The organism is Mucilaginibacter paludis DSM 18603 (assembly GCF_000166195.2).
Classification (GTDB): domain Bacteria; phylum Bacteroidota; class Bacteroidia; order Sphingobacteriales; family Sphingobacteriaceae; genus Mucilaginibacter; species Mucilaginibacter paludis.
In genome coordinates this window covers 8027727-8085397 of sequence record NZ_CM001403.1, presented here as the reverse complement: position 1 = coordinate 8085397, position 57671 = coordinate 8027727, and the positions used below count along the sequence as shown (strand labels likewise).

54 protein-coding genes (1 of these 54 only partly in view) are annotated in these 57671 nt (G+C 43.3%); 33 read left to right on the top strand and 21 right to left on the bottom strand.

All coding sequences use genetic code 11. From position 1 onward, the window contains the following. Positions 1 to 69 precede the first annotated feature (69 nt). From MUCPA_RS34180 to MUCPA_RS34165, 4 genes are all read left to right on the top strand, one after another. The gene (locus MUCPA_RS34180; RefSeq protein ID WP_008513037.1) at positions 70 to 1026 is read left to right on the top strand and encodes a helix-turn-helix transcriptional regulator; all 957 of its coding nucleotides are present in this window, start codon (positions 70 to 72) and stop codon (positions 1024 to 1026) included. A 194-nt stretch (positions 1027 to 1220) separates the two neighbouring features. Beyond that, positions 1221 to 2729: a serine/threonine protein kinase gene (locus MUCPA_RS34175; RefSeq protein WP_008513036.1), complete on the top strand. Its 1509-nt coding sequence runs from the start codon at positions 1221 to 1223 to the stop codon at positions 2727 to 2729. Next, a complete protein-coding gene (locus tag MUCPA_RS36610; RefSeq protein WP_008513034.1) occupies positions 2722 to 3180 on the top strand; it encodes a MauE/DoxX family redox-associated membrane protein in 459 nt (152 codons plus the stop codon). Before MUCPA_RS34175 ends, MUCPA_RS36610 begins: the two co-directional genes overlap by 8 nt. A 79-nt stretch (positions 3181 to 3259) precedes the next feature. Next, positions 3260 to 3559 (top strand): hypothetical protein, encoded by a 300-nt coding sequence (locus MUCPA_RS34165; protein WP_008513032.1) that lies wholly within the window; start codon positions 3260 to 3262, stop codon positions 3557 to 3559. Positions 3560 to 3664: 105 nt separating this feature from the next. Here the strand turns inward: MUCPA_RS34165 and MUCPA_RS36605 are convergent, their stop codons facing one another. From MUCPA_RS36605 to MUCPA_RS34140, 5 genes are all read right to left on the bottom strand, one after another. Continuing rightward, positions 3665 to 5182 (bottom strand): TlpA family protein disulfide reductase, encoded by a 1518-nt coding sequence (locus MUCPA_RS36605; RefSeq protein WP_008513030.1) that lies wholly within the window; start codon positions 5180 to 5182, stop codon positions 3665 to 3667. Positions 5183 to 5184: 2 nt separating this feature from the next. Then, positions 5185 to 6603 (bottom strand): RagB/SusD family nutrient uptake outer membrane protein, encoded by a 1419-nt coding sequence (locus MUCPA_RS34155; RefSeq protein ID WP_008513027.1) that lies wholly within the window; start codon positions 6601 to 6603, stop codon positions 5185 to 5187. 10 nt (positions 6604 to 6613) lie between these two features. Continuing rightward, complete coding sequence (locus tag MUCPA_RS34150) at positions 6614 to 9886, bottom strand: SusC/RagA family TonB-linked outer membrane protein (RefSeq protein WP_157544039.1); 3273 nt, start codon at positions 9884 to 9886, stop codon at positions 6614 to 6616. Continuing rightward, entirely contained in the window at positions 9883 to 10194 is a 312-nt protein-coding gene (locus MUCPA_RS34145; protein WP_040626817.1) for a hypothetical protein, read from the bottom strand. The genes MUCPA_RS34150 and MUCPA_RS34145 overlap by 4 nt, the downstream gene beginning before the upstream one ends. Positions 10195 to 10419: 225 nt before the next feature. Next, complete coding sequence (locus MUCPA_RS34140; protein WP_008513019.1) at positions 10420 to 11520, bottom strand: FecR family protein; 1101 nt, start codon at positions 11518 to 11520, stop codon at positions 10420 to 10422. Between the two features lie 178 nt (positions 11521 to 11698). Here MUCPA_RS34140 and MUCPA_RS34135 point away from each other — a divergent pair, with 178 nt between their 5' ends. Then, the gene (locus tag MUCPA_RS34135; protein WP_008513018.1) at positions 11699 to 12571 is read left to right on the top strand and encodes an RpnC/YadD family protein; all 873 of its coding nucleotides are present in this window, start codon (positions 11699 to 11701) and stop codon (positions 12569 to 12571) included. Positions 12572 to 12640: 69 nt separating this feature from the next. Here the strand turns inward: MUCPA_RS34135 and MUCPA_RS34130 are convergent, their stop codons facing one another. The 3 genes from MUCPA_RS34130 to MUCPA_RS34120 all read right to left on the bottom strand — a co-directional run bounded on the left by MUCPA_RS34130 (position 12641) and on the right by MUCPA_RS34120 (position 13939). Then, on the bottom strand, positions 12641 to 13045 hold the full coding sequence (locus MUCPA_RS34130; RefSeq protein ID WP_040626813.1) for a hypothetical protein: 405 nt from the start codon (positions 13043 to 13045) through the stop codon (positions 12641 to 12643). Between the two features lie 110 nt (positions 13046 to 13155). Next, complete coding sequence (locus MUCPA_RS34125) at positions 13156 to 13524, bottom strand: hypothetical protein (protein WP_008513016.1); 369 nt, start codon at positions 13522 to 13524, stop codon at positions 13156 to 13158. A 1-nt stretch (position 13525) separates the two neighbouring features. Beyond that, positions 13526 to 13939: a helix-turn-helix domain-containing protein gene (locus tag MUCPA_RS34120; protein ID WP_008513015.1), complete on the bottom strand. Its 414-nt coding sequence runs from the start codon at positions 13937 to 13939 to the stop codon at positions 13526 to 13528. Positions 13940 to 14399: 460 nt separating this feature from the next. Between MUCPA_RS34120 and MUCPA_RS34115 the strand changes: the two genes are divergently transcribed. After that, positions 14400 to 14981 (top strand): RNA polymerase sigma factor, encoded by a 582-nt coding sequence (locus tag MUCPA_RS34115; RefSeq protein WP_008513014.1) that lies wholly within the window; start codon positions 14400 to 14402, stop codon positions 14979 to 14981. A 6-nt stretch (positions 14982 to 14987) separates the two neighbouring features. After that, positions 14988 to 15623, top strand: a complete 636-nt coding sequence (locus MUCPA_RS34110; RefSeq protein ID WP_008513013.1) for a helix-turn-helix domain-containing protein — start codon at positions 14988 to 14990, stop codon at positions 15621 to 15623. Between the two features lie 171 nt (positions 15624 to 15794). Here MUCPA_RS34110 and MUCPA_RS34105 read toward each other — a convergent pair whose 3' ends face one another. After that, positions 15795 to 17309 (bottom strand): serine hydrolase domain-containing protein, encoded by a 1515-nt coding sequence (locus MUCPA_RS34105; protein WP_008513012.1) that lies wholly within the window; start codon positions 17307 to 17309, stop codon positions 15795 to 15797. A gap of 350 nt (positions 17310 to 17659) precedes the next feature. Here MUCPA_RS34105 and MUCPA_RS34100 point away from each other — a divergent pair, with 350 nt between their 5' ends. The 3 genes from MUCPA_RS34100 to MUCPA_RS34090 all read left to right on the top strand — a co-directional run bounded on the left by MUCPA_RS34100 (position 17660) and on the right by MUCPA_RS34090 (position 21680). Beyond that, positions 17660 to 20011, top strand: coding sequence for a TonB-dependent receptor (locus MUCPA_RS34100; protein ID WP_008513011.1), 2352 nt, complete (start codon positions 17660 to 17662; stop codon positions 20009 to 20011). After that, a complete protein-coding gene (locus MUCPA_RS34095) occupies positions 20011 to 21168 on the top strand; it encodes a PepSY-associated TM helix domain-containing protein (protein WP_008513010.1) in 1158 nt (385 codons plus the stop codon). The genes MUCPA_RS34100 and MUCPA_RS34095 overlap by 1 nt, the downstream gene beginning before the upstream one ends. 278 nt (positions 21169 to 21446) lie before the next feature. Beyond that, positions 21447 to 21680 (top strand): helix-turn-helix domain-containing protein, encoded by a 234-nt coding sequence (locus MUCPA_RS34090; protein WP_008513009.1) that lies wholly within the window; start codon positions 21447 to 21449, stop codon positions 21678 to 21680. 440 nt (positions 21681 to 22120) lie between these two features. On the opposite strand, the gene MUCPA_RS34085 is transcribed toward MUCPA_RS34090, so the two are convergent. Beyond that, complete coding sequence (locus MUCPA_RS34085) at positions 22121 to 22753, bottom strand: TetR/AcrR family transcriptional regulator (protein ID WP_008513008.1); 633 nt, start codon at positions 22751 to 22753, stop codon at positions 22121 to 22123. Between the two features lie 105 nt (positions 22754 to 22858). Further along, the gene (locus MUCPA_RS34080; protein WP_008513007.1) at positions 22859 to 24139 is read right to left on the bottom strand and encodes an aminotransferase class I/II-fold pyridoxal phosphate-dependent enzyme; all 1281 of its coding nucleotides are present in this window, start codon (positions 24137 to 24139) and stop codon (positions 22859 to 22861) included. 134 nt (positions 24140 to 24273) lie between these two features. Between MUCPA_RS34080 and MUCPA_RS38030 the strand changes: the two genes are divergently transcribed. After that, the gene (locus MUCPA_RS38030; RefSeq protein WP_008513006.1) at positions 24274 to 24507 is read left to right on the top strand and encodes a hypothetical protein; all 234 of its coding nucleotides are present in this window, start codon (positions 24274 to 24276) and stop codon (positions 24505 to 24507) included. A 464-nt stretch (positions 24508 to 24971) separates the two neighbouring features. Here MUCPA_RS38030 and MUCPA_RS34075 read toward each other — a convergent pair whose 3' ends face one another. The 10 genes from MUCPA_RS34075 to MUCPA_RS34030 all read right to left on the bottom strand — a co-directional run bounded on the left by MUCPA_RS34075 (position 24972) and on the right by MUCPA_RS34030 (position 36844). Then, the gene (locus tag MUCPA_RS34075) at positions 24972 to 26198 is read right to left on the bottom strand and encodes a lipoprotein N-acyltransferase Lnb domain-containing protein (RefSeq protein WP_083839403.1); all 1227 of its coding nucleotides are present in this window, start codon (positions 26196 to 26198) and stop codon (positions 24972 to 24974) included. After that, a complete protein-coding gene (locus MUCPA_RS34070; RefSeq protein WP_008513004.1) occupies positions 26179 to 27138 on the bottom strand; it encodes a diacylglycerol/lipid kinase family protein in 960 nt (319 codons plus the stop codon). The genes MUCPA_RS34075 and MUCPA_RS34070 overlap by 20 nt, the downstream gene beginning before the upstream one ends. Before the next feature lie 5 nt (positions 27139 to 27143). Next, a complete protein-coding gene (locus tag MUCPA_RS34065) occupies positions 27144 to 28151 on the bottom strand; it encodes a UbiA family prenyltransferase (RefSeq protein ID WP_008513003.1) in 1008 nt (335 codons plus the stop codon). Between the two features lie 3 nt (positions 28152 to 28154). Continuing rightward, the gene (locus MUCPA_RS34060) at positions 28155 to 29918 is read right to left on the bottom strand and encodes a carbamoyltransferase family protein (protein ID WP_008513002.1); all 1764 of its coding nucleotides are present in this window, start codon (positions 29916 to 29918) and stop codon (positions 28155 to 28157) included. Then, positions 29915 to 30919: a DUF3089 domain-containing protein gene (locus MUCPA_RS34055; RefSeq protein WP_008513001.1), complete on the bottom strand. Its 1005-nt coding sequence runs from the start codon at positions 30917 to 30919 to the stop codon at positions 29915 to 29917. The genes MUCPA_RS34060 and MUCPA_RS34055 overlap by 4 nt, the downstream gene beginning before the upstream one ends. 10 nt (positions 30920 to 30929) lie before the next feature. Continuing rightward, the gene (locus MUCPA_RS34050; RefSeq protein ID WP_008513000.1) at positions 30930 to 32219 is read right to left on the bottom strand and encodes an aminotransferase class I/II-fold pyridoxal phosphate-dependent enzyme; all 1290 of its coding nucleotides are present in this window, start codon (positions 32217 to 32219) and stop codon (positions 30930 to 30932) included. A gap of 25 nt (positions 32220 to 32244) precedes the next feature. After that, positions 32245 to 33285: a thiamine-phosphate kinase gene (locus MUCPA_RS34045; RefSeq protein WP_008512998.1), complete on the bottom strand. Its 1041-nt coding sequence runs from the start codon at positions 33283 to 33285 to the stop codon at positions 32245 to 32247. Positions 33286 to 33862: 577 nt separating this feature from the next. Next, positions 33863 to 34537, bottom strand: coding sequence for a hypothetical protein (locus MUCPA_RS34040; RefSeq protein WP_008512995.1), 675 nt, complete (start codon positions 34535 to 34537; stop codon positions 33863 to 33865). Between the two features lie 82 nt (positions 34538 to 34619). Beyond that, on the bottom strand, positions 34620 to 35180 hold the full coding sequence (locus MUCPA_RS34035) for a hypothetical protein (RefSeq protein WP_008512993.1): 561 nt from the start codon (positions 35178 to 35180) through the stop codon (positions 34620 to 34622). A 38-nt stretch (positions 35181 to 35218) separates the two neighbouring features. Then, the gene (locus MUCPA_RS34030) at positions 35219 to 36844 is read right to left on the bottom strand and encodes a hypothetical protein (protein WP_008512992.1); all 1626 of its coding nucleotides are present in this window, start codon (positions 36842 to 36844) and stop codon (positions 35219 to 35221) included. Between the two features lie 229 nt (positions 36845 to 37073). Between MUCPA_RS34030 and MUCPA_RS34025 the strand changes: the two genes are divergently transcribed. From MUCPA_RS34025 to MUCPA_RS33915, 22 genes are all read left to right on the top strand, one after another. Continuing rightward, entirely contained in the window at positions 37074 to 37391 is a 318-nt protein-coding gene (locus tag MUCPA_RS34025) for a hypothetical protein (protein ID WP_040626806.1), read from the top strand. Positions 37392 to 37868: 477 nt separating this feature from the next. After that, positions 37869 to 38828, top strand: a complete 960-nt coding sequence (locus MUCPA_RS34015) for a hypothetical protein (protein ID WP_008512986.1) — start codon at positions 37869 to 37871, stop codon at positions 38826 to 38828. 175 nt (positions 38829 to 39003) lie between these two features. Continuing rightward, a complete protein-coding gene (locus tag MUCPA_RS34010) occupies positions 39004 to 39408 on the top strand; it encodes a plasmid mobilization protein (protein WP_040626805.1) in 405 nt (134 codons plus the stop codon). Positions 39409 to 39787: 379 nt separating this feature from the next. Further along, positions 39788 to 40900 carry a relaxase/mobilization nuclease domain-containing protein gene (locus MUCPA_RS34005; RefSeq protein ID WP_008512983.1) on the top strand — a complete coding sequence of 371 codons (1113 nt, stop codon included), beginning with the start codon at positions 39788 to 39790 and terminating at the stop codon, positions 40898 to 40900. A 19-nt stretch (positions 40901 to 40919) separates the two neighbouring features. Further along, positions 40920 to 41564: a ParA family protein gene (locus MUCPA_RS34000; RefSeq protein ID WP_008512981.1), complete on the top strand. Its 645-nt coding sequence runs from the start codon at positions 40920 to 40922 to the stop codon at positions 41562 to 41564. A 4-nt stretch (positions 41565 to 41568) separates the two neighbouring features. Then, positions 41569 to 41904: a hypothetical protein gene (locus tag MUCPA_RS33995; RefSeq protein WP_157544038.1), complete on the top strand. Its 336-nt coding sequence runs from the start codon at positions 41569 to 41571 to the stop codon at positions 41902 to 41904. After that, the gene (locus MUCPA_RS33990) at positions 41901 to 42209 is read left to right on the top strand and encodes a hypothetical protein (protein WP_008512977.1); all 309 of its coding nucleotides are present in this window, start codon (positions 41901 to 41903) and stop codon (positions 42207 to 42209) included. The genes MUCPA_RS33995 and MUCPA_RS33990 overlap by 4 nt, the downstream gene beginning before the upstream one ends. Next, positions 42210 to 42497 carry a DUF4134 domain-containing protein gene (locus MUCPA_RS33985; protein WP_008512976.1) on the top strand — a complete coding sequence of 96 codons (288 nt, stop codon included), beginning with the start codon at positions 42210 to 42212 and terminating at the stop codon, positions 42495 to 42497. It abuts the gene before it with no gap. 73 nt (positions 42498 to 42570) lie between these two features. Then, on the top strand, positions 42571 to 42879 hold the full coding sequence (locus MUCPA_RS33980) for a DUF4134 domain-containing protein (RefSeq protein ID WP_008512974.1): 309 nt from the start codon (positions 42571 to 42573) through the stop codon (positions 42877 to 42879). After that, the gene (locus MUCPA_RS33975; RefSeq protein WP_008512973.1) at positions 42876 to 43169 is read left to right on the top strand and encodes a hypothetical protein; all 294 of its coding nucleotides are present in this window, start codon (positions 42876 to 42878) and stop codon (positions 43167 to 43169) included. Before MUCPA_RS33980 ends, MUCPA_RS33975 begins: the two co-directional genes overlap by 4 nt. Further along, positions 43150 to 45597: a TraG family conjugative transposon ATPase gene (locus MUCPA_RS33970; protein ID WP_008512970.1), complete on the top strand. Its 2448-nt coding sequence runs from the start codon at positions 43150 to 43152 to the stop codon at positions 45595 to 45597. Before MUCPA_RS33975 ends, MUCPA_RS33970 begins: the two co-directional genes overlap by 20 nt. Before the next feature lies 1 nt (position 45598). After that, on the top strand, positions 45599 to 46264 hold the full coding sequence (locus MUCPA_RS33965; RefSeq protein ID WP_008512968.1) for a hypothetical protein: 666 nt from the start codon (positions 45599 to 45601) through the stop codon (positions 46262 to 46264). Between the two features lie 58 nt (positions 46265 to 46322). Next, positions 46323 to 46994 (top strand): hypothetical protein, encoded by a 672-nt coding sequence (locus tag MUCPA_RS33960; protein ID WP_008512966.1) that lies wholly within the window; start codon positions 46323 to 46325, stop codon positions 46992 to 46994. Then, complete coding sequence (locus MUCPA_RS33955) at positions 46991 to 47656, top strand: hypothetical protein (protein ID WP_008512964.1); 666 nt, start codon at positions 46991 to 46993, stop codon at positions 47654 to 47656. Before MUCPA_RS33960 ends, MUCPA_RS33955 begins: the two co-directional genes overlap by 4 nt. After that, a complete protein-coding gene (locus MUCPA_RS33950) occupies positions 47653 to 48432 on the top strand; it encodes a hypothetical protein (RefSeq protein ID WP_008512962.1) in 780 nt (259 codons plus the stop codon). The genes MUCPA_RS33955 and MUCPA_RS33950 overlap by 4 nt, the downstream gene beginning before the upstream one ends. Further along, the gene (locus tag MUCPA_RS33945) at positions 48432 to 49577 is read left to right on the top strand and encodes a hypothetical protein (protein WP_008512960.1); all 1146 of its coding nucleotides are present in this window, start codon (positions 48432 to 48434) and stop codon (positions 49575 to 49577) included. Before MUCPA_RS33950 ends, MUCPA_RS33945 begins: the two co-directional genes overlap by 1 nt. 15 nt (positions 49578 to 49592) lie before the next feature. Beyond that, the gene (gene traK / locus MUCPA_RS33940; protein WP_008512958.1) at positions 49593 to 50207 is read left to right on the top strand and encodes a conjugative transposon protein TraK; all 615 of its coding nucleotides are present in this window, start codon (positions 49593 to 49595) and stop codon (positions 50205 to 50207) included. Next, positions 50185 to 50631: a hypothetical protein gene (locus MUCPA_RS33935; RefSeq protein WP_008512955.1), complete on the top strand. Its 447-nt coding sequence runs from the start codon at positions 50185 to 50187 to the stop codon at positions 50629 to 50631. Before traK ends, MUCPA_RS33935 begins: the two co-directional genes overlap by 23 nt. Positions 50632 to 50633: 2 nt before the next feature. Next, positions 50634 to 51803 (top strand): conjugative transposon protein TraM, encoded by a 1170-nt coding sequence (gene traM, locus MUCPA_RS33930; protein WP_008512954.1) that lies wholly within the window; start codon positions 50634 to 50636, stop codon positions 51801 to 51803. A 1-nt stretch (position 51804) separates the two neighbouring features. Continuing rightward, positions 51805 to 52626 (top strand): DUF4138 domain-containing protein, encoded by an 822-nt coding sequence (locus MUCPA_RS33925; RefSeq protein WP_040626803.1) that lies wholly within the window; start codon positions 51805 to 51807, stop codon positions 52624 to 52626. 26 nt (positions 52627 to 52652) lie between these two features. After that, positions 52653 to 53027 (top strand): hypothetical protein, encoded by a 375-nt coding sequence (locus MUCPA_RS33920; protein WP_008512949.1) that lies wholly within the window; start codon positions 52653 to 52655, stop codon positions 53025 to 53027. Then, positions 53017 to 57671, top strand: the 5' portion of a protein-coding gene (locus MUCPA_RS33915) for a DNA methylase (protein ID WP_008512947.1). The gene runs 868 nt beyond the window's last position; the window shows 4655 of its 5523 coding nt (coding positions 1–4655); its start codon is at positions 53017 to 53019; the stop codon falls past the right edge of the window. Before MUCPA_RS33920 ends, MUCPA_RS33915 begins: the two co-directional genes overlap by 11 nt.

Here is a 57671-nt window from a genome sequence, read left to right as displayed (position 1 = left end):
GTCAGATTTAGAGCGATTCGTTGTAAAATCTGATCAAAAGGCGATTGCGATGGCACAAAAGGTTGGAAGATGGAAACATTGGTCAAATACATTTTTCCTAACGGAATGCTTTCGGCTAAAGACGTTACCGGGAACCTGCCAAAAGGTTGCCGCTTACCGGTCAGTTATGCCAGGGCCTCCTTGTGCCAATTGCCGGAAGGAGGAATGCTCATCCAGCACTATACCCATTTACTTTTCAATATAGAGGTACTGGAATTTAACTTAGACCGTGATCTGAAAGCCGAATATGAATTGAACTTTCCCAGCGTGTTCCTGTTCTGTATGTTACAGGGCGCTATCAAATTTTATACGATAGAAGGAAAACCTATATATGAAGCTATAGGAGATATATGCTATGGCACTTTCAACCAGGTGGCCAGATACCGCTATGCCCTTGGCCCCGGTATACATCGTGTGTTTTTCATGATCCCGAACACCGAACTCATTCATAGTCACCCCGACGAATATCCTGAACTACTGGAATTACTAAACAATATGAAAAAGGGGTTTGACAGATATGGGCACATGCCCGAATGCCCTTTAACGGGGAGAATCTTCCAGCTGATGCTGAGTTTACTGACTTATCGACCCCAAGCCGGTGAAGACATAGAAATTAAATTGCTTGAAAAAGGCAAAGCCCTGCTGTTGGAATATCATCGAATGGTGAGCCTAATGCAAAGCCAACCGGCGTACCGTGTCAAATATTATTTAGATAGGAATTACAGGGATAGTAAGCTTTCTAATGACAGCATCGCAAGAGAGTTTAAGATTTCTAAAAGAAGCTTAACTCGGTTATTTAAAGCAACATTCAGGATAGGTCCATATGCTTATCTGATTGATACCCGATTAGAAGCAGCAAAGCGACTATTAAGTGAACAAAAACTGCCTGTAAATCAGGTTTACAAAGCAGTAGGTTACAAAGATTTACGGAGCTTTCGTGGCCAGTTTAAAGAAAAATTCGGCATTTCCCCCTCGCAATGTTATTAAGTCTTCAGGCTATTTTCACGGATTTGGCCAAAAGCGGAAGAAAAGGGCCAAAAATACATGCCAATTCCCCAATATCGTGTCCTTTTTCTTCTCACTACCCACTTTGTTTTTTACCGAGCTTTATGTCATTAATTAACAGGAATAAGGATTTAAGGTGCTACGTCGGTTTTCAATTGGGCTTAATTCAAATTATCATGAAAAATGTCTTCTCAGGTCAGCTAAGTATTGCACAACAAAACAATTCAGGTAGTGATACCGTCGCAACTGCATCATTAATCCGTCCGGCTACCTCTGTAAATTTTACAGGAAAGCCCGTTGTAAAAAATGGATCAGGCATGGAAAAAGCATTCTACGTACACTTAGAAACTTATGCGCCTATCTTAAAAAGTGAACGGATCGCATACCGTGAAAATGAAAAAAGCTTAATGGTGGGAAAAGATCAACTCCGGGCAGGCTGGGTTATTTTTCTTTCCTGCAAGACCCTTGATACCATTGCTCTTTTAAAACAGGTTCTTCCACTGCTTAAAAGTAAAAACCTGTCGTTTTGCCTGGTCAAAAATCAAATCACCCAATACCGCCTTAACGCAGGGGCATTCGGGGAAAATGAAGTCGGAAAAGTTATTTCGATTTTCCCGCCATCAGAAGAAGCTGCAAAACAACTTGTTGCAGAACTAAACAGCCTGACTGAAAGCTATAAAGGCCCCGTTATTCCGGGAGCCCTTCGTTTGGGCAACCTGGTTTATGTACAATTAGCAACTGATGGCAAGGAACCGGGACAGATACAATTATCATTGCCTAACATTAAAAAAGTACCATTTGCTATCCAGGAAAAATTCAGGATAAGAAACAGGAGGAAACCTATACTCGGCAAGTATTATGTACCTGTACAATTGCTCAGGGCTTCTGCAAAAGGCGATATCTTTAAGGCGATCAACCTCAAAAAGTTTGCCTTCAACTGGTGTTTGATCAAACAAGGCAAACCAGTTGCACTGGATGACCATTTTGACCGCGACATGCGTGACCGCCTACTTTGGCAAAAAGAGGTGCTGGAAACTATTGGACCAGATATTCCGACACCGATGATACTTGACTATTTTGAAGAGGGCGATTCCACTTACCTCGTTTTAAGCTTCGCTGAAGGGGAATCATTAGGTAAAGTGGCCCGCGGTATTCTGAATGGCAAGACATGGAATGAGCTCGAAGCTTTGCCCCAGATTCAGCTGCTGGACTGGTTTTTAAAGGCAATAATCATCGTTCATCAGATTCACGAGAGAGGCTTTGTCCACCGGGATATCACCGATAGTAATTTCCTGGTACTGGAGAATCGGGAACTTTGTATCATTGATTTTGAGTTGGCCTACTCCATAGCTCAGCAAAAACCTAATCCGCCATTCTTATTAGGAACGTTTGGTTACGCGGCCCCCGAACAAATAGCACATGCAGTCGCTCATCCGAAGGAGGATATTTATTCGCTTGGTGCCTTACTGTGTTTTTTAGTTACCGGCTCACCTCCATTTGAGTTTATTAACAGCAATCCGAATATGACGAGGGTCAAACTAACGCGCCTGACCGGAAACAATGCATTAACCAACCTGATCATGCAATGCCTGAGTTTAGAACGGCGATCCAGGCCGGAAATAGCTGACCTTGAACAACGGATATCAACTTATATAAACACCATTAAAACATCATGCCATGCGTAAACAACAATGGATATACGAGATATTTGCTTATTTGCTGGCCCTGCTTTTTTTATTCACTGCGGCGAGTAAACTATTTGATTTACGTCACTTCGTGAGGGAAATCAATAACCAGCCCTTCGATGACCGTTTCACTCCGGCCCTTGTTTACGGGTTACCGGCGATTGAACTGATCGCTGTTGCCTTGCTGGTCTGGCCAAAAATGAGGTTAAAGGGATTTTATTTGTCTGCGGTACTCATGTTTGTTTTCACAGTCTACGTCGCTTTGGTCACCTTTCATTTTTATAACCGGGTTCCCTGTGCTTGTGCCACCGCTTTTAAGCACCTATCCTGGCCTGAGCACCTGGCAATGAATGTTGTCTTTTTAACCCTATCAATAACAGGCATTATCCTTCACCATAAAGAACATCATATAAAAATCAAACAGCCATATCCCATCAGGGCTATGGTATAAAATATTCATGCGCAACGAATCAGGGGAAAGCTGAAAACCTGTGAATAGAGTAAGCTTATCTACATCAAATCAATTTTTTATGTTAAACAACAAGAAAAATCTCTTAAAAAGAGTTCGTATTGCGATGGTAGCCATCGTTACGATTATTGGTATTGGCGGTGCTTACGCCATGACCCCGCCTTCAAACCAGGCGAATCATACCTATGGGGTATTAAGTACTGGAACTAACTTTTATCATGTCACCACGAGTTCAGATGGCATGTGCCTATCCAACCCAAGCAGTACTTGCAAAATAGTAAGTGCGGCGACCCCTGATGCTAACGGAAACATTCTCAAATCGGCCGTGATTTCGTCAACGCCGGGAGATTACCCTCAGTAAGGGCCACTTAGTCGTTCTAAAATAACTTATTTCAGGACGGCGAGGTGCAAAAGAATAAAAGGAAAGGCATGCGTTTTTCCTTTTATTCTTTTTATTTTTCTTGCTCTATAATAGCCTGTTGATTTGATCAATCATGTTAGTAGCGGTCGATATTTCCATATTTCCAAACTGAACTATTCTTTGCTGCCTATCTAAGATTATGGGTTGCGGATAGGCTAAAATCTTGTAATTTTCAATAATTGGGTTCTTGATACCTATTCCATCAGTATAAAGATTGATAACAGATTTTGATGTATAATGGCCACTATTTATACTTTGCAGCCAATTTTCTCTTCTGGTATCAATGCATACCGATATAAATACAACATCTTTGTTATTTTTAAATTCGCTTTCAACCTTTGAAAGATTATCGCCGTAAAATTTACGACATCCGGGACAACCTGTAAACCAGAAGTCCATTACAATTACTTTACCATTAAAATTTTTTAAAGAAATTCTGTTGCCTGAAGTGTCCGGAAGATTGAAGTTGTACGCTGATGCCCCGATAATTCTTGAACTATAGCCATTTAGGTCATTAAAATAAGCAGAGCCTTTTAAACGTATTAAAGCGTCTCTCAATATGTTGCTGTAATTTTTTATTCTAAAACTATTTAAACTGAAATAAAGGCAGATAGCACGGTCCAAAAGAACACCCGTGTAACTCGACCTAATCCTGAAATATAAAGTATCAATATTGATAACTCCTTTAGCTAAGACTTCTTTCAATTTACATTCATTTACCTGATATTGAGTATACTCATTAGAGATGCTTGAAGGGGGTAAAGAATGAGGATTTATGCCAAGTTCTTGAAATGACTTGAATACGGAAATAAAGTTATCCCTTTTGGATTTGTCAGATTTTTTGAAATTCCCTATTAAAGTTTCACATTCCGCGTTTTTAACACTATAAAGAAAGTCTGTTTCAAGTAGATCCACCGTAGATCGCTTCATCAGCCGCTTTCTTTTTTCCAGTTGGATTAAACCTGTTTTAATGATTGCTTTTTGAATATCGGTCTGCCTGTAATGTCCGTCCGGTTGCAGACCTGTGGCTCCATCGTAATTATTATAAAATATGGAGTCCAGTTTGAATTTTGCTTCGTATTTGATTGCCCCGGCACCAGAAAACGAGATATTTAATCTATGGTAGTCAAATGAGTTATCATTCAACTTTGCTGGTTTAATCTTGATTTTTAGGCTATCTTGTTTTTCGACAAAATAATACGGCATTAAAACCGCATCAAACTGATCTTTACCTTCAATTTTTGCTGCTTTTCTTATTCCCAATAAAATATATGCTTTACTATCGTCAATTGGAAATGAAAAGTCGAAGCTTTTGCTTGCATTTATGCCTGCACTGTATTCTTTATAATTATTGAATGAATGTTCACCTAAGAAATGATGAAATACCCGTATGACTAACGAGTCATTTTTTTTCGCTCCAACAAGCTGAATTGAAATCTTCACATTGTCTTTTTCTTTAGTAGCTATTTTTCGGGTATTTAATTCTAGGTTGGCGTAAATCTGTAAAGTGCTAAAACATATTGCTGCACCAATAAGGAAAATTATTTTTACTTGCTTTTTCATGGTTATCTTGGGTTTTGTTGCAACCCGCCTAATTGAATTTCATCATCTGGAAGCGGTAATGTATAATCATTGTCATTAGGCAAGAGTGTATAGGTTGTGCCAAGATATGTCCGTGTTAAGGTTGTGGCATATTGGGTGTCCAGATTAAATCGCCTTAAATCTTCCCATCTCATGTTGCCAGTGTAGGGCATTTCTTTTCTACGTTCCAAAATGATACGAGTCATTAATGATACAGGATCGCTAATCGTCAATGGTTGGAAGGAGCCTGTTGCATAGCGGCTTTTGAGAAGTAAATTTAGATCAGCTAACGCACTGGAAAGATTCCCATTCCTTAAAGAGCATTCGGCCCGGATCAGGTAAAGTTCATCAGTGGCAATGCCACAAAAGTTATAACCGGCTGCTGAGTAAGTACCTTTAAATTTATAGGTGCCTGTTGTTCCGTCAGGGTAATAGAAAGCACTTTTTCGGAGGTCCCTGGCATCGTAAGCTGAATACAAAGTTGGTACAACCCGCGCTTTTACACTTGATGAACTCCATATTGCCTGAAGGCCAAAAGTCATTGCATAAAAAATTACCTCGGGGTTTCCCTTGTTAAATTTCGGAAACGGATTTGCTGAACTGGTTGATAGGGCTAAAGTATTATAATCCAATAAGGTGGGATAGCTTTTTATTGCTTTGTCAGCATAGGTGAACGCATTATTATAATCTTGCATGCTGAGGTAAACCTTCGCAAGAAGACCATTTGCTGCAACTGAACTTGGCCTGGTTCTATATAAAGGGATTTCTGGTAACAAACTAACCGCTTCCTGTAAATCTTGAATGATCTGGTTATATGTTTGTTGTACCGTAACTCTTCGCGGTTTCTCGTTGACATCCGAGTTCAATCTTAAAGGCAGCCCTGGGTCTGCGTTGGACGAACTCTGATATGGTTTACAAAATAATTGTGCTATTTGATAATAATTGAATGCACGAAAAAATAAAGCCGAACCTTTTACATTGTTATAGTCAGTATTCGGTGACGCGGCTGATTTTATCTTTACTAAACCGTCCAATACGATATTAGAATACTCAATAGCCTGGTAACAGTACAGCCAATCGCTCGAAATTCCACCTGCCCAAATATCTTTATTCCATAAATATGCATTGCGGGATTGTGCAGGCAACGCACTAACATTTACATCGCTTATTACAATATTGTCAGTCCCAAGCAGCCCCGTTATTGAATTAAAACTATTCATATCCTGGCTATCATCCATTAATGCCAGGAAATCCGAAAGTGTGGTCGGTGCTACATCGTTCTTGTTAGCTTTAATATTTAAAAAGTCATCTTGCTTTTTACAGGATAAAAGGCTGGAGATTATAAACCATCCTATAAAAAGTGTCACTTTTAAAATTGACCGGTAATTTTTATAATTTTTCATATCAATACATTTAAAAATTAGCGTTGAATCCGAATGAGATAGTAAACGGGTTGGGATAACCGTGAGAAAGTACTGATGGAACATCAGGATCAATTCCAAATTTGTTTGCTCTCCATAAGATGCCGAGATTGCTCGCATAGCTATAGATTTGCAGGCTTTTGAACGGCATTGCCCTCCATTGTGACTTTGTTAAGCTATAGCTGAGTCTTATGTCCTGCAAACGAATATTGTCGGCATTGTCAACCAGGATGGAAGAATATTGATAAAAAGTATTTCTGTATTGATCCGAAGGGTATACTACTGAAGGAACGCTGGTATGTGCTTCGTCTCCGGGCTTTTGCCAACGCTGGCTAAAATCAACGCTCTGGCTGTAACTTGAAGAAATAATATCCGCATAATTAACGCTGGTAGAAGCACGCCGGAATACATATCCCAACTCATAGGTTATATTCACTGAAAATGTGAAGTTTTGATACGAAAAATCATTTCTAAATGAACCATAGATGGTAGGTCTTGCAGAACCGTTGTAAACAAGACTGTCAGGCTTATAATTTGATATGATACCGGAGTAATCTTTACTTACTTTACCGTTAAGGTATCCTTGCGGATCACCGTTAGCGGGATCAAGGCCCGCCCATTTGTAACTATAAATTCCATACAAAGCTTTACCTGGGTTTGGTAGCCCACCTCCACCGGATTGCTGGAGCGTTGTGCTTGTAAAAGAGGCATTATAATTAGTTACTTTATCATGAAGTGTACTTAATAACAAAGCAGTACCCCACTTGAACTTTCCTTCGATGTTTTTACTATTCAGCGAAATATCAACCCCTTTTGTCGATGTGCCTGCTGCATTGCCATAAAAGGAAAGAAAACCTGATGAAGTATATAAAGGTATCTTCTCTATCAGGTCTTGTCCATCTTTTCTATAATACTCAATTGTTCCTGAGAGCCGGTTATTTTTAGTGGCGAAGTCAATACCTGCGTTTGTATTTTTTACTTTTTCCCAACTTAATTCAGGATTGGGTGCCGTAAGGTTTAAGATAGCCGGGGCGCCTGTTAATGAAGAAGTTGTATATTTTCCAGTTGCATAAGCACTTCCATTATAAACATTTCCATTAAAGCCATAGGAAAACCTTGCTCGTAAATAAGGGAGCCAATCCCATTTATAAAAACTTTCCTTGTTAATATTCCATCCAAATCCCATTGACCACAGGGGAGTAATTTTGTCATTGGTTTTAACACCAAAAATATTGGCCCCGTCTTTACGTCCGCTCAAAGTAAAGGTATAGCGCCCGTCATAGGTATAGGCGGTGTTGGCGTAGTAAGAAATATACCTGTTCAATGTGCCGCTTACAGTGCCATCCGGTGTAGGAATTTGAGCATATCCGGTTGGGTTGATCATTAAATAATCTGCATAGTCAATTGCACCAACAGCTGTTCCGAATCGGTCATCATACCCCAAAGAATTGCGGATATATCCTGCACTGGACAATTGCCTTATTTCACCACCCGCGATTGCTGTTATATTATTCTTCCCACTAAATGTTTGATCATAGTTGATTTGTGCGCGGTAATTATTGGAATTAAGGTCATAGTTGCCTAAGTTTAATAGACCTCCCACAGGAACCTGATAGGTTGGTGCCGCGCCTGGGTTAATTATTGTAAATTTATTAATCAAATTTCTGGCAGCATACGTTTGCACACTTTGATATTGGTGGCTTTCTACAACCTGTCTTTCATTCTGATATTGTATTTCTGCATTCAGAAAGGAGGCAAATCTGTATTTGACGCCTGCTTTTAGTATCAAATCATTGACTTTAGTGTAATTATCAGCCAGATTCAATTCGTCTAATGGCCGATAATTCCAATCTAAAAAGCCATTCGCTGTTGCGCTATTAGCGTAAGCAGCCCTGTAATCCTTGACAATAGATAGGGGATTACCATTAGTATCTGCAAACTGAGCGTAAGGGTAAATTCCCGCTACCGGCCCTCCAACGGAAATGCCACTACCGTAGTAAAGCTGGTTGTTTTGATAAGTCGTATTTTGGCTGTAATTAATACCTGTAGTAATTTCCAAATTTCTGATTGGTGTATAAGTATTGATGGCATTAACTGTGATCCTGTCGTAGCCGTTTCGAACCATATTATCCTGGTTGTTATCATAGCCGGCAGAAAATGCGTAAGCATTTTGCGAGGTTCCACCTCTTAAGCCAATAGAATATTGTTGCTTTATGGCCTTTCTATACACATATTTTTCATAGTCTCTTCGGACATCGTTATTTCTTAAGGCGTTAATTTGAGCGGTTGCATCCGAGGAAGACAATGTGGCATCTCGCACCTTTGATAAAATGTCGGTGACAGGAGAAACCGGGGACTGGCCCTGTGTATCGTTAAGGTAAGAATCAAAGTAACCTTGTTTAAACAAGTAGGATTCCACATCAATATAATTCGACGCATTTAAATAATTCCGGTCATAATATAAATTGGGCTTATTTTGTATGGTAACGTTACTATTTAGTTCAACACTTAACGGTTGATTTTTCCTGCCCTTTTTTGTTGTGATGACAATAACGCCATTTCCCGACCTTGAGCCCCAAATACTTGCAGCAGCGGCATCTTTTAATACGGTTACACTTTCAATATCGTTAGGGTTTATGTTGCTGATGTTTCCTTCATAAGGAAAATTATCAATGATAATTAATGGATCAGTACTGACGTTCCCTGAAAGTGTACTTTCCCCGCGTATATTAAGTCCAAGCACTCTGTTCGATGGATTAGTAGAAATTGTTGTAGTTGTAAATCCGTTAAACCTTAATCCACTGGTTACACCATTCAAACGGTCAAGTATATTTACCCCGGTACTTCTATTGAGTAACGTATTATCAATCTGAACGAATGAACCGGTCGCTCGTTCTTTGGGCAAAGTTTGATAACCCGTACTCACAACTACCTCATTCAGCTTATTGTAACTTGCATGTAATACAATATTCTGAAAGGGTGTATCATCCCTAACAGTAAAACTGTAGGGAATAAAACCAATAAAAGATACAGTTACCTCGTCCCCCGCCTGTGCAGTAACCGAGAATGTACCGTCACTACTGGTTAATACTGCATTAGCCTGCCCTTTGATCTTGATCGTTGCGCCGGGTAATGGGGTGCCGGTGGTGTCTGTTACCTTACCGGTAATTGGAACAGCTGTTTTGAATACCGCTTTGATCTTTTCTATGGTGGTTATTTCTTTTTTGGATACCACCACCATTTTTTCCTGTATCTGGAATTTCAAAGGCTGATATTGAATAATTTTTCCAGAACTTCTTCGAGGTCTTCATCCTTAACTGTGATGCTGACCGGTTTGGCCGCTTTTAAATTTTCCGTTGACACCAGGAAGTCATAGCCGCTTTGTTGACTGATCTGGTCGAAGACCTTCATCAGCGGGGCGTTTTTTAGAGACAGGGTGATTTTTTGTGCCATGGAATTAGCGCTTACCTGTAAGATGACCATCAGTAGAAGAAACGAGGTGAGATTAAGACGGATGATGATTTTTCTATTGTCGGTAATCCGGCTGAAAACCAAAAGGATAACCGATAGCATTTTTAGGATGCCGCCGGGAGGGCGCACCAAATTTTTTGAGGAAACTTTGTACATTTGCGAGAGCGTGTCGTATGCGTTACACCTTTTTCATGTCGAGTGGGCCAGGTGTGCCGCGGTGCATTAATAGTTTAATAATTATTATTGTAGGTCAGCTTATTAAGCCAGGCTTCCGATGTCTGTCGGTTCCTGGCTTTTTAATTAACTGTTTAACTTGATCTTATTGATTTACTTCATTACGGTAATTCTCCTTCCTGTAATTTTAAAATGAACAACTTGGGTTGATTCCAGCGCTTTCAATACCGCGCTGATGTTTTTATAACGGGATACCTTGCCGTTTAAGCCGCCCGTAGGAACATCTCCCTGGTATTGCACTTCGATATTATACCAGCGGGAAAGCTTGCGCATAATGCTCGTGATACTTTCATCATTGAAACGGAAGTAGCCGTTTTTCCAGGCCATAGCTTCTTCAAGATCCGCCTTACCGACCGTTAAGTTGTCACCAGACAGAGATGCCTGTTGGCCGGGTTTCAGGATTTGGCTTGCCTTCGTATTTGCAATTGAAACTTTGACGCTTCCCTCTAACAGGGTTGTGGTAGTCGCTTGTTCGTCCGCATAGCTATTGATATTAAAGTGAGTGCCTAAAACTTCAACTTGCTGCTTACCGCTCTGGACGATAAAGGGATGATTTTTATCTTTAGCTACTTCAAAGTAGGCTTCACCGCTCAATTCTACTTTTCGAGTTTTGAGGCTAACAAATGAAGTGGGGTAAGTCAGCGACGATGCAGCATTGAGCCACGCTTTGGTGCCATCCGGCAACATGATCTGGTACTGGCCACCATTAGGTGTACTGATCGTTTGGATACCTGTGTTGTTACCTGTTATTGTAGAACCATCATTATAGGTCAGCTTATTTTCGGAAATAACAATTCCCGTCTTTGTATTACTTAGACTGATCTTTTTGCCATTCGCCAGTGTTAGTATCGCTTTGTTTATCCCCGGCGCTATGTCATTACTATATAAAGGCGCTGAGGCAGTATCTTTATTTTGGCGATACGTAAATACGCCAAGCACGATGAACATTACAGCAGCTATTGCGCCTAAAATCGTCCAAAGCTTGAGTGCTTTAGCTTTTGCGTTATGATGGCCTGGCAGTTTGCTATATACATCGGCAAGCAGACTTTCAATTTTCTCAGGAGACATCCCAATGTCGTTTTTATCTTCATTAAGCTGTAAATACCATTGTTCTAATAAAGCTTTTTCGGCTTCTGTGCAATTACCTTGCTGATATTTTAAAAGGAGTTTCTTAGCTGCCTCGTTTTCCATCATATCTTATGATTTTAACTATTTTTGAGATCAACACAAAGAGGTGTAGAAAAATGGGACTAAATAATTCCCGATTGTTGTAGTTTCTTTAAAACTGTCGTCACAAGCAAATATTTTCTCAATCTTTAACTATATAAGTTGCGCCGTTACATAATAGATTAAAGTTTCTAATATTTGCATTATGAGAAGAAAAGACGATATTCTCTGGAAAGGAATACTCGAAGATGTATTCGATGATTTTTTAATGTTTTTTGATCCAGAAGCGGAGCAATTTTATGACTTTAATAAAAAATTTGAATTTTTAGACAAAGAGTTGGAGCAGGTTTTTCCACCGGAAAACGATGAATATTCTCCAAAGATCATTGATAAACTGGTCAAGGTATTTACCCGTGATGGTAAAGAGGAGTGGGTCTTGGTGCATGTGGAAGTGCAAGGGCAATACCAGCAGGATTTTGCCCAGCGCATGTTCACTTACTTTTATAGGATACTGGACAAATATCAGAAGCCGATCACAGCTTACGCGATCTTTACAGAGGCTATTTACAAAGAAAGGCCCAACAGTTTTCAAATTGAGTTTAGGGGTACGAGCCTATTGTATACATTTAATACCTATAAGATCAGCAGACAAGATGAAGCAGAGCTGCGGGCGAGTAACAATCCCTTTGCTATGGTGATATTGACTGCAAAAGCAGCCATAGCTGGAAAAGATTATTTTGATGAGAAGGAACGTGATGCCTTGTTATTACAATTGAAATTAGAATTAGTCAGGCAGTTACTCACAAAACAGATAGCCAAAGAAAAAATCCGGGTACTGATGAATTTTTTAAGGTATTATGTCCGTTTTGAAAACTCGGACATAAATACTAAATTTGAACAAGAGGTAGAAATATTAACAGGAAGGAGTAATACAATGGGCTTAGAAGAACTTTTGATCGATAGAGCTAAACATGAAGAAGCCGTATCCATTGCGCGTGAAATGAAAAAAGATGGTATATCTATTGAGCAGATTGCGAAATTTACCAAATTGACTATTACGGAAATCGAGAAACTATAATTGATTCGAATAGCTCCCTTAATTAAAAATATACGAGCCTTAGCAAAATTGCCAAGGCTTTTTTTATGGTTATGCCGGGTAGATTTTATATTTAACAAAAATCGATTCTGCTGTATCAATCACTTGATCAAGGTGATCCTTAGTTAATTCTTTAGGTTCGACAAATAAATGCTCAAAAATCTGTTTCTGGTCTGACGTAAATTGATGGCCAAATTTTTCATACCCGGCCTTTAGGGCTTTGGCGATAATAAGCCAAATATGTTTACAACCGACGCGGTACTCGGTTTCCAGTTGCGTTATACTGCGGTTATCTATCCTGGGCAGGCCCTTCGCAATGTTTCCTTGTTCTAAAGTGTATAGTCTTTCTGCATGTTCGAAACTGCGGTAGACATCGGCATCCACATCTTTTTTGCCATATCTGCCAACCTGATATATTCGTCTCAGCAGGTACTCGTAACTCATTGCATCGGCCATCTTGATAAGTTTAGATTTGTGTTTGGGGTTTTGTAAGCTTATTTGCTTGTTTATATTGCTGCACCTTGGAGAAAGTGGCACATGAACCTTTGCGCAACAACTCATTGTTTTTATTTAGAACCATTTTCTTTTTTAACCAAATCACGAACAATCTCATAGATCTTGGCAATACTTTCAATCGAATTTTGATTGATGCAATGATTGTAGTTTATAATCGTATTGTTTTCTGAAAGTATATTAGGTTGAAAAGGCAAATCATATTTGAAATTTCTAATTACTGCAACCGGTATATTCAGAAACACAGCAACCGCGGTTATGATTGCATCATCAATTTCCGTACTCGTTATCAATTCTACGACTTCAGCTCTTTTAAGGTTTAAGCCTTTTCCCAAGTCGTCAATAGACACATTGAGTAAGTCCATAACACTTTTTAACTGAAGACCTTGATGGGTTTGCATGTGTATTTTTGTCGTATCCATTTTATTTTCTATTGTTGCTATTGTCCTTTAAATCAGCAATGTCTTTCAAAAGCTGATTTTTCTCAATTTCACTTTTTAACAATCTCTCATAAAGTTCGGTGATTTTTTCGATGGACTGATAATGGTTGGTTACATCGCAGCGTTGATTAATCACTTCATTAGTATTTATAAAATTGTTAAAAGAAGCATCATCATCAAAGTTAACGATTGCCTCCATAGATACTCCTAATATTTCAGCGATTTTTCCAAGTGTTTCTTCATTGACTATTTCGCTTTGTTCGATTTTAGACACCGCTTGTTGTGTAATCTGTAATTCTGATGCAAATGCTTTTTGACTAATTCCTTTTATCTGCCTTAGACGTCTGATCTTTGGACCGATATGGATTTTGCCAACGCCTTTTTTTTCTTTCAACATAACTACCTCCTGTTTGTAAATTACAACCAATATTACTAATAATACAATTAAAATACAAACTTTTACAACCTGAAAAATTTTCCGAACATCAAATTATCGCTTATCTTTAACGATTATTTAATAGAATTTTCAAAGAATTAAATAGAGAACAATAGTTATAGGAGATAACTATTGGAATTGATAAATTTGCAGTACTTACATTATAGAGCACTGTAAAAACGAGCTTCGCAGCTAAATCTGGTAAATTTTCCGAAGCGGAGTAAGTTAGGCATCTGTTCCCTATACGAGCGATAGGGTACGGTGCTTGCTTATTCCTATACTTCGGGGCCGCTTCGTAAGGAGCGGTCGGCCCACCAGAGCCAGGCTGTAGAGGATAGCAAGCTACCGTGCCCTATTGTTTTTGGCATGGTAGAGCTGGCCTCAAAGAAGTTCATATTATTCACTGATAATATGCTCATTGATGGCCGACTACAGCATTCTTTCTGATAATGAATTGATCGATCTGTTAAAAGAATCGGATCACGTTGCCTTTACCGAAATATATCGTAGATACGCTTACCTGCTATTGGTTCATGCTTATAAAAAGCTACAATATGAAGAGCAGGCTAAAGATGTCATACAAGACTTATTTACTTCCCTTTGGCTAAAAAGAGACATTGTAATCGCGGATGGTAATCTTGCAGGTTATTTGTATATATCCATGAGAAATAAGATATTAAATCTTTTGGCTCGTCAGAAGGTCGAATCAAAGTATATACACTCTTTAAATAATTATATAGTTACAAACAGTAATTCTTCAACCGATCACCTTGTACGGGAAAAAGAGCTGAAAGCCTATATCCATAAAGAAATTCAGGCGCTACCTCGTAAAATGAGAGTCGTATTTGAGTTAAGCAGAAACGAACAACTCAATAATAGGGAAATTGCATTACGATTAGATACCACAGAAAATAATGTATCCAAGCAGGTTAACAGAGCCCTTCGAATTTTAAAAGCCAAATTAGGCGTTATCATTTTTATTTATCTGCTCATCAGGCCCTAAACAATCATGCAAAAAGAGCATAGCACCATCGCATTTTATGTGGATATGATTTACAGGTTGCAAATGAAACGTATTGCCGCTGGTTATACACAAGAAGAGCTATCCTTTTTATTGGGTTACCCACCTGATCAGGTCAGCAGAATCGAGGCTTTCGATACCGATGCGCTTGTCCTTTTGACCGACCTAAGCCGCTTGGCCCTTATTTTCGATTGTACACTGCTCTCATTAACTCCAGGCTATCCAATATCACAACAAAAAATAGAAATCCTGACAGATTATGACCAGGATTCTTTTAGAAATTATTATACAGTTTACAGGGTCAATGCAGGAAAGCCAAATGAACTGCTTTATAAGATTATGGAGGATAAAATAGATTATACCAGGCAAAACGAAAATGTAGATGCCATTACAGTTAGACTTCAGGCATTGATGGAAAAGCTTATTGGAGATGGTTATTTTACCAAAGGCGCTGAAGCCTGGGATATTTATATGGATAGCCAGGAGCAAATTAAACAGCGGTACCCACCACGATTATTGCAGCGGGTGATACAATCTTATGTTCTCGGTGACTTGCTCCGGTTAAATTCAAGGCAAGAAGAAAACCGTATCACTTATTACAATAAAAATGGATCCGGACGCTGAATTAAAATATCTATTATTTCAATAAAAAGACATTTATATGTTGAGTTTTTCCCCTACAAATATTGTATTTCATCATATTAAGTAAGCAACCCTGCTTACTTGTGATAAGGTTCCTCTAAAAATACTATAGAAGGGGTAATTTAAGTATTGACCTTGTGAGTTGCGAATTTATTAATTACCGTCAAAGTGAACTCGCACCGTATCATTTATAGCCTGAGTTCCTTCTTTAATTGTTACTTGAATCGCTTTGTCTTTTAACTTGAAATTAATTTTATTGTCATTGATTTTGGTTAATGTATTAAAATCTATCACGAAGTCATCTTGCGATTTCCAATAACCTCTGATTGCATAGACATGGTTCGAAGGAGTATCCTTAAAATAACGATATTTTGTTCCTATGCCTAATGGATAATTGACAACCTTTCCTGATGAGTTGGTAATTCTGAATATAGTATCAGCATAACCGGAGGTGATGATTCGGGCCGTCGAAATATTCATGCTGTTTTTTCCAAAAATCAACGTACGGTTGAATAAAAGATCCTTACGAGCGTTTGCAAAACTTTCTACAGGCAGAATGCGGCTCATTTTTGAGGCATTGGCTATAGCTACATTCAGACTATCAGAGGCAGGTTGATTTTTATTTAAAGCGGCCAGTTGAACGGAATGTCCAATAAGTTCATCTAATCCTCCTTTTTCATCCCAGTCATAACCACCGCCGGTAGCGACGACGATGGCATTATATAACCTATCAACGTGAATTCTTTGGCCGCCCCGGCCTACTGCCTGGAAAGAATGGTCATTATCGACCCAAAATCCATAACCATATCCTTTGCCGCCACTAAAAGGAATTTGTATATTAGTTGCTTTCCTGATATAATCCGCTGAAATAAGCTGGGCACCATTCCATTTACCATTATTCAATAATAAACGTCCTATTTTAGCCATATCATATGGCTTGAGGGCCAGATCTCCCCATCCATAATTAACACCTTTATTATTTTTCGTCCAGTAGAAATTCTTAATCCCCATTGGTTTAAACAGGTATTTATCCGCAAATTTTTCGGGAGATAACTTTGTAGTACGGTATAGAATCTCGGCAAGCAGATAGAAATTACAACTGCAATAAGAGAATTGCTTCCCAGGTGTGTTTGTGCTTGGAATGTTAAAAATATACGCCGACCAGTCGGATGCTTTAAAAAGCCCGGAAAATAAGGTTTCTTCATTATCACCCCCGCAATCCAAACCTGAGGTCATGGTAAGTAAGTCTTTTATAGTTAATGTTTGGAAGTTTTTACTGTAAGACTTAATTTTCGGAAAATAATTTTTAACTAATTCATTTTCATCACGGATAAATCCTTTATCTATGGCTATACCTATCAATAAAGAGGTAATTGATTTTGTACAGGATGCGATATCATGTTGCAAACCATTAGCATAAGGATAAAAATAGGCATCAAAGATGATTTTATCATTCCTTATAATCATAAGGCTGTGGACATTTACCTGTTGATTCCGGACATAGGGGAAGATAGCGCTTAATTTCGAGGAGGAAAAGCCTTCTTCTTCAGGTTCCCCAATTTGAAAAGCAGAAAATTCATCATTTTTTCTGATATTTTTTGACTGTGAAAAAACATGTTCCGCGCAAACGAAAATTAAGATAAGGTATAGTAAAAGCTTCTTTGTCATTGTCGTTTTGTGATCGTTAAATGTAATTTAAATTCTGCACACCTATTAATAAACAAGTTTCCTCTGCGTTCTCATGGAACAAGCCTGGGTGCTATCTACAGTTTTTGGCAGCTTAGGTTGTAGATTTTTTATTCTATTCCCGGAATTATGAGTAATAGGGCCCAATAGGCGGAAGTCTTTTGTTTTTATTTGGAATTATTCTAAATAAGCATTTACTTTGCGACCGCACAATTTTAGTAAACGCCTATGCAATCAAAATAGTCCATAAAAAACCCGGTGATCCATCGCCAAACTTCACACCGGGCCAGTGTTAACAGATCCTTCAACCCATTAATCATTTGAACAAAACTATGAATTCTTCACTATGGAGTAAGAACATTTACTTTACTTTTCTTTTGGTGCTCGCTTCGGTCACCGCTTTCGCCCAAACCGGAACGATTAAAGGCACCATCAAAACTTCTGATGGTCAACCCGCCGCCGCTATTACCATCGGTTTATTGGGCACTACCAGAGGCACAATTACTGATGAACAAGGACATTACCAGTTAACGAAGATCAAGGCCGGAACCTATACCCTGAAATTAAGTGCAATCGGCTTGATCGGCTATGAACAGCCGGTCAAAGTTGTAGGCGGTCAAACGTTGGTTGTTAATCTTAGCCTGAAACAGGATGCAAGGCAGTTAGCGGATGTAGTGATCAGTGCTAACCACCGGCTAAAATTCGGTGATAAGACATCCGACATGGTGGCACGTATGCCGCTGGCCAACCTGGAAAATCCGCAAGTATATTCGGTGATCTCCAGCGAACTGCTGCGTGAACAAAACATCGTTGATTATAAAACCGCGATGCGAAATGCTTCAGGTACCTCTACTATTGCGCAAGCTGGAAACGGACGCTCCTATACGATGATGCGCGGTTTCATCACAGGTAACTGGATGCGCAACGGTTTAGCCGCTTATCAATTTTCGGCGATTGATCCCGCCAATATCGACCGAATTGAAGTGATCAAAGGCCCTTCGGGTACCTTATTCAGTTCTTCAGTAATCTCTTATGGTGGTTTGATCAACCGTGTCACCAAGAAACCTTTAGACACCGCATTTACCGAACTGTCTTACACGGGCGGTAGCTTTGGTTTAAACCGCGTCACCGCTGATGTGAACACGCCGTTAAGCAGCGATAAAAAGGTATTATTCCGCCTGAATGCGGCTGCCGATCATAGCGGCAATTTTCAGGATGCCGGCTTTGAGCATAATTACTTTATAGCACCGAGCCTCACCTATAAAGCCAGCAATAAACTGACTTTTAACTTTGAAGCGGAACTGTATCAGCGCCATACCGGCTCCATCAATGGTTTCAACCTGGCCGATAATACTTACTGGGCCGGAAAAAGCTATAAGGATATTCCGCTGGATTATAACCGCAGCTACCAGGGCAATGATATCGACACCAAGCTAACCAATTATAATATTTATCTACAGGCTAACTACCAGTTCAGTAAACAATGGAAATCCCAGACTCTTTTCACCTTGAACGGGGTTTACGCGCCTCATCAGATGTTTCTGGATAAATATATTTTAGATGATCACCAGATGATTCGCCAGGTTGGCTTGTTATCGGACAAGTACCACCAGACCGAAATCCAGCAAAATTTTACCGGAGACGTGCAGCTCGGCGGCATGCGTCACCGTTTGTTGTTAGGATTTGATTATACCGCTTACCGCCAGGACCCATATTACTACGTGTCAACTAATTTCGATGTGATCAACTATACACAGCCAGGCAACTTCTTTGTAAGCCGTTCGGCTTTTGATAAAGCGATAGACACGCTAAAGAGATCTCCATCGGATCAGAACACCTTTAATTCCGCCGTTTATTTCGCGGATGTGATCAATATTACCGACCGCCTGAATGTTTTGGCTTCGGTTCGGATCGATCATTACGATGATCACGGTTCTCATGACATTAATACAGACACTTATACCGGCGCTTTTAGCCAAACCAAGGCGTCACCTAAATTCGGTGCCGTTTACCAACTGATCAAAGGTACCTTATCTGCGTTTGCTAACTACCAGAACGGATTCAGCTATACCAATGCCAAAGCTGAGGATGGTAAGTTATTTAAGCCTGAACAAGCCTTTCAATATGAAGGCGGCTTCAAAATGGAGAGCGCGAATAATAAATGGTCGGCTACACTAAGCTACTATGACATCCTGGTGAAAGATAAATTACGTACCGATCCGGCTAACACGAACTTTTATTTACAGGATGCAACGCAAAGCAGCAAGGGACTGGAGGCGGAACTAGTAGCTAACCCGGTAAATGGCCTGAACATCCTGCTGGGCTATGGTTACAATATCAGTGAATTTACCAAGGCTGACGCCGACATCCAGGGCAAAAGGCCCTATGGCACTCCTAAGCATTTGATCAACGGCTGGGCCAGCTACGCGCTCCGTAGGGGGGCTTTAAAAGGCTTTGGCCTAGGTTTTGGCGGTAATTACTCGAGCAGTTCGTATGGCGATGATACGGATCTGGTGACCGTACCATCATACGTATTATTGAGCTCGACCGCTTTTTATGACCGCGGGAAATACCGTATCGGCTTAAAAGTGGATAATTTAACAAACGTGCAATATTGGGGGCCGTTCATGCAGCCGCAGCCTACCCGTTCTTATTCGTTAAACTTAAGCTATAAATTCTATTAATGGTTAAAAAGATAGCCGGCAAATTACACCTCTGGCTCGGCCTCGCGTCCGGGCTGGTGGTTTTTATTAGTTTATTTGGCGCAGCTGTATTTGTCTGGCAGACGGAATTGACGAACTGGCTGCACCGCGATCTGGTCTATGTATCGGCAATCGGACGGCAGGAGCTGCCCGTGGATATTTTGATCAGGAGTGCTAAACGGGTAGAACCTGGCCGGGACATTACCTACGTAGCGCGGGAACGTGATCCGCGTAAGTCGGTCGTATTTGACGTAGTCAAACTCAACCCGCACCCGTCCTGGTATTATCAATCGGCTTATTTAGTTAATGAACAGGTTTATGTGGACCGCTATACCGGTAAAGTGCTGGGCATTGTCGACAACCGGCGCGAACTGATCTGGGTCATGTATGCCCTGCACACTTCGTTGCAGCTGAAATACGAGGTCGGCCATTATATAGTTGGTACGGCGACGCTGATCCTGTTTGTTATGGCCCTGACCGGTATTGCGCTGTGGTGGCCTAAACATAAAGCGGCTTTAAAACAACGGCTTTGGTTCCGCTGGAAAAAGACCACACGCTGGCGGCGAAAGAATTATGATCTGCACAATATCGGCGGCATTTATACATGGATCTTTGTTTTGTTTTTTGCTGCTACCGGGCTCGTGTGGACCTTTAGCTGGTGGGAAAGCGGCATTTATCGTTTGCTGGGCGCGGACCCGAAAAAAATGTTTGTCGAACCAAGGGTAAAGCCCACCATTAAAAGTGCTTACACTTATGAAAGCTTGGTCCAAAATGCGGTAAAGCGAGTGCCGCATTGGGAAAGTATCGGTTTGAGTTTACCAGAGGGGGCCAGACCAGACAGCGCGCAGACGCTTTTCTGCGTGGTTCGTTACAATACCGGCTCAGGCTGGGATGAATGGGACGAATACTTGTACAATTCTCAGAACGGTCGTTTATACTATTCCCAGACCCAGGCGCAAAAGCAGTTGGGCGAGAAATGGCGGACGAGTAATTACGCCTTGCATACCGGGAGTATCTACGGCCTTCCTACTAAGATACTGGCTACTTTCATTGCCCTATTCTGTGCTTTCTTACCCATCTCGGGCTTCCTGATCTGGTTGGGCAGGCGGAGAAAAGCAACCCAAATGAGCCGGAAATGACCGTTGGATTACCGCGGATAATATATAAACACAACCTCATTCTGAAAACTATAAAATGACCGACCTCTTTATTCTGGAGTCCTTGATAAGGATTAGCGTATTTAAATAGGATAGAAAGGCTTTTATTGATTTTAAAGATTTTCGAAAATATGTAAGCAAAATGTACGAACGCTTGGGGCACGTACAAAAACAGGAATATATTGCCTATTTTCGTTATAAACATCACTTGCACATACCTTTTCAACAGTGAATAAGAATCATCTCAGTATATAAGATAAATGATTAGAGATTCTGATAAGATAACACTAAAACAATTGGGAGGCCGGATTAAAGTATTGCGGCTTGCCAAAAAGCTAACTTTTCGAAAAATGGCGCTGCGTTGTAATGTTGATTTTAGTGATATTCAGAAGATAGAAAGCGGGAAGGTCAATATCACCGTCATTACATTGATTGAACTGGCTAAGGCCTTGGAGGTTGAGCCGATGGAATTATTGAATTTTAATGAATCTTAAGGATGCTTACTGAAAAAGCTAAAAATTTATTTTCATTTCAAATGATCGATCGGGAGATTGATTTATCTTTCTGTATATCATTTATTTAAATGTATAATTACATGGATAGCACTTGACCGTTCCTGCCATTTATTTCCACCCGGGCTTTTGAGCACTCACTTGTTATTTTTGCTATGTGGAAGTGGGCGCGTCTTTTCAAAAAAGAACTATTATTACTCCTGCTCGATGGAGATTCTGATGAACGAGCCTCCCCTGAATCCGGGGCAAGCCGATGGACGAAAATGTAAATATGGTTTAAAAACTGCTCACGATCCCAAGTCAGCGGGTTGCCGATATCAAGGATATCTTTTGCAAATTCAAAAGTGGGCGCGAGGCTTAAAATAGATGATACTCATAGGTAGATAGTTTATTCGAAAAACTGTCTTGCAAGGTCAGAACGGTTAATTGCTATAGGCGTTCTTCAATATCAAACTGATCGCTTTTTTTATCCTTTCCATTCCTTCCGTTTTATTAAGGTCGATTTCACAAAAAGTGGTATCGGTTGATCTGGCGTGTAACACCAGGTAGTAAATACCTGCCACTAATAAAGCTGACACCGCGCGCAGGTCAATGTCTTTACCTTTTAATTCCTGATCGGACAGTGCAAAAAAATGTGTACTCAACAATTCCCTTTCCTCGCAGACCTCCTTCATAATCCTGGTACTTTGACTTATTTGCCATAAAACGATCTTTTGCATTTCTTCTTCGGTAGAAAAAAAATCAAGCTGGTTGATCAGCATAGCTTCCAAAATATCTTTAGTCCCTGATTGTTTTTTTTCCTTCATCAAATCTCCGGCATTACCAGGGGCTGCGACCCAATAGTCCTTGCTGCGGACGTAAGTCTCGATCAAACTGTCTACCGTGCCGAAATAAAAGGTGATCAGCCGCCTGCTCAAGCCCGCCTCTTTGGCGATATTGGTCGCGCTGAGGCCTGTGTATCCTTTGGTTTTGATAACTGTCCCAACAGCTTCGATAAGCTTTTGGGTAGAGCGATCCTTGTCATTAGATGGCCCCTGGTATCTTTTTTTTGTCATTATGTTTTTTTCGTGCCGACTAATTTATACATTTTTAATAACAGGGGCCATCGGGATCAGCCCACCGACAAAGGGAATGCGCTTTGTAGCAGTGATATTACATCACTAACTACTGATCTTCGTAATCCTTATCTTTTTATTGACATATTCAAATGCATTTAAAACGATGTCCAGGTGTTCACGGGTATGGGTTGCCATCAGGCTTGTCCTGATCCGGGCATCCTTACGGGATACACCGGGATAAACGATAGCGTTGGTATATACCCCGGCCTGTAACAGTAATCTCGCGACATCGCCCGTTTTATGCGCATCCCCGACTTTAATAGGTATGATAGGGGAGGCTGTGCTGCCAATGTCCAATTTCATATCCAGTAACCCTTTTTTATAATAAGCAATATTGTCGTCAAGTTTAGCGCGCCATTCCGGTTCTTCATCGATTAAATCGATGGCCACCAGTAAGCCTGCAGCTGCAGGAGTAGAAGTTGAAGAAAATACCTGCTGCCGGGATTGGAATTTAAGGTAATTGGCGACTTCCGGTTTAGCGATCACAAATCCGCCGATATGGCCGAATGCTTTGCTTAAAGTACCCGATATGATGTCTACTTTATCCAGCAAATTAAATAACTCGATCGTGCCACGTCCCGTTTCACCAAGAACCCCGATTCCGTGAGCATCGTCTACCATTAAAAAACCACCATATTTTTTAGTCAGGTCGTAAATTTCATCCATCCTGGCCAGGTCGCCGTCCTGTGAATAGACCCCATCGATCACCACTAAGCGCGTAAGATATTTTGATTGCGCTTCGGCCAAAGCTCTTTCCAGGTGAACAAGGCTGTTATGGGGAAATTTTTTGACGTTCGTCTCATACAAACCCTCATATACACTGGCATGAACCGCCATATCTACAATGGCGCAATCCTCCGCTTTCAGCATCGCCAATAAAGTCGAACTGTTAGCCGTATACCCGGTGGTATAAATAATAGATGATTCTTTAGGACGGTGAAAGAAAGCGGAAAGTTTATCCTCCAACGCTACGTGATATTCGTGATGGCCGCCGATCAGGGGCGAGGCCCCGGCCCCGGTTCCGTATTTTTCTATTCCTGCAATGGCCGCCGCTTTTACTTTGGGATGCCGTGTAAAATTTAAATAATCATTGGAAACCAGGCTGACACATTTTTCAGGCTCTTTCTGAAAAGGTGAACTTACCCACATTTCGGGGCCGCAACCATTGCTCGTTACAAAACGGTAGTTCATGTGTCCCTGTACTTCCATGTAATCCGTAAAATCCTTAAAAATCTCAGCCCGCTGAAATGCGTTTAAATCCGGTACCCGTTCGAAATCTTTAAAGGATGCTTTTTGAAAATCGATGTTGTGTTTTATTGTCATAAGGTGGATATGTAAATCTCAATAAAAGTATAAAAATTCCCCTTGTCGGGATAATTATTCGGTATGCCCAGGCCCAGTTTAATAAACCATCCACAAATTATTACCAGACCGGTACCTATGATTTTAATTCGGTTATGGGCTATTCTTCCCTTACATCAAATACATCTATCGTGAATAACATCAATTTGCCTATGTATACCAAGAAAGATGGTTCTTATCTTTACCAGGGAAGTTATCTTTCTGACAGGGACAGGGTATGGATTAATTACTTCAATCTTCCTTATGTAGCAAGATCAGATGTTTCTGCTGGGTTAGCACCAACAGTCTATAAGTCAAACAATACGGTAATGACGTACAAGAAAGGATAATCATGGAGATATGCGTTAACAAAAAATGCAGTGAATGTTACAAATAGAAAAGCGTTTGTCACAGCACAACAATAACTCCTAAGACAATTGCCGATGAACGATAAGTCTGGTTAGGGTAGTAAGTAGAGCGTAAGCTTCTGACACCTTTGCACCCCAAATCTTTTATCAGTAATTTTATTCGGAAACCAGAAATTATTCTAAAATCCTAATGGATTGCCATGTTATTTCAAATCACCTTCTACAAACTGCAACTATAATACAGACTATAATCAAACCAATGACAAGTAAAAACCAGATTCTTTTTGAAAAATAGCCTCGTAGGGTAGTGAAAATGTTTATCATAGTTTTAAGTGTTAGCTATAAATTGTATCGAGTTAAATCTCCTTCACTATATAATAAATAGAAAATCTTTGAGCTTACTGTTCTGGTACAATATTCAAAACATAGTATGAATAGGTTAGGCATTAATTAGGCAAATTCATATTTAACTTCTTTTGTTTAACTACCATATAATTGAACAAAAAAGCCAGGATTAAGGTCAGTACCGGTACCATCATTGTTAAATCGTCATTATTTAGGTTTAGCAAAGTAAATATCAATATGGCTACTATAAAAATCCACGATATAGAACGTCTGCTAATATTAAACACCAAAAGCAAATAAAACGGATGGCACCACAGCAGGTTGGAATTGTATTTTAATAGACCTATGCTGGAAAAAAAAGAAATGTAAATCAATGCAACACCAACGATACTGATCACAACGCATATAAACTGCTTAATGATAAGGTTTAGAAGCGATAGCCACTGATTATTACAAAATAAAGGAAGATTTAGCATAATCGCCAATACAAATAAACTTAATGATAATAGGAATAAGGTCGTGCTGGTTTTAAAGTCCGAGGAGGTTCTAAGCCGGTCTTCTTGTTGAGGTAATAACATCTCAGTTCTATTTACCATCTTCTGTCCGTCAACAATGGTGTTTTCTAAACGCCCTTTGAGACTATCAGGTAAAAATAAAGCAGTGCCTCTTGTACAAAGCGTATCGGCATCTTTACCGAGCAAAATGTTAATGCCAAATATTGGGTAACTGTTCTTTTCCAGGCAATTATTGATAAGATTCCGAATAGTGCCGCGCTTCTGTTGGTTGACAGTGTTAAGAGCTTTAGAAAATTCCTCCCCTTTAACCAGGAGTAAAATATCTACAAGTTTAGTGGTACAATTATTTTTGATGAAATCATAATAATAGTATTTATTTTGTGAATGAACCTGCTTTTCAAGTATGGAATAGATCATGTTTTTTTCTTGGCAAGACAGGTTGAGCGTTTGTTCTAATACTGACTGACCATCCAATTGATAGCTGTAAATAAATGACCGATAATCTGTATAAGACAAGTAATACAGCATTTTACCTCGTATAAAATTGACATAAAATAGCGGATCACTATCGTCAAACGTTCCGTAATTGTAGACTATATCGAGGTTCTGTAAAGGGTCTTTAACCCGGATTGCACTGTGTCCAAATAATGCGTAAAGATACTTACTTGTCTTACCGCAAGTCATGATACTAACTGATGATTTGTCTGTCAGTAAATGTTTTTTTGCCGAAGCGACGATAGGAATAAGGACAAAAAAAAGTAAAATAAAGTTCAATCTACATATCATGGACATTTTATTTATCATCCCATCCATGGCCGCAAACGCTGATTTGACGTGAATAAAGATCAAAAGAGATATCTTTCGCCATTATAACTTCGCCATCCGTTTCCAAATGGATAAAGTTCTCATGAATTATTTTCAGGCTCTCAACAAAATGAGACTCTCTCTTTGCCATGCCCTTTCCGTCACTTCGAATAAATCTTTCTTTTTCCATGTCTGACATTATTTTTAAGATGTCCAATATATCAGCATCTCGTATATAATTTAGCCCCAGCAAACGATCGTCTTGTTGAATATCTTGATTGTATTTGTATTCACCCGATACATAGGGGTTTTTAACTACGCTCAGATTATTGATTTTCACAGATCTTTGTTCATTGTTGTATTCCAATGTTATGAGTATTGGCCGGTGAGAGATCAGAGTTTTGATCGCTGTGTATTGAATTGCCGCTAAAATATATTTCCTTTTTAAAAAATTGAGTATTAGATCTCCTTGGTTAAAGGCATGATTGGCGTTCGCTAATAAGCCGATACTGGCATTATTAAGAAAGAATCTTTCCCTTGAAACACCTGAAGCATCAGTAAATTTAACTCGCCCAATATCATGCTTCCGGCTATTTTTAACACTGACTCTTAAGGGAACTTTATTGAGGAATTTGAAAGGTTTGAAAAAGTCATTGCTTGATCCTAATCCAATACCGCCGATAGTATATTTTTCAATGTTTTCTTTGTCAACTGAGATTAACGCATTCAAAAGAAAATTTAAACTCCCGTCTCCTCCGGCAGCAATAAATATTGCTGTTTTATTTTTCTTAATTAATTCAGCAATACAAGAGGCTAAATCAAAAGGGGGTGTGTACGTTATAATCTTAGGGTTGAACAAATTCGTGTCTCGTAATAATGGTTCTAACGAATTCCACTTTCCCTTTGCGACACCGTTGTTAGCCGATAAGTTTACAAATATTGCTACCATGATCGTTAAATTTGTTCTTTTTGGGGACGGGCATACATAACCAATTCAAATAAGAGGTAAAACCCTATTCCTCCTAACAGAAATAATTGATCTGGTTGGAAAGCGACAACAACACTGATATGCCATAGAATAAAACTACGTACGGTTGAACCTATGGCTATAGCTGAGTTTTTTTCGACCTTCTCTTTGATTAACAAGCCTTGTATTATTCCTCCGAAAGCTATGACCGAGGCTATTACAGCTATTAGCAAAGACGGCCATTTCAAAATATGGGTGGTTATTAAAAAATAAGTGGCAATAGAACTGATAATGGCATTAACAATTCCGACAAGCAGACTATTATTCCATCCATAAGCTACAGGAAAGGTCAGGTATCCAGTTTCCCTGTCTGCGGATATGTCTTTTAAATAACCGATAATGACAAAATTGAAATAAGAGAAAAAAGTCAACACACAAAGTATCAAAAGTGGTTTATTAACCCAAATGGCGCTAAAGCCCAAATTGGGGTTTGAGCATAGATAGCCAATTACGGGAAGTAGCATTACTATCCATGAATTCCAAATAGGGCCAGACCACCAAAAAGTTTTTTTAAAATATGTATAGGAAAGTAAACCTAAGCCCGAGGCAGTAATTAGAAGCAAATTATGGTAATTGTGTAAGGTTAATATCCCTCCAATAGTCAACAGGCCAAGAATACTTGTTATTAAAGTTTGCTTTACCGTAATTAAACCCTTCACAAGAGGTCTGTAAGGCGAAGAAATGGTATCTGTATCAATCTGAAAACAATCTGTCAATGCTTGTCCAAACCCATATCCGCAAAAAAAAGCGAATGAACAAAAAATATAACTTATTACAGAAAGATGCCCTGGTGAAATAGCTAAGCCTGCCATCCCTGCAATGCCGGATATAAATAGCAAATATGGGCGCATATGGATTAAATATGATTTCAAAAAGCCTGTGCTTAATGAGCGATAGTTTTGTCCGATATGTTTTGGTTGATTTATTGTCGCCATAGCTTATTTTGATATTACATAATCATTAATCACCAATACATCTAATCCTGAATTATAAAACACATTCAAGGCATCTTGGAAAGAATTAATAATCGGTTTTCCCATCACGTTAAAACTGGTATTTAAAATAATTGGAACTCCGGTTAATTGATTAAAACAATCAATTAAAGCATGGAACGTAGGATTTAGGTCCTTACTTACAGATTGTAATCGACCTGTCTGGTCAACATGGACAACAGCAGGGATTTTTGACAATACTTCATCTTTAAATTTCAAAGTCCGCTCCATATAGGGGCTATCCTGGTAATCTTCAAAATAATTATTACCATACTCCGCTAATATCGATGGAGCGAAAGGACGAAATTCTTCACGAAATTTTATGCGGGAGTTTATAACGTCTTTCATGTCCACCTTCCTGGGGTCGGCCAGTATAGAGCGATTACCTAATGCTCTAGGCCCAAATTCTGCTCTGCCCTGCGACCAACCAATAAGTTTGCCCTGGGCTAGCAATTTTGCCGTCACCATATGTACCATACCTGGATATTTTTCTACTCGCTTGTTACCAGAAAACTTTATGTAGTTTTCTACCTCCTGATCGTTAATCTGGTTACCCAAATAGGGAGATAGTTTATTAGTTCTAACCATTTTCATATCAGGTCTATCTCGTTTCAACGATAAATAAGCAGCTCCGATAGCTGTACCGTCGTCTCCAGGAGCAGAGGGTATATATAATTCCTTAAAATTTGTTTCGCAGATTATTTTACCATTGAATGCGGAATTCAATGCACAGCCGCCGCTAAGCGCAAGATTTTCACTATATCCCTTTTTATACAGATTATTAAGTAACTCAATCATATATTCTGAAAATAATAGCTGTCCTGTATAGGCCAAATTTGCTTTTTTCGCAAAAACAGATTCTTTTGAGCCGTTTAAGTCCTCGTTTATTACTCCTATTACTTTTAAAATTAAATTGGGATTGTTTTTAAATTTAACATTGCAGTCTTTTATACTGATAAGGGAGTTTAGCAATTTATAATAAGTGTCATCTTTTTTACCGTACGGTGCTAAGCCCATCACCTTCCACTCTTCACCGGCTATGGGATTAAATTCGCACAATAAAGTAATTAACGTATAAAAAAAACCTAAGCTTTCCGAGCCTTTATGATGACCTTTGAGCTCTAATTGGTTATCAGCGTATTTAAAATACGAAACTGAACCCTTCTCTCCAATTCCATCAACAACCAGGCAAGTGGCATTATCGAACGTGGACGAAAATGCCGAATACGCAGCGTGGGTTTCGTGGTGATTAAACCTGTAACGTTTAATAGAATTATTGTTAAAACTCCATCTTAATGTTCTTTCCAAATTAGCTCCTGTTTGAATATTGCTGGCGAACTGTTTATTGAGGAACCAAACCAGATTTTCGTTGGGCAACATAGATTTGTATGCTGTATGAATTGTTTTTCTAATAATCGCTGTAGGGGAGAAATTATAGAAGCCTAAATTATAGAATAGCTTTAACGAATTAACATAATTTTGGCTCCACGTGGTCGATATGTGAAATTCCGCTTCTGCAGCATTTGGACAATAATTTCTAATTTGATTTTCGATCCAAATTTCGGTATCAGCAGGCGATCCCATTGCTCTTTTATTTTGCAAATATCGTTCAGTACTCTCTGCAAAAATAACTGTGCCGTCTCTATCCAGAATTGCTATCGCCGGATCATGGAAAGTTGACGCTAACCCAATGTAATACTTATCTTTCATGGTTTATTTTTATAAAAGTTTATAATACGCTCTTTAACATTCATTCGAATATTGAAGAAAAAAAGATGGAAGTCGACTAAAACATAATCCTTTACTTTTAGAAAAGGGTATCCGAACCCTGGATAGGAAATATTTAAAAAACCGTTGTTTACGTATGCTTTTAGATTGGAAACTCTTTTTAGGTTTAGATAATATGTCTTACCTCCTTGATACTTGTCAGTATTAGTGACATTTTCGGACTTCCACGTCAGAGGACTAACGCAAAAGCTATTTAGGTATTCACTTTTAAAATATCTGGGACATCCCCCGTCCCCGAAAGTACTCCAACTGATAAAGCAACTAAAATCAGTCGCTTCATTCGAAGGTGGAATATTTGCAAAGGCATTAATTGGAACCGGCATTCCTACCAAGTAGGCACAAACCAAATTTTTCAGCAAAGGAACATTATTGTCAAAATACTCTTTAATTAATCTAATCAAGAGTGCTGTACCTTGACTATGTCCAACCAGAATGATGTCTCGTCCATTTTGATGATGGGTTAAATAATATTCAAACGCATCTTTGATGTCTGAATAGGCCAAGTCTAATGCTTGTTGCCCATTTCCACTGTCGTCATAAAAAGAGTACAGTGTCGCCTGCCTGTACTTAGGGGCAAAGACTCTTCCAAGGCCGTTAAAAATGGAGGCTTGAGATTTTACAGCGTATCGCCAAGTGATAAAATTCAATAGTTTATTCCTGATTGTAGCATTCCAACTTGTTTTTTGAAGGTATGTAGTCCTATGTAAATAAAATATATCAACATTAAATTCAACGGCATCATCACACAGTGGCATTTGATTGATAAACCAACTTGTTTGGTTACTATAATCAATTTTAGAAATAGGGTTGACAGAGAAATTCCTTCTTGGTTTGATAAAGGGTAATAAATCAATCAAACCAAAGGGCGCTTGATGTGATAAAATAAAAAGGACGACAATAATCAATATTATTAATATATACATGATTCTCAATTTATTGTTCTTGCTGCCAAACCTGTTCTACTACTTCTACAAGCCGATCAATTTGCTTATAGGTATGAGTTGCCATTAGGCTTATCCTAAAACGCTGTTCATGTTTTGGAACCGCAGGGTATTCAATTGAGTTAATGAATATTCCATTTTTATGAAAAATATGTGCAGCTTTTCGAATGTCCATGTTAGCAGGAACACGCAATGCAATTATGGCCGCCTTGGGGTCGGTTACAAGGCCGAATTTTCTGAGTTTTTCTTTTGCATAACCGACATTCTCTATTAACCTGATACGCAAGTCTGGCTGGGCTTCTATTACTTCCAAACAAGCTAAAACCGTTGCTACAACGGGAATAGATAAAGAAGCGGAGAACATGTAAGATCTGGCAAAATACCTCAGATATTCCACCAAATCCTTTGATCCGGCAACAAAGCCGCCTGTTACTGCAAAAGCTTTGCTAAAAGTCCCCATTGTGATATCAACACAAGATGCTGTTTCAAACATACCGGCTGAACCAGAGCCCCCATCACCTAAAACTAAAGTGGCATGTGCATCATCTAAAATTGTAATAGCATTATATCGTCGGGCTATTTTAACAATTTCATCAAGTGGGCACATATCTCCATCCATAGAATAAACGCCTTCAACCGCAACAAATTGGTTTAGACGATCAGATGTTTTACGCAGAATAGTCTCAAGATCAACAGTATTATTATGCTTAAAAGCATAACTGGGCACTTGGGCCAGTTTGATTCCATCGTAAAGAGACGCATGGCTGTATTCGTCATAAATGAAGGCATCGTTTTTATCGGAGCATAAACCGCTCACTAAGCCGACGTTTGCGTTGTATCCTGAAGAGAAAAGCATTACACTTTCTTTCTTTTTCAAAACGGCTAGTTTGTTCTCCAATTCAGCATGTAATTGAGTATAGCCATTTAATAATGGAGGACCTCCAATACCAATGCCGTATTTATTAATTGCTTTTTTTACTTTTTCAACTACAAGAGGATGATTTGCCAGCCCTAAATAATTATTTGAGCCGAACATAATCATCTTCCTTATCGTATTATCATATTTGTCAATTACTTCTACTTCAGTTCCTGCCGGAGATATTATCATTCTTCGATATTGATTTCCTTGCACGGAATCAAGCATTTTTAAAAAACCTGAAAAATAATCCAGCTTCTCAGTATATGATAAGCGCCTGTTTTTAAGTAGGATATCTTTTAAATCAAGATTTTCCCCTCCTGAATATCTATTATTGATATCCTCCAATTCTCTTTGTTTTTCCATAAGGAAGTGTGATAAGTAGGTCTATTTAGTTTAAACATTCAAAAATTCGGGCAAGTTCATTTACATATAAATCGAAGCCCGTGTGAATCAAATTCCTATGTAAGGTTTTGATTTTTTCACAGTCAATGTTAAAATCATTGTTTCCGGATTTTATACTAATTGTATTTTCTTTTTTTACTCTACCTATAATTTGGGGTTTAAATGAAATCGATTCAGATTCCTTTAAAAATATATCGATGTCGTTACTTCTTATTGTAAATAACAGCTCGTATTCACCCACTATTCCAGCTAACATGAGCCACGGATGAATCTTTCTGACTATGCAATATTCTAATATAAAGTCAGGTATAACCGATTCAATAATATCTGTATTCAAATTGGCACCGATGTCATTTAGCTCGGCAATGGTCATCAACGCGGCTACAAATCCGTCACTCGTATCAATACAACTCGATGCAAACCTGGAAATCAAATTGGCACTTTTACAGTTCGGTTTAGGCTTAAAAGCATCGCAAGCCTGGCCTGTAATCTTTAATAAAGCATGAAAGTTCCCTATACCTAAAGGGCCGGATACAATAATATAGTCGCCTTCATTACACCCCTTCCTGGTTAAGATTTTTTGTTTATCTGCGATGATACCAATTGCTGTAGCACCAAATGCTCCCTTTTCAGAAAAATTGGTATCTCCCCCTAAAACGGAGACTGCGTAGACATCGCAAGCTTCAGCTATTCCCTTTTGTACAGCGTCAATATATTCTTGGCTGGAATTTGAGGGGAACGTCTCATTAAGAAGTATAAAAAGCGGTTTAGAGCCAACGGCTAACAGGTCACTGATATTAATTGTCACTACCATCCAACCAATTAGATAAGGGTCATCATAAATTCCAAATTCAATTTCTTCTTGAATTATGTCAGTTGTTGCAGCTAAAATAGTTTCGCAATTTGGCAACCGGAAGATTTCTGCATCTGACTCATTTACTTTATTTAGCTGTAATGGACTCTTAACAAAATATTTAGTTAGCATTTCATTAAATTGTATCTCCGATGACTGAATATATCCTGACATATTTGACTCTTTAGATTTATCAAAAAATTAATTTTAGAAAAATAGAAAACCACTACACAAACTTTGAAATCGGGATAGCTAGTTAAATGCTAATCCGTTATTTCAAATTTAAATTTTCCCAGTTATGGGAAAATTAACATGGTATTAATTTTTGAATCAATCTGTGATTTTTATAAATATTTGTTAATAATATTTATTGCAATGTCGACTCTATCGTGCTTAGAAAATTATAAAATCCTAGGGGGGATATTGTTCATATAGGCTGCATTTAACCCAGATAAATACTTCAAGATTAAAGAAAAGCACTTCGAATTTTAGCCCGGTTTAATGGCTGTGATTATAGTTATAACGGGCTGGGGATTGGAGCGGCAATTTCTTTTTGAAGTCAACTGAAACAAGCTTTAACAGAAGAAACGCAGTTGATGTGAATGGAAACTAAGAATAAATTATTTTGGACATAGTGCCGTACATGGCTGACAATCGGGGTTTTCATCAACAGTATCTGGGTTTTTAATAATCATGGAGATATACGCTAACCAAAAAAATGCTTTGAATGTTACAAATAGTAAAGCGTTCGTCATAACACAACAATAACCCCTAAGACGATTGCCGATGAACTATAAGTCTGGTTAGGGTAGTAAGTAGAGCGTAAGCTTCTGACACCTTTGCCAAAGTCTGTACTGTCCCAACCGATCAATAAACCTATGCTTTGCGAGTCTATATCACGCTCGAGTACAAGTCGGGGCGACCAGGCCATACCTAACCCGGCATTTGCGCTTTGCTTATCATAGTTAATGGTATTGCCCGCAGCATCCTGCCCTTGAACGATTCCCAAGCCGTAATAATTACCTGCTTTAAGTTTAACAGCCACTGAAAATGTCCAATCTCCGTCCGGGTTAAAGCACCATGACGGGGTGATCCCTATGCCGGTAAAGACAGTTGTACCATATAGACTCTTAAGCGGTTTTAAGGCATCTTTAGGGTCTTTTGACCCTGCTAAAGTAAATGGGCAGTCGTAAAGTTCAAAAAAACCGCTGAAACCGGTACTTAAATGTGCATTTTTTAATATATAGGTTCTGTACCCCAGGTCGATAGCTGTTGAAAGCGTAGCTGAGCCGTCGTCTTTTTGGGAGAGTCCATAGTATGGCCACATCGTAGACAACCCGATGGTAAACCCATTATTCTGGGCAACAGCGGCTTGATGAAGGGTAATATTGAATAAGAAGAGAAAACTAAGCAGGGTAATACGCATATTCAAGTTCGTCCTTTATATCATATTTTTAGTACGGTGCTTTGTTGATTAGTCCTAAGAACATAGGGAAATCATACCGGGTTTATTTAAATACATACCCGATTTTGAATCCACCGCCAGGCCCAACATACCAAGAATTTTCTGCTGGGTAATAGTTAACTGGGACACCAAGCTGGACTTCCATACTGAAATGCGTACCTAAATTACGCTGTATGCCCCATCCTGGCATTACCGAAAGGGCATCACTAAATGTATAACCCGCAGATTGACTAAGGGGTTTAAATGTATAGCCTGTACGCAGGAACCAAAAATTTGAGGCATTATGATTAATGTCCTTATGTTTGGCAATTCTTTCTTTGAAATGATAATAGTGCCGTCCTTCTATTGATATGAGTGGGGAAAAGGCGTAGCGGTAATCGTTTCCGAAATCACTGGAATAACGGTATGAAATGCCATATTGTGCGCCTGCTTCAAAATACAAGGTATTAGTCTGACTGACTTTGGCTTCATAGCTGAACGATCCCCCGATCACTTCAGCATTAATTTTAAGCTGTTTCGCTTTTAAATAAGATGTGGTATCCTGGGCGAACAAGCCTGTTGAAATTAAAAAAGGGATGCAAAATAATAATAATTTTTTTTTCATGTGATATAGGGTCAATTACATTAAGGAGCGGTATAATGTTATTCCTTTTTTACAGCAATACCTTTCCACTCGCCGTTTAATTTACCAACGGCATAGACACCGCCGCTAACTAATTCAATCTTTTTAGCTGGTTTAAAGATGAATACTTTATTCGATCCGGTCGAAGAAAATCCTACTATAGCAGTGTTAAAGGTAAACGTTTTTGACATAACGCCATTTCCGGCAGAACTGTTGTGTACCTGAACATCTCCGTCAATCATGATCTTGTCATTATTGATAAAAGCCAGTTTTGTTGGAGCAGCGGTATAACCAATTTGCTTTTTGATTATTTTAAAGAGATTATCAATCTCGCTGTTTTTCTGTTGGTTTAAAAATGCGTTTACATCGAAGCTAAGGTCATTTAATTTCGTTCCATAACCAGCTGGCAGGAATGGAAATGCGGTATTTGCATCCAATACATCGCTCACCCTCAGTGTCGTGTATTCGCCACCCAAATTGATTTTTATAGAATGCGCAAGCATTTTACCCGCAACTGTAAAAGGGTCTTGTGGTGGAGTCGTCCCGGGCATTGTAAATGCAGGGATGTCGAGCTTAAATACCAAAGGTGTCCAACCCAACCGCATTTCGTCTTTATTGTCTACAGGCCCCCATACGTTAAAGAATAAAAAGGTGTTTTTTTTCTGAATAACCGCCCTTACACCCAGGGACGCGTATACAAGCCAGTTTTTAGACGAAAAATTGACTTTAAGCCTCCGGTCGGAACTGTTTCGATAGTAGTTGTAATGAGGGTCGCCGAAGATATTTTCCAATAAGGCACCCCAAAAGCCTTTTTTCGATTCGAATGGATAAATGTCCATACTGGAAAAAGGGTCATTGCTATTTACTGGGGTTGGCGTCGGAACGTTGCACGAGCCGGGGACCTGTGGATAACATGGCCTGGCGCTGTTAACTACAACAGCCGCTCCGGTGCTATTGTAAGTAATTCCGCTTAATGTTCGATTTGTCCTGATAACGCCATATGTGTCAGTTAGATAAATATCATCATTGACTTTATAATTCCCAGCATCCTGATCAACCGTTTGTAGAGAGCTTCGGAATTGTGGGAGTAACATGCCTCCGGCATCAAGCATGGCGTTTAACTGTGCAACCGCAGATGGTACTGTAGCAAATGTTCCGTTTGGTGTAATTTTATAAACAGTGTTTTCTACTTGAATTTCTCCGCTTGCGTTCACAACCTGGTTAAACAGTGGATCATCAATCAAGCTGTCCTGATCCATCTCCGGGGTGCCGTTACCTGGACGAACGGGGCGCCCGGCAGCGGACCGTGCATTTAAATTATTACTGTTAGCTACAGTGGACACCCAGTCCGAATAAGAAACAAAATTGGGGTGGGCGATGGCATTAACCGTATTCTTGATTACTGCATTTGTGGTATCGTTCAATGCTTCCTGCATCAAATTTTGAAACGCGTCTGTCGTGGCAAAAGTTAACCTTCCGTCCTGGACCGAAATGTCGGATATTGACATACTGGATAACCGGGCAGTGGAAAGTTTCTGAAATGCAGGGTCGGTGGGTGATGAACTGTTTTGTAGTGAATTTTCTTTTTTACAAGAACAGATAAGCGCAAACATGCACAACGATAAAATTGATAATCGTTTCTTCATGAAGGTTTAGATTTAAGGTAGATAGTTTAACTTTTTGTTGGCTTAGCTTTTTTCACCATATCAATAACATAGCTTTTGCTAAACGAACCAAATATAATGTTAAAATTCCCAATTGTGGGAATTTTAACATTAATTAAATATTATCATTTACTCGGGTGAGACTACCTGGTACTTATTTATACACCTTAATCTTTTGCTGTTAACATATTGATAATCTATTATTTAAATAATGATGGCAAATAAATCGTTAGTGCCCCCTGTAGTGCCTCTTGAAATAAAAATCCCACGTCCAGCAACCTTTGTACTGTCATCACGAGGCTATGAAACCAGACGAACTGATCGGATTGTTTACAGCGGCTGCGGTCGCCTGCTCCCTGAAACGCTCAGCAGGTCGGAAGCCTATCGGCGCTACGGCCGCACCTGTGTGGACCGCTGGATCGCCGAAGGGCTAATCACCCCTCATGGTACAAAAATCAGCCGTGCTGTACTGGGGGCCGTAAGTGCCGCCAGCAACCGGCTGACCTACCTGCCGGTGGCAGAAAGGTAACGAACGTTATTTGACATCTGGGGACGAAACATTATCCGCTTGAAAAGCGGAAATCGGGAGAAGGTAAGCGTAAAACCGCAACAAGCTGAGAAACCCGGGCAGGCTGAGAGGCCCGTATTGTAGAATACGACGTGAGTATGTCCCAAATTTGTCTTGAGGGGGCCCTGGTGGCCCCCTTTTTTATTGCATCAACTATGGAAATCCCTCTGACCACCTTACAACTGCGGACCATTGTCCGTGAGGCCGCCGAGCTCGGGGCTATTATCGCACTGGTACGTACCGGAAAGTTGCCGTCTTACCTCAACGCGAGGCCTACCGGCGCTATGGCCGCCGCACCATCGAGCAATTGCTGGCCAAAGGCGAGCTGGGCATACGCAGCGACGGCAATCACAGCGCTGCCTGGCGTATCGACCGGATAGAAATAGAGGCTATCGTCAGAGGCCTGGAAATCTGGCGCCAACTATAATTCAAATTTTGATGGAAACGACAAAGAACCCTGCGGTTATCCGCGAACAGGTATCGATCACCGCATTGCTTGCCCGGCTTGGCTACCAGCCCGCCCACAAATCCGGAACGGAATCAGTCTATCGCAGCGTACTTCGCCAGGATGGAAAAAAACCGTCTTTATGTGTAAACGACACCCTCGGCGTATGGTATGACAAAGGCACCGGTAAGGGCGGCAACGTAATCGATTTTGGCTTAGCCTTCTGGCCGGGCCTTGCCACCCGGGAAGTATACGGTAAGCTATCCGAAGTCATGCAGCAGGCAGTGCCGTCCGTTGCTGCAACTGTAAAACAATCCGGAAAAAGACGCCGGATAACTTTGAAACTGCCTTATTTCCGGATTGACAAAATCTGTGACCTTGGACAAACCCCGGCAATTCAGCAATTCCTGGAGCGGCGAGGAATCTGGGAAGAAGCACAGGGAATACTCCAGGAAGTTCACTACCGCAGGGTACATAAACACGAAGAACCCGCCATCTATTGTGCCGCGGGACATTGCAATGAATCGGGTGGCTGGCAGGTGCGTAACAAATATTTCAAAGGATGCCTTGGGACCAAAGGGCTTACCCTGCTACCCGGAGACAATCGCCGATTATGTGTATTCAAGGGAATTTTCGACTACCTGAGCTGGAAACACGACCATCCCGAAAGCACCGACAGTGCATTGATGGTTAATAGATATACGCTGCTGCCTGCCGCCATCAAGGTGGCCATGCGGTATCCAACGCTTGCCGTGTATTTTGACCATAGCCCGGAAGGGTACCAATCACTGCGCCAGTTTATCACGGAATTGCCATATGCCACCGACGGCACATCAGCTTTCAGCGGGCATCACGACTATAATGAAAAGAGGCGCACAGAAGTGCGCGCCGCCACTGAGGCTCAAAAGCCAAAAGACTTGTTCAAAAATATAGAGGTCCCCTTTGAGCGATAAATGGTCCTTTTTATCCAAATGGTGCCATTTTAATAAGGTAAGGACCCTCTTGTTTTTTACCCTGCAAGATGTCTTTTTGTCCGACGGAAACCCCTTTGGGTTTTCCAGTCTCCCAAAAAGAATCTTGCCCGGCTTATGCCGGGGGAAGAAATTTCGCAACTCAATTTCTTTATTTATGACCAGGAACAAAGGCGGTAGGCCGCCAGTGGGTGACAGCAAACGATCCTTTAAGATCGATGTGCGCTTTACCGAGGCAGAGTACCGTCAGATAGAAGAGTTGGAAAAGCAACTGGGGTTGAAGAAAACCGAACTGGTCAGACGGAAATTGCTGCATGAGGGTAAAGGATTAGCCGTAAACGGCGGGGAACTCATGAACCGCCTGGATGTGATCAGCCTTGAACTCTCCCGAAGCGGAAATAATATCAACCAGCTGGCCCGCTATGCCAACCGTCTTCAAAAACGAGGCCTTTTATCGCCGCCGGTTATTGATGAATACACTCGTCTGCTCCGTCGTCATGAAAGTGAGCAGATGGAACTGGCTTTGTTATTCCGGAAACTCATCCGGACACTGATACCCTGATCTGCTGTTACCCGGATCCGCTGTTGTGCCGTTGATCGGCTATACAGCTATATCGGTATTTTGTTAGGCTGCAGTATTGTTCGCCTGTTTACCTGTTCTATCGTTCGCCTGCTTTGCTGCTCCATTGCTGATCGGTTGTAGTGTTACATGATTAGGTTGTTTCATTGATCTTTTGATATCAGGTTATCTCGTTCAATAGTTAGCCTGTTAGTTTGGCCGGTTGTTACAGTGATCACTTGCTTGAATGATCGGCTGTTGGGTTGTTCGCCGGATACAGTGATCTTATGGTCTATGGCTACTTTGTTACGAAGCTTCGCCGATAGCCTTTTACTGGGCTCGCTTGTGCTATTGCTATCCAGCTCCTCGGTTCTTCTGTTCTATGATCGTTAAAATCTTCCGTGCCAGCACATCCTTTAAAGCCATTACCTACAATTTCGACAAGATTGCCAAAGGACAGGCTACCCTGATGAAGGTATCTGGCTTCGGCGCATTGCGACAACTGAACGAAGTAAGGCCCGAAGATTATAGGAATTACCTGGAAGCGCAATCGGGTCTGAACCGAAATGTCCGGCTTCCGCAATTTCATGCCATGATCTCGGCGCCGGACAGCTCCTTTGACAGTGACAAGCTGGCGAAACTCGCCGGTCAATGGCTCGACGTGATGGGATACCGGGATCAGCCTTACATCCTGGTACATCACCGGGATACCGATCAATCGCATGTGCATATGGTAAGTACGCGAGTAAGCCGCGAGGGCAAAAAGATAGACAGCGCATTTGAACACCGCCGCGCCATAGCCGGCCTGAACCGGCTCCTGCAAAAAGACGAAGCCCACCAGGCACAGATAGATGCCGGTAAAGCGTTGCAGTACCGGTTTTCTACCAAAGCGCAGGTATTGCTTTTGCTGGAAAGGATGGGTTACCGTATCGCTGAAAAGGACGGCCAGCTTTTACTCCATAAATTCGGCCGTCAGCTATTTGTGATCAGCGGCCAGCGCCTGGAAGAACGTCTTGCAGCCTATGTGCCCGACAAACAACGTGCCGGGCAATTAAAGGCGATTTTTCGTAAATGCCAGGCCGTTTATAATGCTGTACCCGAACGGGCATCGGTGAAACTTTCCGGCGGCAGAACGGTACCGGCAGATGCCTATCGTTCTGATCTCGGTGACTTCCTGAAGGGAAAATTCGGCATCGACCTGATCTTTCACGCTTCGGGCGACAAGCCGCCTTATGGATATACCATCATTGATCACACACAGCAGCGCGTGTTTAAAGGTAGCGAGGTACTGAAACTTGCAGATCTGATTATTCAGGGAAGCACAGTCATCAGAGCTGATCATTCAACAGAAAACACAGAAGATGCAGCCGTTACGAACGCAGCCGCTACGCAGCTGACTTACTTCAGGCCTTATTTGACAAACGACGTGGACGACCAGCAGATTCATGGACCACGCAGGCGCAGGCAGAAAAAAGCGCGCACCAACACCCGTTAATTTTTAAATCTAAAATTTTATGAACATTTTGATCGGCAACCAAAAAGGCGGGTGCGGAAAGAGCACGGTTGCGCTTTTACTCGCCAACTACCTGACCATGGTTAAACACCAGAAGGTAACCCTCATCGATATGGACTATCAGCAGTCTATCGCCCAAAAGTTTGAAAAGGCGAAAGTACTGGAAAACAAGCCGCCCTACGATGTGGTCGCGGCACAACTGGCGCACTACCCGGTATTACAGAGCGCTATCATGCAATCCCCCAACGAAGTGGTAATGATAGACCTACCTGGCAAGCTGGACGATGATGGGCTATTACCGATCTTCGGTTCGGCAGATCTGTTAATTTGTCCGTTCTCCTACGATGAGTTCAGTTTTGACTCCACCGTCCTTTTCGCTATCGTACTGCGCAAGATCAACCCGGAGATCCCGATCATTTTTATTCCGAACCGGGTAAAAGCCAACGTCCGGTACGAAACGATGCAGGAAGTAAACAAGCAACTGTCTAAGCTTGGCGCTATGGCCGCTATGATCCCGGACAGGATCGATTTTCAGCGGGTTACCACTTTCATGACCCCGTTGCCGGTTATCCCAATTGTTATCCCTGTATTCGACCAGGTCTATGCGGTCATTTCGAAGAAATTATCGGTGAATGCCACCACTTAAAGCGATGACAAAGATCACCTCACTCGCAGACGAGATCCGCAACCGTATCGCCCAGCCACCTGCCGAAACAAAGGAAGAACCCAAAGCTCCCAGGGTTAAAAAGCCCAAAACCGAAGAAGCGGAGCTATTGCGGTTGATCCGGGAATACGACAACACGAACCACAAGAGCCTCGTCCATGTACGGTTCGATGAAAAAACGGTGCAGACACTCAACCATTTTAAAATGGCGACGGGTGTCGATGTTACCCGCCTGGTGGCCTTCGCCGTCAAACAGCTATTCGAGGGAAACCCCGAACTCAAAGCGATCATTAAACAATTTATTCAAAACATGACCTTATGACCTGGATCAAATTCATTTCCTGGTTAACCGGACTGTACGTGTTCTATTATGTACTCAACATTGCATGGGACCTGCTGCGCAGTAAACAGACTGGTGATAAAGAAACCGGGCCGGAACTGCATTTTGAGGAAGCCGTAGCGCCAAGGCTCGTTGCCCCGGCAGCAACGGACGACAAAAGCCCGGCACCGCCAAAGAAAGGCACTACAGAGGTTGCAGCCTCAGCATACGGCGGCGTCCCTGTTAGAGATCTCTTTCAGCTGGCCAGATTAGAGCTGATAGCTTACAACCAGTCGGTTACTTTTTAAATGAAAAAGCTGCTGGCATTTGTCCTGCTTTTACCGGCAGCGGCTTTTGCCCAACCCGGTATCACCGAAATGCAGGAGGCCCGTTCGGACCTCACACAATCGTTCTTTTCGGCGCGTGATCTTTCGCTCGTCGTGGCCGCCATCCTGGGCATCATTGGTGCATTGCGTATCTACCACAACCTACAGATGGGCCGCGAGCGCTTCACGGCCGAAGTGTCTGCCTGGTTCTTTTCCGCCCTGTTTATGGTTTTACTCGGCGCGTTCCTCCAGGCGGTTTTCGGTATCTAAAACCAGCTTTTTTATATGTCAGCCGCACGACCGCTTAAAGCCGGCTTCAAAAAAACTCTTTTATGCTTTTTTCATGCTTAAAAACATCCAGCGCAAGCTGGCCTGGGTACTGGCGCTTATCGTCAGCCCAATTTTCGTATTTGCCCAAAGCGGCGTTAACGGGTTAACTACCGCAACATCCACCCTGAAAACCTATATCGATCCGGTAACCGACATCACCCTGGTTATCGGTGGTATTGTCGGTATCGTCGGTGGTATCCGCGTGTATTCAAAATGGAATTCGGGGGACCAGGATATCAACAAGGAGTTGATGGGATGGGGTGGTTCCTGTTTATTTCTCGTACTCTCCTCGCTGATCATTAAAGCCTTTTTCGGTTTATGACAGCGCGAAAATTCGCAGTTTATAAGGGGCTCCAAAGGCCCCTTATTTATAAGGGGTTTAGAGGAAAGTTCATTTATTGGGGCATCGGCGCTGTGCTCTCGGGCCTTGTTCTGGGCTCAGTGACCATGGCTGTAATCAATATGTGGCTGGGCATGGTCGTCCTGATCGGCTGTATCGTCGGCGGCCTGTTCTACATCGCTTCACGGCAGAAAAAAGGCCTCCATAACAAGACCCGGCATAACGGGATCTATATTGTTACCCCTTTTATTTATGAATACCCGCAAGTTTGAAACGCCGTATATCGGCGTTGACCCAGGCGACGACTTCGATATCTTATACGGTTCCAGCGGCGAGTTTTCCGTAGTGATCGCCATGAAAAACCCCGTCGTACAATATTCGGCCGCCGCAAGCGATTACGACGAATTTCAGAACCTGCTCACCGGCATCATTAAAATATTGGGCGACGGTTACCTGCTTCAAAAACAGGATATCCTGCACAAAGCGCCATTCGATCCCACCGCGGCCGATGAGTACCTGCAGCAAAAGTTCAACGCTCATTTTGCGGGCCGGGCAGCACTGCGGATCGACACCTTCCTGACCGTTACCCGCCAGGTCAAAAAAGGCCGCTTTTATGTGTATGACCCCAAGCAGCTGCGGGATTTCCGCACCGCCGTTCATAAGGTAACCGACGTACTGAAGGCTGCCAAATGCGAGCCTTCCATATTATCAGAAAAACAGATCACCGAACTTGTCCGCCGGATGCTCGCCATGCGTTTTGGCAAAGGGGCATTCTCCCTGAACAATTTCAAGCCGAACGATACCGAGATCCGCATGGGCGACCGTTCGGTACGCTGCATTCCCCTGGTGAACAGCGATCAGGTAGATATGCCCGGGGAACTGGGCACCTATACCGAACTGAATGAGAACGAGGCGGTACGCGGCTTTCCTGTCGATATGTTATCCTTTCTCTACCAGGTGCTGGCTTTTGAAGCCATCGTATATAACCAGGTCATTGAAATACCTGCACAGCAGGCTACGCTCAATAAACTGGAAGTAAAACGAAAACGCCATTCAGGGATTCCCGATCCGGCCAACGGACTGTGTGTAGAGGATATTGATCTGCTACTGAAAGACGTCGCCCGTAACGGACAACTGCTTGTCAACGTGCATTACAGCATTATCATTGCAGCACCGACAACGGATATACAAAAATCGGTCAACTACGTGGAAAGCGCCTTGTTTCAGCTCGGCATTATTCCGAATCAGAATGCCTACAACCAGCTGGAGCTGTTTCGCGCCGCCATGCCGGGAAACGGCATCGAATTAAAGAACTATGATTGGTTTCTGACGACCAGCGATGCAGCGCTATGTCTGTTCTTTAAGGAACGGCCCATGGATGATGAACAGTCTTCGTTTCGCATCCGCCTAACCGACAGGCAGGGTATCCCGGTGGCCATAGACCCGGCGGATTTGCCCATGCGTACCGGGCGCATCAACAATAGGAATAAGTTTGTATTAGGGCCCAGCGGTTCTGGCAAATCGTTCTTTATGAACTCCTTAGTGGAGCAATACCTGCTCTTTAATATGGATGTCGTGATCGTGGATGTCGGGCATTCCTATTCCGGATTATGCGCTTATTACGGCGGGAAATACATTACCTGGCAGGATGATAAGCCAATTACCATGAACCCATTCCTCATTACCGAGGAAGAGTACAACCTGGAAAAAAAGGACAACCTGGTTACTCTGATCGCCCTGCTTTGGAAGGGTGCCGGTGGTTCGGTGACCACCATCGAAAGGGATGTACTGACTGCTACGGTAAGCGGGTATTATGCCACGGCTTTTGCAGAAGGTTCGGGCATCGATCTTTCGTTCAATTCCTTTTATGAGTTCGCGCTGAAAAAGATTCCCGGGATCAAAACCGAAGAGCGTATTCCCTTCGATCTCGATGAGTTCCGTTACGTACTCAAAAAGTTCTACCGTGGCGGAGAGTATGAAAGCATCCTTAATGAAGCGGGCGACCAATCGCTGCTGAATGAGCGCTTCGTGGTCTACGAAATTGACGCCTTACAGGACAATTTGGTACTCCTGCCCATTGTTACGCTCATCATTATGGATGTATTTATCCAAAAAATGCGCAACCGCAAAAACCAGCGAAAGGCGCTGATCCTTGAAGAAGCCTGGCGTGCATTGATGTCACCGATCATGAGCACCTTTTTATTGTATTTGAATAAAACGGTGCGCAAGTTCTGGGGCGAGGTGATCGAAGTAACACAGGAGCTTTCGGATATCATCAGTAATTCGGTGGTAAAGGACAGCATCATTAACAACTCGGATACCGTCATCCTGCTGGATCAGCGGAAATTCAGGGACAACTACGGCGAGATCGCCAAAGTGCTTTCCATCTCACCGACCGAGCAGCGCAAGATCTTTACCATCAACCAGTTGGATAACCGCGAAGGCCGCGCCCGCTTTAATGAAGTGTATATCCGTCGCGGTTCCACAGGAGAGGTCTATGGCGTCGAGGTTAGCCGCCACCAATATTATGTCTACACCACCGAAAAGCCCGAAAAGAATGCTGTCCAAATTTATGTGCAGCATTACGGAGCCTATCCGGCGGCACTGGACGCCTTTCTTGCGGACATGGATCGCAGCGGAATCCCCGCAGGTGACTTTGTTCAAAAGATCAACCTGCAAAACAAACCCTTAACCATCTAACATGAAAACTTTCCTGTTTTTAATCTCCGGCCTGCTGTTGTCTGTAGCATTGCATGCCCAGGAGCTGGTCGTTGATCCGGTTACATCCGGAGCAATGCTGGCCAACAGCGCCGTCATCAACGGTCAGCTGAATACTACCAATAATAAATTAACGGCGATACAGACAGCCCAACTTGCCGTAACCGGTCAGCTGACGATCGTCAATAATTTGCAGAACAAAATTTATAAAGGCTTATCCGAGGTAGCTTCGGTGATCAATAACCTGTACTCGATCAGGGATATTGCCGAAACCGGCTCGGATATCGTCACCGATGTGCAGAAAGCAGTTCAGACCGCACGCGGTAATCCGGCGCTGTTGCTGTTTGCACAGCAGGGTGCCCAGGACTTTGAAAAAAGAGCGGTCGCACTCGCGGCGGACGTCTCTGCTTATGTATTGAAAGGCGGCAGCGACAACCTCATGGACAGTTCCGAACGCGGCAAACTCCTCAATCACATTGTGACCGAAATGCATGTCCTGCGCGGCCTGGCTTACGGAATGCAGCGGGCCATGTACTGGGCGCAGCTCAGGGGCATCTGGGCTTCGCTTAACCCCTGGTCAACCTGGCAGAGCGAGGATGTTCGTATAGCGAATTCGGTGGTTAATGAAGCCAAATACCTGCACCGGTAAAACCTGGTAAGATTTGCGGATTGGCCGACAAGCCTAAATTCTTTAACCCTTAAGTTTCATGACAAAGAACAAGCCCATCTTAACAATTTTTTGCCTTTTATTTTCCGCATTGGCCTACGGGCAAGGTAAAGTACTGAATATCCCAGAGCTGTTACAGCTGGTTTCTTATTCCAAATCCGAGCATAACCTGCAGACGAATGCACGGGATAAACAGGCTACGGTCACTTCGACGGAAACCGCCAATAAAACCCTGCTCGTCAAGATCAAGGATATGTACCGTACCCTACAGAACCGTTACTCCACTTTAGGGACGGCGATCTCCGCTGCCAATATCGGTATCGAGGCAGAGCCGATGGTCAACAGCATCATACGCTCACAATCGCAGCTGTACCAGCTGGCGCAAAAGAATCCCGCCATCATTGCTTTGGCTTACCAGACGGAAATAGATTTTGCCGGACATTCCGAAATGCTCATCCGCTATCTCGCCGGGCTGATCATTTCTATCGGCGATGTCAACCAGATGAAGTCCTCCGACCGGAAGCTGCTTTTTGATTACGTTGTTACGGAATTGAGTAACATTGAGGATATGAGTAACCGCCTGGTCCGTAACGTACAATTTGGTACAATAGCGTCCTTGCTGCACCACCTGAACCCATTCGACGACTTCGTTTACGAGGATCAGCACATGATCAGCAGCATTTTAAGCAAAGCGAAATATTTAAAGCGATGAGAAAGATAGGTTTGTTGCTTTTCGGTATATGCTTCCGGTTTGCTGCTCTTTCTCAGGAAGTGGTTTTTGACCCGCAGCATTTGGTCGCTGTAGAGGAAAACCAGGCGGTGCGAATGGCGGCGGAAGGAACCCACCAGGATTATCTTAAAAAGATCAACGATAATGTCAATACCGTCAATACCAACGTCTCCTCCGTGGTAGCCGCCCAAACGCTGATTTATAACGCGCTGGCAAATGTCAACTCGGCATTAAAAGATGGCCTGATGATGAAACAGATCGGCCGGACGACGACCGATATTATCTATTATTTAAACGAGAGCATGGCCCTGGCCAAGGACGACCCGCTGCTCTTTTTCGTTACCGCCAAAATTCAAAATGAATTCGGGCCAAAGGCCACCGCAATGGTAAGCGATATATCGGGGTTCATCCTGAAGTCGGATGGCAATGTGCTTGCCGATTACAACGGCCGCGACCAGTTGCTGCGCAGGGTTGTACAACAGTTACAAATACTCGATGGCATGGCCTACGGTACCTGGAAGGCCATGTACTGGGCTAAGTCGCGTGGCATACTCAAAACGCTGAATCCCTTCGCTAGCTACATCAATAAAGATCGCGCCTTTGCCGCGCAGATCATTCAAAACGCAAAATTCTTAAACAAATGAGATTGATATTATTAATGATCCTGTTTCCGATCATCGCGCTGCGCGCCTGTGCGCAACGGCAAGTAGCCGACCAGAGTGTCCGCTACCAACAGGAACGCATGGTTTACCTGCAATGGGACCAGAATAAGTTTACCCCAAAGCCCGGCTTCCTCAGCCTTAATCCTTATTACTGGCTTACCTGGGGGCTTTTCGATCCGAATTACCACAAAAACGACTTGCGACCGTTGTCAGCGACCGGGCCTCAAACACAGCGCCTGGCGCTGGTCGGCACCATGAATTCGGTAGATAACAGCTATAAATTAAATGCCGATACTGTAAGGAATACAGCATTGACATCTATCGCCGAACAATCCGGCCTGCTTTCAGATGCCGATCCCTTATGGCTGCTTTATTACAGCCAGGCACTGGCGCCCGTATTGAATTATTCAGATGCGTCGATACTGGCGCCATTACCTGCACAAGTGCGAACCGCCGTGATTTCAGAAGGCGTATTACCGTGGTATGAAAATGAACTGGCTATGCTAAAAGAGCGCATTAATGCCGCCCGGTCAACGGATATGGACCGGGGCTCCCGCATCATGGCCTATTACCGGTACCTGAAAGAATACCGGACAATGGCGGCAACCTGGGCGACGCGTGTGGCTACGGCACAGCATAATATCACCATGGTCAAGCAGCAGGCTAAGGCCAGAAGTACGCCCGTAATTACCAAGGGCTGGACGCCGGCCACCGATGTGCAGCTGGCCAAACAGGTTGTAGCAGAAAGGAAGTACTGATGAAAAAGAGCTTATTATTGATCGCTTTCCTCTGCAGTTTCAGCTTTTGCTGTTTCGCACAGGACAGCAGTTATGAAAAGTCCCTGGAATTCCTTCAGGGTGACGGGGTTTACGAATCAGGGATGATGACCTTTTTGGGCGCGCTTAAAGATTCCATCTGGTCGAACTTCGACCTGTTCATTAACGATGCGAAGGCCTTATCCGCCATCTTTATGATCATCTATTTTGCGATCAAGAGCTATGAAATGATGGCGGGCGATAAAAAACTGGAAGTCATGCCGCTGCTAAGGCCCTTCGGCCTCGCGATGGTTATTCTCTGGTGGGGCGGTTTCGCTAAAATGGTGGCTTTTCCGACCGATCTGGTAGCAGGCGAAACCGAGCAGATGTTCGCCTCAGAACAGGACAACGTAAACCAGCTTCGTTTTCAGCGGGCCGATCTCATGAAACAGGTCGCCGACTCCCTGTATACTTTCCAGGCACAGACCGAAGTGGCGGCCAAAGAATCAGACACCTGGTATGGCCAGGCCTGGGACGCGGTTACCTCGACCGTTAAGGAAGGGATCTCTACAGTGGTCGCTCCCCTGATGGAACTGAAGGCAAGGCTGCAGATCAGCATCCAGTTGTTGATAACGCAGATACTTGAACTGGCAGGGATCTGGATACTCCGCATCGCAACCTATATCATTTTTATGATACAGATCATTTATTCGAGTATCCTCGTCATCCTGGGGCCCTTTGCCGTCGCAGTTAGTATCCTGCCAGCTTTCAGGGATAGCTTTTCTACCTGGGTCGCCCGGTTTGTTTCGGTAAACTTATATACAGGTATCGCTTACCTGGTGATGTACCTCTGCGCCCTGATGCAGAAATACGCGCTTTCGTCCGAGATCAGCAAATACCAGGAACTGCTCCGGCCCGGTGCCAGCGGCCTGATGGAAAAGTTCGCGGTTTTTTCAGGCAACGGCATTCTTTCCTTTGGTGAAGTAATCGTCGTATTTTTTATAGGTGCCGTTTGTATGTTCACGGTACCATCGATCTCAACCTGGATCATCTCCACGTCAGGGATTTCTTCAGCTTCTTCAGCATTTGGCCGCAATGCTTCCATGATGGCCAGGGCCGCACGCAAAGCCGCTGGCGGTATGCTGTAAAATCCAATTTGATTCATGCTTATCAAAAATATCGAAGCCAAGATCCGGCTGGCGACAGTGGTCGCCATCGGCAGCCTCGTCACTTCGGTCATCATCAGCGGCATCGTATCCCTGTTTGCCTTCCGGCAGGTAGCCAACGCCCGCAGGAGCGTTTACATCCTGGACAATAATGTCCCGATCCTGGCCAAGCAAACCGATATACAGGTTAACCGCCCTGCGGAATACCGGGCGCATGTTGACCTGTTCCATACGCTGTTTTTTTCGCTGACACCGGATGATAAATACATCGAATACCAGCTTAAAAAGGCGATGTACCTGATCGACGAATCTGGCGCAAGGGAATATGACGACCTTAAGGAAAAAGGTTTTTTTACATCCATTTTATCCTCCAGCTCGGTACTCACCCTGCAAACGGATTCCATATTGCTGGACATGCCGCGACATTACTTCCACTATTACGGAAAATTAAAAATCGACCGGCGCAGCTCGACGCTGACGCGCTCCCTGGTAACAGAAGGTTACCTGAAGGATATCCCGCGCAGCGATAATAACCCCCACGGTGTCCTCATCACGGGGTGGAAGACCCTGGAAAATAAAGACCTCTCCAATGTTCAAAAGAATTCATTCTAACCGCGACCCTGAAGATACCCTTTGGAAAGCCTTGCATCAAGAGTTCAGCGGGCATTTTGTAAAGGCGGGAAAGCGGTTCGGTATCCTATGCCTGAATTATCCGAGGGTGATTTTTTGCATCATGGTCGGCCTTCTGCTTTTTTCCGGCGCGCTATCGTTTACCGTTTTTCGCCATCCCGTTAAAAGTTCGGCTGCCCATCCTGCTATGCAGGACCAGCAGCCGAACAACTTAAAAAGCCCGCATCTGCTGGATGCCGGCTTTACCAGGATACTAGGAGCAGGATCAGCTTTGAAACGGACCCTGGACCTTAAGGAACGGGTGGAAACTACCTTGGCGAAAGGCCGCCTGACGCACGCCGACAGCATTTGGCTCGAACATGCGCTTGATTCCCTGCAACATTTGCAACACCAAATTCAACATTAATTATGAAGATCGACTTCAAACAACCGCGTTATATCCTGCCGTTGATATTGCTGCCCTTCCTATGCCTTTTCTTTTACGTATTTCACGGAAAGGCCAGGGACAAAGGGCCGGTAAAGCAAACCGCAGCTATACAAAGCGACGTGGGCGGCGTTTCTGCCCATGTCAAGAAAAGTGCCCTTTCGGATAAGCTGGATGCTTTCCGGAACACTTATAAAGAAAGCGACGGCCTTACCGCTGTAACCGCCGTCACCACGGATGAAATAGCAGCCACGAAATTATCGGGGAACTATGCTGACCGCCAGCGGGCACAAATGGATTCCATCGACCGCGCGATGAAAGCGCGGTTCAGTTCCGGGATGATTGCACCGGTTAAGCGGCAGGATGCCTCGGTGCAGGACAGGCAGGTAACTGCGGCTTTAAATGCGCTGGCCGCGCAGCGCAAAGCACGGGCACAATCAACGAGTAGTCCACCAGGTAATGTTCCGGCTGATAAAGATCCCATGACCGTCTTTAAACAGCAAATGGCTTATGTCGACAGCCTGCAAAAGGCCAATGATCCCGCGTTAAAGGTAGAACGGCAGCAACAACAGGCTAAAGCCAAAGCACTGGCCGGCCAGCCGGCAGCTCTGGAAGTTCGCAAAGCACCGGGGAACGGCACTGATTTTAATACCATTAAACCGGAGGCGCACAGTGAGCTGATCTCGGCCATGATCGACGAGGAACTGACCGCTTATGCCGGTTCACGTATCAGGCTGCGTCTGCTGGAAGATATCTGGGCAGGCAAAAACCTGATCCCCAAAGGAACCGTCCTCTATGGTCTGGTCAATGGCTTTACGCAGCAGCGCGTGACCTTCCTGATCAGTTCCGTGATGTCCGGCGGCCAGATCCTGCCCGTCAAACTTTCGGTCTACGACCAGGACGGAATGTTAGGCCTGTATGTTCCAGCTTCCGCGTTTCGTGATTTCACCAAGGATCTGAGCGGAAACACGATCCAGGGCGTGAACATAGAATCCGGTAGCGCCGGGAACCAACTGCTGATGAGTTCCATGGACAAGGTATTCCAGTCTACTTCATCAGCTATCGCGAGCGCTATCCGCAAAAACAAAGCAAAGATCAAATACGGCACCTATGTGTACCTGGTCGATCCGCAAACCATTCAAAACACCCGTTAATATGAAAAAATATTTGTTATTGCTTGCCGCAATCATAATGGCAGTAGGGCAAAGTTTTGCCCAATTAAATAAACGCGATCTGCCGGTCGTGTATCTTCCGACAAACGTATCCGTTCATTTCGTATCCCCCGAACCGATCCGTTTCGTGGATATTTCGGTTAAAGACATTTCAGGCGACCTGCCGGTACCCAACGTTTTGCGTATCCACCTCCGTGATTCCGTCTCCCGATTTAACGACGCCGTGGTTACCATAACCGGTGAAAAGTTTATCGCCCAGTACCGGGTAGTTCCCTGCCGGGATGATCAGGACGGTACCGTACAAACAGAGATCGCCATTGAACCCGCTGATTGCCGGCCGCTGGATAATCCGGAGATCGGTCTTTCACAGCCGGAACTCAAATCAAACGCCCTGCGGCTTTTGGCGATGCGGCCGGGCCATCCCGTTGAAGAAGCGAAAGCATTCGGATTGGAGGGCGCACTATTTCACATTTACACGCTTGGCGATTATATCTTTCTGGACATAGGATATCGTAATCAAACGAAGTTGCCCTATACCATTGATCAACTGCGTTTCAGTATGGAGGATAAAAAAGTCACCAAGGCCAGTACCGTTCAGTCCGTAGCCGTTACGCCATTATATGTCCTGCAGGATATTCCGGGCTTCACTAAATATTACCGGAACATTTTCGTATTTAAAAAACTGACCTTCCCCGGCAATAAGGTGTTTACTATCAGCCTGAGTGAAAAACAGCTTTCAGGGCGCACGCTGACCCTCAAAGCCGGTTACAAGGACCTGCTCCGTGCCGATGTCCTTCCAAAATAAGGGACTGCATTAATCAATTATAATTTATGGCAGAAACCATTAATCGCCTGGCCAATGCGCTGGTGCGGCTTGACCCTGCCTTGTATATCCGGTTGCAGGATGGGAATGACTTAGAGGAATACCTGGACGGTTTTGACGATATCGAAGCACTATCCGCCGCTTTGCCGCCCTCGCCGCTCGATTTTCTGGAAGATGTATTGGAACAGGATTTTCGCGGACACTGGCTGCGTTTTCATGAAGCCGGTATCATTCGGTATGAGCTGCTCAATATCTGTGCAGTTTGTGAGGCGACCTTGCAGGAGTTTGGCTGGCCGGAAGCAGACGACAGCCGCCTGCTCCGCTATGCGGTGATCACCGCGATAGACGACTATCTCCAGGAAGGGGGCGGCGATGGCCTATAATCCACGTGAGAAACTGGCCGCCAATATCGCGGCTCTTCGCATAGCACTGGACTGGGACGGTAAGCGTAAACTGATGGCTGCTGAAATTTCGACCTTAAAGACCTACTCAGGTTTTGGTGGTTTAAAAGCCGTACTCTATCCGGCAGGAGAACAGGACGAATGGGTTAAAATGAATGCCTCGCAAGCCGATCTCCGTTTGTACCCCCAGGTTATGGAATTGCACGCCTTGTTAAAGGAAAAGTTAAGCAGTTATACTTATAAACGTGCATTGGATGATTTGCAGGACAGTTCGCTCACAGCCTATTACACCCCTGACCTGCTGCCCCGTGCCATCTATACTGCGCTGGGCGATCAGGGATTGTTACCGAAGTATCTGTATGAACCAAGCGCAGGGGCAGGAATATTTGTTACCGAAGGAGCCCGTCTTTTACCGGAACTGCAGAAGGTGACGGCTGTAGAAAAAGATCTGCTGACCGGCAAGGTGCTTGCGGCCATCTGTTCTGAAATGCAGGTACCTGTAGATGTACACGTAAAGGGCTTTGAGGAAACTGAAGCCTCAGAGAAGGGACGTTTCGACCTGATCGCATCCAATATACCTTTTGGAAATATTTCAGTTTTCGACCCTGCATTTAAAAACAACAGCATTACAGACCGTATTCACAATTATTTCTTTGCAAAAGGCCTGGACAAAATAGGACACGGTGGTTTATTGGCCTTTTTGACGACTGATGCGTTCCTGAACACACCCGGTAACGATATGGCCCGTAAACACTTGTTTACCTCGGCAGATTTTATCAGCCTGCTCGTTCTGCCGGATAACCTGATGAAGGATAACGCCAATGTAGAAGCGCCAACCCACCTCTTGCTGGTACAGAAGAACGACCATAAAAACAGTTTTTCAGAATCCGAGGAACTGTTGCTGGCCACGGTTGAACAAACCGGGGAGAACGGTACCTATCCGCTCAATGCTTATGTTCACCGTCATCATGAACTGATCATGGCAGACGAAGTCGCAGAAGGTACCAACCAGTACGGCAAACCCGCCCGGGTGATCTGGCATAACGGGGACATGGAGGATCTGTTCCCGGCGATGGTGGAGCAATTGGCGAATGACTTGGATGCCCGCTTTGATAGGGCACGGTTTGAAACACTGCAGCAACAGCTGGCTTTTGAAAAAGGTGAGCTGGACAGGCGCAACGAATCGGTAAAGACGGATACTACAAAGCAGCTCACCTTCCTGGAAATTCCGTTACCCAAGGAAACTAAAGTGGTTGCCCAGTTAGGGCTCTTCGATGCAGCCCCGCAGCCCGTCGGGAAGGCGCAGGCTTATTTATCCGATAAGGACAACGCGAGCGTGGATACTTCATCTGCCCGCATCATCAGCACGATCCGGACAACCGAACGCCCTGAACATGACAGTGTGGTATTGCTGACCGCACGGGCCAAATCTACCGGGCGTTACCTGTATAAACTCTATGCCAACGTCGCGGAATTAAAAGTATCCGCCAAATGGCTGACGGGGAATGTATTGACGGATGAACTCAAAGCGCTTTCCACAAAACTTAAGAGTTTCGGGTACGATTACGTTTATGAAGGTGACAAAAGCCTGGAACCGGCCTTCGGCCTGGTACCTGAAAGGCCAAAAGGCTTCCGGAACCTCAAACCATTCTATGTCAAGGATACCCTGGTTATGCATGGCGACAAGGCAGGACTGATCGGCACTCCCGGAGAAACGGAAGCAGAATTCTTCCCATTTGAGGAGCAGGACCAGCGGGCTTTTTATAAAGCCTATATTAAGGTTCGCGATGCATATATAGAGTTGTTCAACACGGAATCAACAACCCTGATGGAGCAGCCTGCGCTACGGGCGACCCTGAATCAAAACTACCAGGCATTTACTGAAACATACGGCGAACTGAACAGGACGTTTAACCGCTCGCGGATGCTGAATGATCCAGCCTTCGGCTTCACCGTGCTTTACTCTCTTGAAAAAAAGGAAGAAGGGCGCTTTGTCAAATCAGACATTCTTAACGGGCCGGTATTCCCACGACAGAAGGCCTTAAAGACCGACGATCCTGCCGAAGCGTTGGCGCGCTGCCTGAACGATAAGGGTTTTGTAGACCTCAATTATATCTCCGGGGTAACCGGGCTTTCCGAACAGGACGTGATTGCCGGTCTGGAAAAGCAGATCATTTATAACCCGGGGAAACAGGATTGGGAAACCACCGACCGTTATTTGTCAGGAAATGTCGTTCAGAAATTAGCCGAGGCGGAAATAGCTATTAAGGAGAACCCCGACCATTTGCAGATCGCCCGCAGCCTGGCCGCCATTCAGCGTGCACAGCCTGAAACCATACCCTACGAATTACTGGAGCTGGACTTCAACCTGGGTGAACGCTGGATACCGACAGATTACTACCAGCGTTTTGCCACCAGGCTTTTTGAGATCAATACGCAGGTGGAGTATTTCCCTTCTGCCGATACGTTCAAGGTGGGCTATTCAGGGGGAAACGCGATTACCGACGGAGAGTTTGCTGTGACCCCGAAATCAGGACAGAAAATGAAAGGGCACACGCTCCTGGAGCATGCGCTGGAAAACACGAATCCCTTCTTTACCTATAAAGTTAATCTTGACGGTGAAGAAATACGAATACCGGACAATGAAGCTACCCAGGCAGCACATCAAAAGATCGAGCTTATCCGTGAACGCTTTATCGCCTGGCTGAAAGAACTGCCGTCCGACGAAAAGTTGTTCCTGGAAAAGCGGTACAACACCATCTTTAATTGCTACGCGCTGCGCCAATACGATGGCAGCCACCTGACCTTTCCGGGACTTGACCTGAAAGGTGCCGGGGTTCCCGCCTTGTACGATTCCCAGCGGAATGCCGCATGGCGCATCATTCAAAACCGGGGTGCGCTGATCGATCATGAGGTGGGTTTGGGTAAAACGCTGACCATGATCATTGCAGCGGTAGAGATGAAGCGACTCGGTATTATTTCCAAGCCATCTATATTGGCGCTGAAGGCAAACGTAATTCAGATTGCCGACACCTTCCGCAAGGCTTACCCCAACGCACGCATATTGGCGCCAACGGAAGATGACTTCACACCCGGGAAACGTCAGCAGCTCTTCCTTCAGATTAAGAATAACAATTGGGACTGTGTCATCATGACCCACGAACAATTCGGGAAAATTCCGCAGGACCCGGAAATTCAACGCGAGATCTTGCAGGAAGAACTGGACAACGTCGTGCGTGACCTGCAAACCCTGGAAAACCTGGGTGCACAGATCACCCGCAAAATGCTGAAAGGCCTTCGGGTGCGTCAGGCCAATTTGCGGGCGTCACTGGCACAAATCGTTTTCGACATCCAAAACGTGAAGGATAGCGGTATCACTTTCCAGGAAATGGGCATAGACCATCTCTTCGTGGATGAAAGCCACAAATTCAAGAACCTCACCTTTACCACCCGGCATAACCGGGTGGCCGGGCTGGGTAACCCGCAGGGCAGCCAGCGGGCACTGAATATGCTTTTCGCTGTGCGCTCCCTGCAAAAAAAGTTCGACGCCGATCTCTGTGTAACCTTTTTATCCGGTACGCCTATCTCCAATAGCTTAACGGAGATGTACCTGATCTTTAAGTACCTCCGGCCACGTGAACTGCAAAGACAGCAGATCGAAAACTTCGACGGCTGGGCAGCGGTATATGCCCGCAAAACGGTAGACTTTGAATTTTCGGTTACCAACGAGATCATTCAGAAAGAAAGGTTTCGTCATTTTGTAAAAGTGCCGGAACTGGCGCTATTCTATAACGAGATCACCGATTATAAGACAGCGGAACAGATCAACCTGGATAAACCGGAACTCGATGAGCAACTGGTGAACATCAAGCCAACGCCCGAGCAGGAGGATTTTATCCGCCGCCTGATGGATTTTGCTGCCACGGGTGACGCCACGCTGATCGGACGCGAACCGTTGACCGAGGAAGAAGACAAAGCGCGAATGCTTATCGCCACCAATTACGCTAAGAAAATGGCGACGGATATGCGCCTGATCAATGCGGATCTGTACAGCGACCACCCGGATAACAAGGTAAATACCTGCGCGCGCAAAGTGGCCGAATTTTATGAACTGAGTAAGGAACACCGGGGCACCCAACTGGTGTTCTGCGATATCGGTACGCCGAAGAGCGACGAGTTCAATATTTACGATGCGCTGAAGGATAAGCTGGTGCAGGATTTTGGCATTCCGGCTGGTCAGATCTCCTTTATTCATGACTGGCCGGATAAGAAGCGTCCGGAAATGTTCCGCCTGATGAACGCCGGCTATATCCGCGTGATGCTTGGCAGTACCGAAAAGCTGGGAACCGGCACCAACGTGCAGGAACGGGGCGTGGCCCTCCACGACCTGGATATCCCCTGGCGGCCATCAGACCTTAACCAGCGCGGCGGCAGGTTCAGCCGTAAGGGTAACTGGCTGGCGAAAGAACATTTTGATAACAAGGTGCCCAGGTTTGTTTATGCCACCGAAAAATCACTGGACAATTACAAATTTAACCTGCTGCAAACCAAGCAACGGTTTATCGACCAGATCAAAAATAGCCAGATCAGTGTCCGTTCCATCGACGAAGGTGCCCTGGATGAACA

Excerpts from the sequence above, each read along its gene's own strand:
- MUCPA_RS34030 (WP_008512992.1), bottom strand. The coding sequence starts at position 36,844 with ATGAAGAAACGATTATCAATTTTATCGTTGTGCATGTTTGCGCTTATC.
- MUCPA_RS36605 (WP_008513030.1), bottom strand. The coding sequence starts at position 5,182 with ATGAAAAAGCAAGTAAAAATAATTTTCCTTATTGGTGCAGCAATATGT.
- MUCPA_RS34005 (WP_008512983.1), top strand. The coding sequence starts at position 39,788 with ATGATCGTTAAAATCTTCCGTGCCAGCACATCCTTTAAAGCCATTACC.
- MUCPA_RS34085 (WP_008513008.1), bottom strand. The coding sequence starts at position 22,753 with ATGACAAAAAAAAGATACCAGGGGCCATCTAATGACAAGGATCGCTCT.
- MUCPA_RS34080 (WP_008513007.1), bottom strand. The coding sequence starts at position 24,139 with ATGACAATAAAACACAACATCGATTTTCAAAAAGCATCCTTTAAAGAT.
- MUCPA_RS34090 (WP_008513009.1), top strand. The coding sequence starts at position 21,447 with ATGATTAGAGATTCTGATAAGATAACACTAAAACAATTGGGAGGCCGG.
- MUCPA_RS34105 (WP_008513012.1), bottom strand. The coding sequence starts at position 17,309 with ATGACAAAGAAGCTTTTACTATACCTTATCTTAATTTTCGTTTGCGCG.
- MUCPA_RS34095 (WP_008513010.1), top strand. The coding sequence starts at position 20,011 with ATGGTTAAAAAGATAGCCGGCAAATTACACCTCTGGCTCGGCCTCGCG.
- MUCPA_RS34000 (WP_008512981.1), top strand. The coding sequence starts at position 40,920 with ATGAACATTTTGATCGGCAACCAAAAAGGCGGGTGCGGAAAGAGCACG.
- MUCPA_RS34145 (WP_040626817.1), bottom strand. The coding sequence starts at position 10,194 with ATGCTATCGGTTATCCTTTTGGTTTTCAGCCGGATTACCGACAATAGA.
- MUCPA_RS34040 (WP_008512995.1), bottom strand. The coding sequence starts at position 34,537 with ATGCGTATTACCCTGCTTAGTTTTCTCTTCTTATTCAATATTACCCTT.
- traM (WP_008512954.1), top strand. The coding sequence starts at position 50,634 with ATGAAGATCGACTTCAAACAACCGCGTTATATCCTGCCGTTGATATTG.
- MUCPA_RS34175 (WP_008513036.1), top strand. The coding sequence starts at position 1,221 with ATGAAAAATGTCTTCTCAGGTCAGCTAAGTATTGCACAACAAAACAAT.
- MUCPA_RS34065 (WP_008513003.1), bottom strand. The coding sequence starts at position 28,151 with ATGGCGACAATAAATCAACCAAAACATATCGGACAAAACTATCGCTCA.
- MUCPA_RS33955 (WP_008512964.1), top strand. The coding sequence starts at position 46,991 with ATGAGAAAGATAGGTTTGTTGCTTTTCGGTATATGCTTCCGGTTTGCT.
- MUCPA_RS34010 (WP_040626805.1), top strand. The coding sequence starts at position 39,004 with ATGACCAGGAACAAAGGCGGTAGGCCGCCAGTGGGTGACAGCAAACGA.
- MUCPA_RS34060 (WP_008513002.1), bottom strand. The coding sequence starts at position 29,918 with ATGAAAGATAAGTATTACATTGGGTTAGCGTCAACTTTCCATGATCCG.
- MUCPA_RS34135 (WP_008513018.1), top strand. The coding sequence starts at position 11,699 with ATGAGAAGAAAAGACGATATTCTCTGGAAAGGAATACTCGAAGATGTA.
- MUCPA_RS33945 (WP_008512960.1), top strand. The coding sequence starts at position 48,432 with ATGAAAAAGAGCTTATTATTGATCGCTTTCCTCTGCAGTTTCAGCTTT.
- MUCPA_RS33990 (WP_008512977.1), top strand. The coding sequence starts at position 41,901 with ATGACCTGGATCAAATTCATTTCCTGGTTAACCGGACTGTACGTGTTC.
- MUCPA_RS34075 (WP_083839403.1), bottom strand. The coding sequence starts at position 26,198 with ATGGATGGGATGATAAATAAAATGTCCATGATATGTAGATTGAACTTT.
- MUCPA_RS34070 (WP_008513004.1), bottom strand. The coding sequence starts at position 27,138 with ATGGTAGCAATATTTGTAAACTTATCGGCTAACAACGGTGTCGCAAAG.
- MUCPA_RS34015 (WP_008512986.1), top strand. The coding sequence starts at position 37,869 with ATGGAAACGACAAAGAACCCTGCGGTTATCCGCGAACAGGTATCGATC.
- MUCPA_RS36610 (WP_008513034.1), top strand. The coding sequence starts at position 2,722 with ATGCGTAAACAACAATGGATATACGAGATATTTGCTTATTTGCTGGCC.
- MUCPA_RS34055 (WP_008513001.1), bottom strand. The coding sequence starts at position 30,919 with ATGTATATATTAATAATATTGATTATTGTCGTCCTTTTTATTTTATCA.
- MUCPA_RS33975 (WP_008512973.1), top strand. The coding sequence starts at position 42,876 with ATGACAGCGCGAAAATTCGCAGTTTATAAGGGGCTCCAAAGGCCCCTT.
- MUCPA_RS34035 (WP_008512993.1), bottom strand. The coding sequence starts at position 35,180 with ATGAAAAAAAAATTATTATTATTTTGCATCCCTTTTTTAATTTCAACA.
- MUCPA_RS33980 (WP_008512974.1), top strand. The coding sequence starts at position 42,571 with ATGCTTAAAAACATCCAGCGCAAGCTGGCCTGGGTACTGGCGCTTATC.
- MUCPA_RS33920 (WP_008512949.1), top strand. The coding sequence starts at position 52,653 with ATGGCAGAAACCATTAATCGCCTGGCCAATGCGCTGGTGCGGCTTGAC.
- MUCPA_RS34140 (WP_008513019.1), bottom strand. The coding sequence starts at position 11,520 with ATGATGGAAAACGAGGCAGCTAAGAAACTCCTTTTAAAATATCAGCAA.
- MUCPA_RS34155 (WP_008513027.1), bottom strand. The coding sequence starts at position 6,603 with ATGAAAAATTATAAAAATTACCGGTCAATTTTAAAAGTGACACTTTTT.
- MUCPA_RS34115 (WP_008513014.1), top strand. The coding sequence starts at position 14,400 with ATGGCCGACTACAGCATTCTTTCTGATAATGAATTGATCGATCTGTTA.
- MUCPA_RS34125 (WP_008513016.1), bottom strand. The coding sequence starts at position 13,524 with ATGGATACGACAAAAATACACATGCAAACCCATCAAGGTCTTCAGTTA.
- MUCPA_RS33960 (WP_008512966.1), top strand. The coding sequence starts at position 46,323 with ATGACAAAGAACAAGCCCATCTTAACAATTTTTTGCCTTTTATTTTCC.
- traK (WP_008512958.1), top strand. The coding sequence starts at position 49,593 with ATGCTTATCAAAAATATCGAAGCCAAGATCCGGCTGGCGACAGTGGTC.
- MUCPA_RS33970 (WP_008512970.1), top strand. The coding sequence starts at position 43,150 with ATGAATACCCGCAAGTTTGAAACGCCGTATATCGGCGTTGACCCAGGC.
- MUCPA_RS33925 (WP_040626803.1), top strand. The coding sequence starts at position 51,805 with ATGAAAAAATATTTGTTATTGCTTGCCGCAATCATAATGGCAGTAGGG.
- MUCPA_RS33995 (WP_157544038.1), top strand. The coding sequence starts at position 41,569 with ATGACAAAGATCACCTCACTCGCAGACGAGATCCGCAACCGTATCGCC.
- MUCPA_RS34100 (WP_008513011.1), top strand. The coding sequence starts at position 17,660 with ATGAATTCTTCACTATGGAGTAAGAACATTTACTTTACTTTTCTTTTG.
- MUCPA_RS34165 (WP_008513032.1), top strand. The coding sequence starts at position 3,260 with ATGTTAAACAACAAGAAAAATCTCTTAAAAAGAGTTCGTATTGCGATG.
- MUCPA_RS34050 (WP_008513000.1), bottom strand. The coding sequence starts at position 32,219 with ATGGAAAAACAAAGAGAATTGGAGGATATCAATAATAGATATTCAGGA.
- MUCPA_RS34025 (WP_040626806.1), top strand. The coding sequence starts at position 37,074 with ATGATGGCAAATAAATCGTTAGTGCCCCCTGTAGTGCCTCTTGAAATA.
- MUCPA_RS33950 (WP_008512962.1), top strand. The coding sequence starts at position 47,653 with ATGAGATTGATATTATTAATGATCCTGTTTCCGATCATCGCGCTGCGC.
- MUCPA_RS33985 (WP_008512976.1), top strand. The coding sequence starts at position 42,210 with ATGAAAAAGCTGCTGGCATTTGTCCTGCTTTTACCGGCAGCGGCTTTT.
- MUCPA_RS38030 (WP_008513006.1), top strand. The coding sequence starts at position 24,274 with ATGGGCTATTCTTCCCTTACATCAAATACATCTATCGTGAATAACATC.
- MUCPA_RS34045 (WP_008512998.1), bottom strand. The coding sequence starts at position 33,285 with ATGTCAGGATATATTCAGTCATCGGAGATACAATTTAATGAAATGCTA.
- MUCPA_RS33935 (WP_008512955.1), top strand. The coding sequence starts at position 50,185 with ATGTTCAAAAGAATTCATTCTAACCGCGACCCTGAAGATACCCTTTGG.
- MUCPA_RS34120 (WP_008513015.1), bottom strand. The coding sequence starts at position 13,939 with ATGTTGAAAGAAAAAAAAGGCGTTGGCAAAATCCATATCGGTCCAAAG.
- MUCPA_RS34130 (WP_040626813.1), bottom strand. The coding sequence starts at position 13,045 with ATGGCCGATGCAATGAGTTACGAGTACCTGCTGAGACGAATATATCAG.
- MUCPA_RS34110 (WP_008513013.1), top strand. The coding sequence starts at position 14,988 with ATGCAAAAAGAGCATAGCACCATCGCATTTTATGTGGATATGATTTAC.
- MUCPA_RS34180 (WP_008513037.1), top strand. The coding sequence starts at position 70 with ATGGAAACATTGGTCAAATACATTTTTCCTAACGGAATGCTTTCGGCT.
- MUCPA_RS33965 (WP_008512968.1), top strand. The coding sequence starts at position 45,599 with ATGAAAACTTTCCTGTTTTTAATCTCCGGCCTGCTGTTGTCTGTAGCA.